The organism is Phyllobacterium sp. T2-21 (assembly GCF_055378485.1).
In genome coordinates this window covers 3595750-3653420 of record NZ_AP027912.1, presented here as the reverse complement: position 1 = coordinate 3653420, position 57671 = coordinate 3595750, and the positions used below count along the sequence as shown (strand labels likewise).

General features: G+C 59.2%; 47 protein-coding genes, 4 tRNA genes and 3 rRNA genes (2 of these 54 only partly in view). 33 read left to right on the top strand and 21 right to left on the bottom strand.

Going from position 1 to position 57671, the window contains the following annotated elements; genetic code table 11:
- The 3 genes from ACZ5FP_RS18075 to ACZ5FP_RS18065 form a co-directional block, all read left to right on the top strand.
- Positions 1-840: ribosomal RNA gene (locus tag ACZ5FP_RS18075) — 16S ribosomal RNA — on the top strand (it extends 645 nt beyond the left edge of the window).
- A gap of 308 nt (positions 841-1148) precedes the next feature.
- Positions 1149-1225, top strand: a tRNA-Ile gene (locus ACZ5FP_RS18070).
- A 17-nt stretch (positions 1226-1242) separates the two neighbouring features.
- Positions 1243-1318, top strand: a tRNA-Ala gene (locus tag ACZ5FP_RS18065).
- A gap of 47 nt (positions 1319-1365) precedes the next feature.
- On the opposite strand, the gene ACZ5FP_RS18060 is transcribed toward ACZ5FP_RS18065, so the two are convergent.
- Positions 1366-1653 (bottom strand): hypothetical protein, encoded by a 288-nt coding sequence (locus tag ACZ5FP_RS18060; protein ID WP_464661485.1) that lies wholly within the window; start codon positions 1651-1653, stop codon positions 1366-1368.
- Between the two features lie 61 nt (positions 1654-1714).
- On the opposite strand from ACZ5FP_RS18060, the gene ACZ5FP_RS18055 reads away from it, so the two are divergent.
- From ACZ5FP_RS18055 to ACZ5FP_RS18040, 4 genes are all read left to right on the top strand, one after another.
- Positions 1715-4664, top strand: a 23S ribosomal RNA gene (locus tag ACZ5FP_RS18055).
- A 287-nt stretch (positions 4665-4951) separates the two neighbouring features.
- Positions 4952-5066, top strand: a 5S ribosomal RNA gene (gene rrf / locus ACZ5FP_RS18050).
- Together the 16S, 23S and 5S rRNA genes with 3 tRNA genes alongside form the textbook arrangement of a ribosomal RNA operon.
- A 141-nt stretch (positions 5067-5207) precedes the next feature.
- A tRNA-Met gene (locus ACZ5FP_RS18045) sits at positions 5208-5284 on the top strand.
- Between the two features lie 708 nt (positions 5285-5992).
- Positions 5993-7123, top strand: coding sequence for a DUF6551 family protein (locus ACZ5FP_RS18040; protein WP_464661484.1), 1131 nt, complete (start codon positions 5993-5995; stop codon positions 7121-7123).
- A 730-nt stretch (positions 7124-7853) separates the two neighbouring features.
- On the opposite strand, the gene ACZ5FP_RS18035 is transcribed toward ACZ5FP_RS18040, so the two are convergent.
- The 3 genes from ACZ5FP_RS18035 to ACZ5FP_RS18025 form a co-directional block, all read right to left on the bottom strand.
- The gene (locus ACZ5FP_RS18035) at positions 7854-8828 is read right to left on the bottom strand and encodes a WD40 repeat domain-containing protein (protein ID WP_464661483.1); all 975 of its coding nucleotides are present in this window, start codon (positions 8826-8828) and stop codon (positions 7854-7856) included.
- Complete coding sequence (locus ACZ5FP_RS18030) at positions 8828-9937, bottom strand: CobW family GTP-binding protein (protein WP_464661482.1); 1110 nt, start codon at positions 9935-9937, stop codon at positions 8828-8830. The genes ACZ5FP_RS18035 and ACZ5FP_RS18030 overlap by 1 nt, the downstream gene beginning before the upstream one ends.
- Positions 9938-10046: 109 nt before the next feature.
- The gene (locus tag ACZ5FP_RS18025; protein WP_464661481.1) at positions 10047-10796 is read right to left on the bottom strand and encodes a creatininase family protein; all 750 of its coding nucleotides are present in this window, start codon (positions 10794-10796) and stop codon (positions 10047-10049) included.
- A 336-nt stretch (positions 10797-11132) separates the two neighbouring features.
- Between ACZ5FP_RS18025 and ACZ5FP_RS18020 the strand changes: the two genes are divergently transcribed.
- From ACZ5FP_RS18020 to ACZ5FP_RS18005, 4 genes are all read left to right on the top strand, one after another.
- Complete coding sequence (locus ACZ5FP_RS18020; protein WP_223615934.1) at positions 11133-11624, top strand: MarR family winged helix-turn-helix transcriptional regulator; 492 nt, start codon at positions 11133-11135, stop codon at positions 11622-11624.
- Positions 11625-11713: 89 nt separating this feature from the next.
- Positions 11714-12607: a DMT family transporter gene (locus tag ACZ5FP_RS18015; RefSeq protein WP_464661480.1), complete on the top strand. Its 894-nt coding sequence runs from the start codon at positions 11714-11716 to the stop codon at positions 12605-12607.
- Positions 12608-12752: 145 nt separating this feature from the next.
- Positions 12753-13772: a LacI family DNA-binding transcriptional regulator gene (locus ACZ5FP_RS18010; RefSeq protein ID WP_223615936.1), complete on the top strand. Its 1020-nt coding sequence runs from the start codon at positions 12753-12755 to the stop codon at positions 13770-13772.
- A gap of 97 nt (positions 13773-13869) precedes the next feature.
- The gene (locus ACZ5FP_RS18005) at positions 13870-14313 is read left to right on the top strand and encodes a hypothetical protein (RefSeq protein ID WP_464661479.1); all 444 of its coding nucleotides are present in this window, start codon (positions 13870-13872) and stop codon (positions 14311-14313) included.
- A 6-nt stretch (positions 14314-14319) separates the two neighbouring features.
- On the opposite strand, the gene ACZ5FP_RS18000 is transcribed toward ACZ5FP_RS18005, so the two are convergent.
- Positions 14320-15090, bottom strand: coding sequence for a gamma-glutamyl-gamma-aminobutyrate hydrolase family protein (locus tag ACZ5FP_RS18000; protein ID WP_346305314.1), 771 nt, complete (start codon positions 15088-15090; stop codon positions 14320-14322).
- A gap of 259 nt (positions 15091-15349) precedes the next feature.
- Here ACZ5FP_RS18000 and ACZ5FP_RS17995 point away from each other — a divergent pair, with 259 nt between their 5' ends.
- On the top strand, positions 15350-16456 hold the full coding sequence (locus ACZ5FP_RS17995) for a TRAP transporter substrate-binding protein (protein WP_464661478.1): 1107 nt from the start codon (positions 15350-15352) through the stop codon (positions 16454-16456).
- Positions 16457-16517: 61 nt separating this feature from the next.
- On the opposite strand, the gene ACZ5FP_RS17990 is transcribed toward ACZ5FP_RS17995, so the two are convergent.
- Positions 16518-18281, bottom strand: a complete 1764-nt coding sequence (locus ACZ5FP_RS17990; RefSeq protein WP_464661477.1) for a TRAP transporter large permease — start codon at positions 18279-18281, stop codon at positions 16518-16520.
- Positions 18274-18855 carry a TRAP transporter small permease subunit gene (locus ACZ5FP_RS17985; RefSeq protein WP_223615941.1) on the bottom strand — a complete coding sequence of 194 codons (582 nt, stop codon included), beginning with the start codon at positions 18853-18855 and terminating at the stop codon, positions 18274-18276. The genes ACZ5FP_RS17990 and ACZ5FP_RS17985 overlap by 8 nt, the downstream gene beginning before the upstream one ends.
- A gap of 270 nt (positions 18856-19125) precedes the next feature.
- Between ACZ5FP_RS17985 and ACZ5FP_RS17980 the strand changes: the two genes are divergently transcribed.
- Positions 19126-19875, top strand: a complete 750-nt coding sequence (locus ACZ5FP_RS17980; protein WP_464661476.1) for an SDR family NAD(P)-dependent oxidoreductase — start codon at positions 19126-19128, stop codon at positions 19873-19875.
- Here ACZ5FP_RS17980 and ACZ5FP_RS17975 read toward each other — a convergent pair.
- Entirely contained in the window at positions 19872-20771 is a 900-nt protein-coding gene (locus ACZ5FP_RS17975) for a branched-chain amino acid ABC transporter permease (protein WP_403184184.1), read from the bottom strand. The genes ACZ5FP_RS17980 and ACZ5FP_RS17975 overlap by 4 nt on opposite strands.
- Before the next feature lie 64 nt (positions 20772-20835).
- Here ACZ5FP_RS17975 and ACZ5FP_RS17970 point away from each other — a divergent pair, with 64 nt between their 5' ends.
- The 8 genes from ACZ5FP_RS17970 to ACZ5FP_RS17935 all read left to right on the top strand — a co-directional run bounded on the left by ACZ5FP_RS17970 (position 20836) and on the right by ACZ5FP_RS17935 (position 28376).
- Complete coding sequence (locus ACZ5FP_RS17970) at positions 20836-21444, top strand: CGNR zinc finger domain-containing protein (protein ID WP_464661475.1); 609 nt, start codon at positions 20836-20838, stop codon at positions 21442-21444.
- A 4-nt stretch (positions 21445-21448) separates the two neighbouring features.
- Complete coding sequence (locus ACZ5FP_RS17965) at positions 21449-21949, top strand: hypothetical protein (RefSeq protein WP_464661474.1); 501 nt, start codon at positions 21449-21451, stop codon at positions 21947-21949.
- A gap of 230 nt (positions 21950-22179) precedes the next feature.
- Positions 22180-24486 carry a putative bifunctional diguanylate cyclase/phosphodiesterase gene (locus ACZ5FP_RS17960; protein WP_464661473.1) on the top strand — a complete coding sequence of 769 codons (2307 nt, stop codon included), beginning with the start codon at positions 22180-22182 and terminating at the stop codon, positions 24484-24486.
- Between the two features lie 119 nt (positions 24487-24605).
- Entirely contained in the window at positions 24606-24752 is a 147-nt protein-coding gene (locus tag ACZ5FP_RS17955; protein ID WP_091878304.1) for a DUF3096 domain-containing protein, read from the top strand.
- A gap of 147 nt (positions 24753-24899) precedes the next feature.
- Positions 24900-25121, top strand: coding sequence for an aa3-type cytochrome c oxidase subunit IV (locus ACZ5FP_RS17950; RefSeq protein WP_223615947.1), 222 nt, complete (start codon positions 24900-24902; stop codon positions 25119-25121).
- 162 nt (positions 25122-25283) lie between these two features.
- Complete coding sequence (locus ACZ5FP_RS17945; RefSeq protein ID WP_464661472.1) at positions 25284-26555, top strand: Re/Si-specific NAD(P)(+) transhydrogenase subunit alpha; 1272 nt, start codon at positions 25284-25286, stop codon at positions 26553-26555.
- Positions 26555-26965, top strand: a complete 411-nt coding sequence (locus ACZ5FP_RS17940; protein WP_223615949.1) for an NAD(P) transhydrogenase subunit alpha part 2 — start codon at positions 26555-26557, stop codon at positions 26963-26965. The genes ACZ5FP_RS17945 and ACZ5FP_RS17940 overlap by 1 nt, the downstream gene beginning before the upstream one ends.
- Before the next feature lie 10 nt (positions 26966-26975).
- Positions 26976-28376, top strand: coding sequence for an NAD(P)(+) transhydrogenase (Re/Si-specific) subunit beta (locus ACZ5FP_RS17935; RefSeq protein ID WP_223615950.1), 1401 nt, complete (start codon positions 26976-26978; stop codon positions 28374-28376).
- 52 nt (positions 28377-28428) lie between these two features.
- Here the strand turns inward: ACZ5FP_RS17935 and ACZ5FP_RS17930 are convergent, their stop codons facing one another.
- The 3 genes from ACZ5FP_RS17930 to rpsU all read right to left on the bottom strand — a co-directional run bounded on the left by ACZ5FP_RS17930 (position 28429) and on the right by rpsU (position 30248).
- A complete protein-coding gene (locus tag ACZ5FP_RS17930) occupies positions 28429-29028 on the bottom strand; it encodes an NAD(P)H-dependent oxidoreductase (RefSeq protein WP_464661471.1) in 600 nt (199 codons plus the stop codon).
- 9 nt (positions 29029-29037) lie between these two features.
- Positions 29038-29883, bottom strand: coding sequence for a tetratricopeptide repeat protein (locus ACZ5FP_RS17925; protein WP_346305335.1), 846 nt, complete (start codon positions 29881-29883; stop codon positions 29038-29040).
- Positions 29884-29996: 113 nt separating this feature from the next.
- Positions 29997-30248 (bottom strand): 30S ribosomal protein S21, encoded by a 252-nt coding sequence (gene rpsU, locus ACZ5FP_RS17920; RefSeq protein WP_099997993.1) that lies wholly within the window; start codon positions 30246-30248, stop codon positions 29997-29999.
- A 410-nt stretch (positions 30249-30658) separates the two neighbouring features.
- Here rpsU and ACZ5FP_RS17915 point away from each other — a divergent pair, with 410 nt between their 5' ends.
- The 5 genes from ACZ5FP_RS17915 (at position 30659) to ACZ5FP_RS17895 (ending at position 37372) form a co-directional block, all read left to right on the top strand.
- Positions 30659-31912, top strand: coding sequence for a sarcosine oxidase subunit beta (locus ACZ5FP_RS17915; RefSeq protein WP_223615952.1), 1254 nt, complete (start codon positions 30659-30661; stop codon positions 31910-31912).
- Between the two features lie 26 nt (positions 31913-31938).
- Positions 31939-32298, top strand: coding sequence for a sarcosine oxidase subunit delta (locus ACZ5FP_RS17910; RefSeq protein WP_223615953.1), 360 nt, complete (start codon positions 31939-31941; stop codon positions 32296-32298).
- Between the two features lie 3 nt (positions 32299-32301).
- Positions 32302-35307 (top strand): sarcosine oxidase subunit alpha, encoded by a 3006-nt coding sequence (locus tag ACZ5FP_RS17905; RefSeq protein WP_464661470.1) that lies wholly within the window; start codon positions 32302-32304, stop codon positions 35305-35307.
- Positions 35300-35857 carry a sarcosine oxidase subunit gamma gene (locus tag ACZ5FP_RS17900; RefSeq protein ID WP_464661469.1) on the top strand — a complete coding sequence of 186 codons (558 nt, stop codon included), beginning with the start codon at positions 35300-35302 and terminating at the stop codon, positions 35855-35857. The genes ACZ5FP_RS17905 and ACZ5FP_RS17900 overlap by 8 nt, the downstream gene beginning before the upstream one ends.
- Before the next feature lie 330 nt (positions 35858-36187).
- Entirely contained in the window at positions 36188-37372 is a 1185-nt protein-coding gene (locus ACZ5FP_RS17895) for an alpha/beta hydrolase (protein ID WP_464661468.1), read from the top strand.
- On the opposite strand, the gene ACZ5FP_RS17890 is transcribed toward ACZ5FP_RS17895, so the two are convergent.
- Together ACZ5FP_RS17890 and ACZ5FP_RS17885 are read right to left on the bottom strand one after the other, a co-directional pair.
- On the bottom strand, positions 37373-37855 hold the full coding sequence (locus ACZ5FP_RS17890) for a MaoC family dehydratase (protein ID WP_223615957.1): 483 nt from the start codon (positions 37853-37855) through the stop codon (positions 37373-37375).
- 131 nt (positions 37856-37986) lie between these two features.
- The gene (locus tag ACZ5FP_RS17885) at positions 37987-38913 is read right to left on the bottom strand and encodes a LysR family transcriptional regulator (RefSeq protein WP_464661467.1); all 927 of its coding nucleotides are present in this window, start codon (positions 38911-38913) and stop codon (positions 37987-37989) included.
- 88 nt (positions 38914-39001) lie between these two features.
- On the opposite strand from ACZ5FP_RS17885, the gene ACZ5FP_RS17880 reads away from it, so the two are divergent.
- Positions 39002-39961 (top strand): NAD(P)H-binding protein, encoded by a 960-nt coding sequence (locus tag ACZ5FP_RS17880; protein ID WP_464661466.1) that lies wholly within the window; start codon positions 39002-39004, stop codon positions 39959-39961.
- A 94-nt stretch (positions 39962-40055) separates the two neighbouring features.
- Here ACZ5FP_RS17880 and ACZ5FP_RS17875 read toward each other — a convergent pair.
- Both ACZ5FP_RS17875 and cpdR read right to left on the bottom strand, forming a co-directional pair.
- Positions 40056-40130, bottom strand: a tRNA-Val gene (locus ACZ5FP_RS17875).
- 101 nt (positions 40131-40231) lie between these two features.
- Positions 40232-40594, bottom strand: coding sequence for a cell cycle two-component system response regulator CpdR (gene cpdR / locus ACZ5FP_RS17870; protein WP_091878276.1), 363 nt, complete (start codon positions 40592-40594; stop codon positions 40232-40234).
- Positions 40595-40869: 275 nt separating this feature from the next.
- Between cpdR and ACZ5FP_RS17865 the strand changes: the two genes are divergently transcribed.
- On the top strand, positions 40870-41760 hold the full coding sequence (locus tag ACZ5FP_RS17865; RefSeq protein WP_464663344.1) for an N-formylglutamate amidohydrolase: 891 nt from the start codon (positions 40870-40872) through the stop codon (positions 41758-41760).
- Between the two features lie 249 nt (positions 41761-42009).
- Positions 42010-42783 (top strand): histidinol-phosphatase, encoded by a 774-nt coding sequence (gene hisN / locus ACZ5FP_RS17860; protein ID WP_288194345.1) that lies wholly within the window; start codon positions 42010-42012, stop codon positions 42781-42783.
- 4 nt (positions 42784-42787) lie between these two features.
- Here the strand turns inward: hisN and ACZ5FP_RS17855 are convergent, their stop codons facing one another.
- Together ACZ5FP_RS17855 and ACZ5FP_RS17850 are read right to left on the bottom strand one after the other, a co-directional pair.
- Positions 42788-43771: an alpha/beta fold hydrolase gene (locus ACZ5FP_RS17855; protein ID WP_464661465.1), complete on the bottom strand. Its 984-nt coding sequence runs from the start codon at positions 43769-43771 to the stop codon at positions 42788-42790.
- Between the two features lie 194 nt (positions 43772-43965).
- A complete protein-coding gene (locus ACZ5FP_RS17850) occupies positions 43966-44418 on the bottom strand; it encodes a hypothetical protein (protein ID WP_464661464.1) in 453 nt (150 codons plus the stop codon).
- Between the two features lie 295 nt (positions 44419-44713).
- Between ACZ5FP_RS17850 and ACZ5FP_RS17845 the strand changes: the two genes are divergently transcribed.
- On the top strand, positions 44714-45184 hold the full coding sequence (locus ACZ5FP_RS17845; RefSeq protein ID WP_464661463.1) for an Hsp20 family protein: 471 nt from the start codon (positions 44714-44716) through the stop codon (positions 45182-45184).
- Positions 45185-45231: 47 nt separating this feature from the next.
- Here ACZ5FP_RS17845 and ACZ5FP_RS17840 read toward each other — a convergent pair whose 3' ends face one another.
- Complete coding sequence (locus ACZ5FP_RS17840) at positions 45232-46281, bottom strand: threonine aldolase family protein (protein ID WP_464661462.1); 1050 nt, start codon at positions 46279-46281, stop codon at positions 45232-45234.
- Positions 46282-46734: 453 nt separating this feature from the next.
- Here ACZ5FP_RS17840 and gltB point away from each other — a divergent pair, with 453 nt between their 5' ends.
- Together gltB and ACZ5FP_RS17830 are read left to right on the top strand one after the other, a co-directional pair.
- Positions 46735-51453: a glutamate synthase large subunit gene (gltB, locus tag ACZ5FP_RS17835; protein WP_464661461.1), complete on the top strand. Its 4719-nt coding sequence runs from the start codon at positions 46735-46737 to the stop codon at positions 51451-51453.
- A 114-nt stretch (positions 51454-51567) separates the two neighbouring features.
- Positions 51568-53022 (top strand): glutamate synthase subunit beta, encoded by a 1455-nt coding sequence (locus ACZ5FP_RS17830; RefSeq protein ID WP_464661460.1) that lies wholly within the window; start codon positions 51568-51570, stop codon positions 53020-53022.
- An 8-nt stretch (positions 53023-53030) separates the two neighbouring features.
- Here ACZ5FP_RS17830 and ACZ5FP_RS17825 read toward each other — a convergent pair whose 3' ends face one another.
- Together ACZ5FP_RS17825 and ACZ5FP_RS17820 are read right to left on the bottom strand one after the other, a co-directional pair.
- Complete coding sequence (locus tag ACZ5FP_RS17825; RefSeq protein WP_403184229.1) at positions 53031-54233, bottom strand: SGNH/GDSL hydrolase family protein; 1203 nt, start codon at positions 54231-54233, stop codon at positions 53031-53033.
- Between the two features lie 23 nt (positions 54234-54256).
- Complete coding sequence (locus ACZ5FP_RS17820; RefSeq protein WP_223615969.1) at positions 54257-55483, bottom strand: lytic murein transglycosylase; 1227 nt, start codon at positions 55481-55483, stop codon at positions 54257-54259.
- Positions 55484-55706: 223 nt separating this feature from the next.
- On the opposite strand from ACZ5FP_RS17820, the gene galU reads away from it, so the two are divergent.
- A complete protein-coding gene (gene galU, locus ACZ5FP_RS17815; protein WP_223615970.1) occupies positions 55707-56612 on the top strand; it encodes a UTP--glucose-1-phosphate uridylyltransferase GalU in 906 nt (301 codons plus the stop codon).
- A 35-nt stretch (positions 56613-56647) separates the two neighbouring features.
- Here the strand turns inward: galU and ACZ5FP_RS17810 are convergent, their stop codons facing one another.
- Positions 56648-57671: the 3' portion of an outer membrane beta-barrel protein gene (locus ACZ5FP_RS17810; protein ID WP_464661459.1), read on the bottom strand. 656 nt of this gene lie beyond the right edge of the window; the window shows 1024 of its 1680 coding nt (coding positions 657-1680); its start codon lies beyond the right edge, outside the window; the stop codon is at positions 56648-56650.

Genomic DNA, 57671 nt, shown 5'->3' with positions numbered 1-57671 from the left:
TATTCGGAGGAACACCAGTGGCGAAGGCGGCTCACTGGCTCGATACTGACGCTGAGGTGCGAAAGCGTGGGGAGCAAACAGGATTAGATACCCTGGTAGTCCACGCCGTAAACTATGAGAGCTAGCCGTCGGGCAGTATACTGTTCGGTGGCGCAGCAAACGCATTAAGCTCTCCGCCTGGGGAGTACGGTCGCAAGATTAAAACTCAAAGGAATTGACGGGGGCCCGCACAAGCGGTGGAGCATGTGGTTTAATTCGAAGCAACGCGCAGAACCTTACCAGCCCTTGACATCCCGATCGCGGTTACCAGAGATGGTTTCCTTCAGTTAGGCTGGATCGGTGACAGGTGCTGCATGGCTGTCGTCAGCTCGTGTCGTGAGATGTTGGGTTAAGTCCCGCAACGAGCGCAACCCTCGCCCTTAGTTGCCATCATTCAGTTGGGCACTCTAAGGGGACTGCCGGTGATAAGCCGAGAGGAAGGTGGGGATGACGTCAAGTCCTCATGGCCCTTACGGGCTGGGCTACACACGTGCTACAATGGTGGTGACAGTGGGCAGCGAGACCGCGAGGTCGAGCTAATCTCCAAAAGCCATCTCAGTTCGGATTGCACTCTGCAACTCGAGTGCATGAAGTTGGAATCGCTAGTAATCGTGGATCAGAATGCCACGGTGAATACGTTCCCGGGCCTTGTACACACCGCCCGTCACACCATGGGAGTTGGTTTTACCCGAAGGTGCTGTGCTAACCGCAAGGAGGCAGGCAACCACGGTAGGGTCAGCGACTGGGGTGAAGTCGTAACAAGGTAGCCGTAGGGGAACCTGCGGCTGGATCACCTCCTTTCTAAGGAGACGCGTGAACAGGTAACAGTTAGGCTGGTCTTTCACATGTCTATTAGAACAAAGGTTGCAAGCCAGTCAGCTTGACAACCGTGCATACAATGCAGGGACTGCCGCCTACGTTTCTCTTTCTTTGATGTTTTTGTAAGCGCTCACGCACGTGCGGTCCTTTGGACCTGTGCTCCGCGAGGGCGCGGCACGAGCCGCGACGGCCGGTCGGCCTCCTTTGGTGACCTACCGTCTAAGGACGGGCGCACGGCACGAGCTGCGACGCGTAAGCGCGCTGCATTTGACGGTTGATCCGCCAAATCAGGGCTTGTAGCTCAGTTGGTTAGAGCGCGCGCTTGATAAGCGTGAGGTCGGAGGTTCAAGTCCTCCCAGGCCCACCATATTCCTATACCTTTACGGGGGCGTAGCTCAGCTGGGAGAGCACCTGCTTTGCAAGCAGGGGGTCGTCGGTTCGATCCCGTCCGCCTCCACCAAGGTTCTTGGCAAGGTTCTTGGCAGATGGACGGAGCAAAAACATCATCTAAAGAAGCAAGTTTGCAGCTTGTGAGGCTTTGAGCCTTTCGGTTGCCTGTTCTGTATGAAATCGTGAAGAGAAGATAAATTCGGATTGTTCCGGATGTTCAAGGGTTTGCACCTTCTGGTGCGGGTCCGCCGGCCTTCGGGCCATGAACGCCGGAAAATGTCGCAAGGGATGCTCATCAAAAGCCCTTGCAGAAGATTGGCCGCTTAACCGCAGAGCCATCGGATTTATCTCGAGAAGCTGGTCTTTTTTGTCAAATCGATTGTTGCTGAATGTTTGGTTGTCCATTGGTATCCCCCATGGAGACGAAATGTTCGTGAAGGCAAGGATGGATATTGGCAATGAGAATGATCAAGTGTCTTAAGGGCATTTGGTGGATGCCTTGGCATGCACAGGCGATGAAGGACGTGATACGCTGCGATAAGCGTCGGGGAGGTGCGAATACCCTTTGATCCGACGATTTCCGAATGGGGAAACCCACCTTAGATATCTAGAAAATTATTTTGGTTGGAAGATTGATCACAACCATTGGACGGGCTGCCTTCCCAGAAGGACGCGCCCATACAGACCGCTCGGTCGTCGGCCACTTTTGGCCGCCCCAGCGGAGCGCCAGTCCGAAGGACGTACGGCGCGTGAGCGATCGGTAGAACCAAAATAATTTCTAGATATCAAAATAAGGTATCTAACTTTCGAATACATAGGGGTTAGAAGCGAACCCGGGGAACTGAAACATCTAAGTACCCGGAGGAAAGGACATCAAACGAGACTCCGTAAGTAGTGGCGAGCGAACGCGGACCAGGCCAGTGGCTTTTATGAGACAAGTGGAACACCTTGGAAAGGGTGACCGAAGTGGGTGATAGTCCCGTACACGTAATGCGAATAAAAGTCCTTGAGTAGGGCGGGACACGTGAAATCCTGTCTGAACATGGGGAGACCACTCTCCAAGCCTAAGTACTCGTGCATGACCGATAGCGAACCAGTACCGTGAGGGAAAGGTGAAAAGCACCCCGACAAGGGGAGTGAAAGAGATCCTGAAACCGAATGCCTACAAACAGTTGGAGCCCAAGATTTGTTCTGGGTGACAGCGTACCTTTTGTATAATGGGTCAGCGACTTAGTCTGACGAGCAAGCTTAAACCGGTAGGTGTAGGCGCAGCGAAAGCGAGTCTGAACAGGGCGTTCAGTTCGTCGGATTAGACCCGAAACCAAGTGATCTAGCCATGAGCAGGTTGAAGGTAAGGTAACACTTACTGGAGGACCGAACCCGCATCTGTTGCAATAGATTGGGATGACTTGTGGCTAGGGGTGAAAGGCCAATCAAACTTGGAGATAGCTGGTTCTCCGCGAAATCTATTTAGGTAGAGCGTCGATCGAATACCTTCGGGGGTAGAGCACTGGATGGGCTAGGGGATCTCACCGATTTACCAAACCTAACCAAACTCCGAATACCGAAGAGTACTAATCGGCAGACACACGGCGGGTGCTAACGTCCGTCGTGAAGAGGGCAACAACCCTGACCACCATCTAAGGTCCCTAAGTTATGGCTAAGTGGGAAAGGATGTGAGGATCCCAAAACAACCAGGATGTTGGCTTAGAAGCAGCCATCATTTAAAGAAAGCGTAACAGCTCACTGGTCTAAATAAGGGTCTTTGCGCCGAAAATGTACCGGGGCTAAAGCCATACACCGAAGCTGTGGATTCTTTGGAACCTTCGGGTTCCCGGGAGTGGTAGCGGAGCGTTCTGTAAGCCGTTGAAGAGAGACCCGTGAGGGCTCTTGGAGGTATCAGAAGTGAGAATGCTGACATGAGTAACGATAAAGGGAGTGAGAGACTCCCTCGCCGAAAGTCCAAGGGTTCCTGCTTAAAGTTAATCTGAGCAGGGTTAGCCGGCCCCTAAGGCGAGGCCGAAAGGCGTAGTCGATGGGAACCACGTTAATATTCGTGGGCCTGCGGGTAGTGACGGATCGCGTATGTTGTTCTTCCTTATTGGATTGGAAGGGCTTCGAAGCGGTTCCAGGAAATAGCTCCCGCGTATAGACCGTACCCTAAACCGACACTGGTGGACTGGTAGAGAATACCAAGGCGCTTGAGAGAACTGCGTTGAAGGAACTCGGCAAATTGCACGCGTAACTTCGGAAGAAGCGTGACCCTTATGTACGCAAGTATGTGAGGGTGGCACAGACCAGGGGGTAGCGACTGTTTACCAAAAACACAGGGCTCTGCGAAGTCGCAAGACGACGTATAGGGTCTGACGCCTGCCCGGTGCTGGAAGGTTAAGAGGAGAGGTGCAAGCTTTGAATCGAAGCCCCAGTAAACGGCGGCCGTAACTATAACGGTCCTAAGGTAGCGAAATTCCTTGTCGGGTAAGTTCCGACCTGCACGAATGGCGTAACGACTTCCCCGCTGTCTCCAACGCAGACTCAGTGAAATTGAATTCCCCGTGAAGATGCGGGGTTCCTGCGGTTAGACGGAAAGACCCCGTGCACCTTTACTATAGCTTTACACTGGCATTCGTGTCGGCATGTGTAGGATAGGTGGTAGACTTTGAAGCGGGGGCGCCAGCCTTCGTGGAGTCATCCTTGAAATACCACCCTTACCTATATGGATGTCTAACCGCGGTCCGTTATCCGGATCCGGGACAGTGTATGGTGGGTAGTTTGACTGGGGCGGTCGCCTCCTAAAGAGTAACGGAGGCGCGCGATGGTGGGCTCAGACCGGTCGGAAATCGGTCGTCGAGTGCAATGGCATAAGCCCGCCTGACTGCGAGACTGACAAGTCGAGCAGAGACGAAAGTCGGTCATAGTGATCCGGTGGTCCCGCGTGGAAGGGCCATCGCTCAACGGATAAAAGGTACGCCGGGGATAACAGGCTGATGACCCCCAAGAGTCCATATCGACGGGGTTGTTTGGCACCTCGATGTCGACTCATCGCATCCTGGGGCTGGAGCAGGTCCCAAGGGTATGGCTGTTCGCCATTTAAAGCGGTACGTGAGTTGGGTTCAGAACGTCGTGAGACAGTTCGGTCCCTATCTGCCGTGGGTGTAGGAATATTGACAGGATCTGTCCCTAGTACGAGAGGACCGGGATGGACGTATCTCTGGTGGACCTGTTGTGGCGCCAGCCGCATAGCAGGGTAGCTATATACGGACGGGATAACCGCTGAAGGCATCTAAGCGGGAAACCCACCTGAAAACGAGTATTCCCTTGAGAGCCGTGGAAGACCACCACGTTGATAGGCCGGGTGTGGAAGTGCGGCAACGCATGAAGCTTACCGGTACTAATAGCTCGATTGGCTTGATCATTCTCATTACTTATATCCATCGCGAAGCGATGAATTGACTGTCTCACGCGCCGTATCGCCCCTTTGGGGCGGGCGCTGCGACGGCGCGCCGGACGTCCGGCGACGACCTAGCGGTCTGTATAGGTACTTTCTGGAACTTCGGTTCTAGGAAAAGCTCCAAATACAGCACGATAGTGCGTCGCGGCTCGTGCCGCGCCCCCGCGGAGCACAGCCCGATAGGGCTGATATGCGTGAGCGACATTCAACACAAACAAAACCAGCTTCTCTTTCATCGTTGCTTTTTGCTGACCTGGTGGTTACAGCGGAGCGGCTGCACCCGATCCCATTCCGAACTCGGCCGTGAAACGCTCCAGCGCCAATGGTACTTCGTCTCAAGACGCGGGAGAGTAGGTCGCTGCCAGGTCTGCCAAACGCAACATGAAATCATAATCTCTCCACATCCCATACGTTCCAATCAACAGGCCGCATCAAGCGGCCTTTTGCTTTTGCAATAACACCAATGTAAGAGCATAATTACTCTCATCGCCAAGCGGCGATATGGTGGCGCGGGGTGGAGCAGCCCGGTAGCTCGTCAGGCTCATAACCTGAAGGTCACAGGTTCAAATCCTGTCCCCGCAACCAACCAAAGCCCTCACAACACAATCTCAAAACACCCAGTCTCACGTCAGGCGAAGAACCTGAAGCCTGAGCGCGGCCGCCCAAAGCCAGGGAAAACACTCAACCAGACCGTTTTAAGGCCGAACGGACAAAGCCGCGCACCGCAACCAACAAACAAAAACAAACTTCTCGCATAGCGCACACCGTCAGGCTTAGAACCCGAATCGACGGCTTCAATGCTTGATGTCAGCTATTGAGCACAGGTTTTAAACGGCAATTTTGAGGGCGCTCTTTCGATAATTTGAAGATCAAGCGGAGAGAGCCTGCGAGCGAGATTGAAGCCAGCGCAAGGATGTTGGCGCTCGCGCTCTCAAAACGGGAAGCAGGGCGAAAGTGGGACGAACTGCAGACTCTGATCGCCGGAAAGTAGGCAAGCGACACGGAATATGACGTGTTGCAGTTCAAGCGGCTGGCCGGAACCATCAATGTCACTTCCGGAACAGATCGTAGCGTTTTTAGGTTCACTCCGGCGTCGCAGCTATTCAAGAAAAGTATAAAGCAATTGCAGCGCCTGCGGTCTGATTGCTGTCTAAAGGTCGGTCATATCCAATGTTACATTGATTTTGCTTTTGTGTTTGGCCCGCTGCAGTTGTGCGTTCTCCTTCGTGAAACATAACCCCTGTAGCTTGTAGCGTCGTGCGCATAGGGCCGCGACTTTTCAGGAGAACGATCATGGCACAACTGCAGCAAATGCCGCTGGCCGGAGGCATTCGTACATGGCTCAACGACGGTTCCAAGATGCCGCCGTGGGTTTGTGATCGAATAACGGACGACAAGTCGCCCAACGGATCCTTCCTGATCCCGACACCTCTCGGTACAACTCGTGTCCATGCTGGACATGTTGTCATCGAGCATTGTGGCAAGTTATGGTGCCGCGAACCGAAAGAGGTTCCTGAACTTCTGGCAGGCTTCACCACCGAAGTCGTTCCGGAAATCACTGCCATCGGCCCTGGAAAATCTGCTCAGTTCGGTATAAAAAGCAAAGCTGGTTCTGGCCGAAAGCCTGGAAGCGAGCGGAAGATAGCCTTTGGCGCACCACGTGGCACTATGCCAAGTATCGAATGGGTGCATATTACTTCTCTGGCAGTCGACAGTTCCTATCAGCGGTCAATCGACAACGACGGGTCGCGCCGCCTTATCGCTAGCATCGCTGCTAACTTCGATTGGCGGCTTTGTGCGCCTTTGATGGTTTCGCGACGGCCTGACGGTTCGAAGGTGATCATCGATGGACAGCATCGATGGGCTGCAGCAACGCGTCGGGGAGATTTGCCGCAGTTGCCTTGTTGCCTCTTCACCTACGATAGCCCCGAAGACGAAGCTCGGATGTTTATTGTTGCAAACAGGGCGCGCAAGGCGATGAACCGTATGGATGACTTCCACGCGGCCCTTGCTGCGGGCGACGAAGATGCTTTGGATATTCAACGGCTTGTGTCCGAAGCAGGATTGACTATTGCCCGAAGCACTTCGTCAACAGCGTGGAAGCCGAGAGATGTCACTTTTACGTCTTCGATTGCCGTCGCGCTTCGTAGGCATGGTGACGCAGTCGTTTCGGCTGCCCTGACTTGCATGGCTGAAGCTTACAAGGATGAACCACTTACACACGGTGCTTCGATTTTCGGTGCGCTCGTGCGCATTTTTGCCAATCCACCCGAGGGCTTTGACGCCGATGAACTCGTACCGACATTGAGGCGATTTCCCATGGCAGAACTCAGCAAGATGGTTCGAGATCATAAGGGAGGTGATGCCCGTGTGTCCGCATTATCGAAAGTTGTCATTAAGGCGCTGAACGGGGCAGATGAATGACTATTTGATAATTGTCTGTCGCGCTTCATGGGGGGCGCGGCAGGCTGTACTTCATGCGTTCAGGTGATAGTGTTTTCTCGGAGTCAGCATGGTGGCCGAGCTCATCTGTCGTGCTGTAGCAAAGGCGAACGGCGTGATCGTAATCGGGCACATACTTTGGAAAAGGAAACGGCATTACAAATGTTACGGCTCTCGCAAGCGGATAATGTGGCCAGCGCCTAGGGCAAGAGGAAGTACTACCAGTAAGTGTCCGGCCTCTAATTGCAACGTATCCTTCGTCTCAGAGATGCTCTAAGTTTTTGCCTGGTGCGATCGGTTTGCTTATAGCGCCAAGTTAACAACGCAACTTGCGAAAATGCGCTAGCGCGATGCTCCTATAGGCTCCGTTGCGCAATGGGCCGCTACGGTCTCGCCGGTAAGAAGAATTTTTAGTAGAGCACGGGACGGTTGCGATGATCGCAAGTAAAGATGGTTGCACATTCCAGCAACCAACAAAATCCTGCCCACACAAGCTGAAAACACGTAATCTCACATCAGGCTCAAAATCTGAAGGCTGAGCGCGGCCGCCCAAAGCCCGGGAAAACAGTCCAGTGGACTGTTTTAAGTCCGAACGCCAAAAGCCACTCCACAAAACTAAAACTCAAAAGCCAGATTCTAACAAAACACAAACATTAACCCCGCTCCCGCGGGGCTTTGTCGTTTAAAGAATGCGCAAAAATACTAGCGCAGCCTATGCCGTGATATCGACAACCCCGCAGTCGCCGCTCTCGCTGCCGAACACCAGGCGGTGTCCGGTTCTGTCCCAGTCCATGGACGAAACCGCGCCCTTGCCGGGGCGGCGCAGCAGCACTTCCTTCTGATCGCCAAAGCGTCCGACGAGGATCATGCCGTCGGCATAGCCGATGGCGACGATATCCTCGACGGGATGACAGGCCACTGCCGTCACCGCGCTGTCGCCGCGGGTTCCCAGCTCCAGCGGCGCCTTGCCCATCGGGCCGTCTTTGCCGGAAAACGGCCAGACGACCGTTGCCGGGGCGCCCGATGTCGCCAGCCATTTGCCCTTCGGGCTCCACGACCAGCTTTTGACCTTGTTGGGATACCCAGTCATGCGCATGTGGCGGTTGTCTTCCAGGCGCCAGCCATGCAGGGCATTTTCCTGCATGGAGGTAACGAGAAAACGGTTGTCGGGTGAAAAGATCACCGAGACATGGGCACCCTTCCATTCAAGCTCGGTCGGCGTGCCGTTGGTCGCCGGCCAATGCAGCGTCACGCCATTGTAGCGCGCGACCGCCAGCCGCATGCCCTTGGGCGCAAAGGCAAGCCCTTCGACGCTGCGTTCATGGGTGAATTCACGCACCGATCCGTCGGTTGCACGCACCCAGGCAGTCTTTCCCGATGCATAGGCCACGGCGCCATTCGGTGCCGCCGCCAGCGCCGTCATCCACTTGCGCGGTATCCTGCTGAGTTCGGTGACTTCACCATTCAGGCCGATCGAACAGACCCGGCCATCCTCGCCGCTTGTAAGCAATGACTTACCATCGACGGATGGTACGGCGCAAAGCAGGCCGTCATGGGCCTCCACGGTCTTGTGGCCATTGTCGAGCCGATGCACGCTGCCGTCGGCAAGCGCGAAGAACGGGACATCCTGGATAAAGCGCGCGTCAACGCAATGGCCGGCGAGGTCTAGCGGGGCAATGGTCGGCATCAGGCAAGGCAGCTTTCAAGTCCGGATTTCAGCGCATCATGGTCGAGTTCACGGCCGATGAAGACAAGGCGGCTTTCGCGCTTTTCGTTGTCTTTCCACGCGCGCTGATGATCGCCCTCGATGATCATATGGACGCCCTGGATGACATAGCGCTCGTGATCGTTCCGGAAGGCGAGAATGCCCTTGAGGCGCAGGATGTTCGGGCCCTGTTCCTGGGTGATCTTCTGCACCCACGGGAAGAACTTGTCGGGATTGAGCTCGCCGACGCGCAAGGAGACCGAGACGACCGTTGTGTCATGAATCGGCGATGCATGATCATGGTGGTGATGGTGGTCATGCCCATGGTCATGATCGTGATGATGATGCGCATGATCGTGATCATGATCGCAATCGGGCCCGCAGGCATGATCGGGGTGATCGTGGTCGAGGAAATGCGGATCGTTCTCCAAGGCGCGCGTCAGGTCGAAAGCGCCGCGGTCAAGCACCCGCGTCAGGTCAATGTCGGCGCGCTCGGTCCGGTGGATGACGGCATAGGGGTTGATGGCGCGCACCGTGGCTTCGACGGCGGCGAGTTCCTCCGGCGTGACCAGGTCGGTCTTGTTGAGCAGAACGACGTCGGCAAAGGCAATCTGGTCTTCCGCCTCGCGGCTGTCCTTCAGGCGCAGCGGCAGGTGCTTGGCGTCGACGAGCGCCACAACGGCATCCAGCATGGTCTTGCTGCGCACATCGTCATCCATGAAGAAGGTCTGGGCGACAGGGACGGGATCGGCAAGGCCGGTTGTTTCGACGATGATGGCATCGAAACGGCCGGGACGGCGCATCAGGCCCTCGACCACGCGGATCAGGTCGCCGCGCACGGTGCAGCAGATGCAGCCATTGTTCATTTCGTAGATTTCTTCGTCGGATTCGACGATGAGATCATTGTCGATGCCGATCTCACCGAACTCATTGACGATGACCGCATAGCGTTTGCCGTGATCTTCGCTGAGAATGCGGTTGAGCAGCGTCGTCTTGCCGGAGCCGAGATAGCCGGTGAGCACGGTGACGGGGATCTGGGGGATGCGCGCCGCATCCGGCGCAGCACTGGTGGTCGTTTGAGCTTCACTCATCGTGTGCCTCTTTGAATGGATGAACACAGGATATAGGTGATCGCCGCCGCTTTTGCTACATCAACTGTATTCAATTGCATGAATGGTTTGTTCAACCGGATTGAGCCTGTCAAGGCCGCAAAGCCGAAACGTCGAAGCGGTCGACATCCTCAAGCAGTTCAATGATGCCTTGCACACTGTGCGCAATGATCTGTTCGCCCGCTTCTGCGGTGGCGCGGGCGGCGTTGCCGGCAACGCCCAGCCGGTTGAGATCCGACATCTTCCAGCCAAAGGCATGCGGGCCGTAGGCGCGCAGGTGCTTGTAGTCCCGGATATAGGCGCGTTGGTTCGAATCAAAGTCCCGCGCCTTTGTCATATCAACTGTTTCCGGGTAGAGCGCCAGCATCACCGATGTTTCGATAAAGCCGCCATGAATGTCGAGCGCCTTGTCTTCCGGCGAAATCAAGCCATCCGGCAAACCAAACCGCGTCCAGCTTGTTGCCACGGCAAGCATATTGCAATGCACGCGCAGTTCCGTCGCGACGATGGTCATCAGCGGCGCGTTGCCGCCATGGGCGTTGAGGATCACCAGTTTGGACTGGCCGCGACCGGCAACCTGCCTGCCGATGTCGATCCAGCGGCGGACAGCCGCATCGAAGGCGAGGGTCTTCGTGCCGTCGACATCTATATGCTCGATGGAGTAGCCGACGGGTTCAACCGGCAGGATGTCGACGGCAAGTGTGGGGGGAAGTGCCCGTTTCAGCCGTTCCGTCAACCCTTGCGCGATCAGCGTGTCGGTGTCGAAGGGCAGATGCGGACCGTGCTGCTCGTGGGCACCAAGCGGAAGAAGGGCAATGGTTCTGGCGGAAGAAGCGGGCATGGGTCACTCACGCGGTTTGACGGACCCTGTTAGCATAATTGTCGCGATGCCACGAGGATAGGCGCCGGAGGCCGGATTTTTACAGGCTTATTTCAAGCGCAACAGCAATTCGTCGGCAAATTTCATCAGAATGTCATATAAGAATTGTAACGCGGATTCATCGGGGGGATTGGACTTATGGTGCGGAGCTGAATGTTGGGGCGCCAAGATCTGTTTTCCATACAATTCCGGACTGCGCAGCGCCGATATTCTTCGCCTGATAATTGCCATTTACCAAAAAGAGCTAGCCGCCTTATCATCAACCGGACAATGGGTTCATAGCGAGCAGGAATTTGAATGGTCAAGGAACGCAAGCCTCTCATCCTTCATCGTCTGCAATCAACCGCTCGCTTGACGCGAACGGCACTGGCAACCCGGCTGCTGGCCCACGGTTTCTACGCCGGGCAGGATGCCGTCATGTTGCAACTGGCCCATGAAGACGGCCTTTCGCCGAGCGTTCTGGCAAAACGCCTGGGTGTCCGGCCGCCGACGATCACCAAAACCATCTCCCGGCTGCAAACGCAGGGTTTCGTCAAGAAGGAAGGGTCGGCGACCGATCAGCGCCAGGCCCATATCTTTTTGACCGATACCGGCAATGAGGCGATCCGGGCGATCGAAAAATCCATCCGCAAGACCGAGAAGGATGCGATGAAGGGCTTCGACAAAAAAGAGCGCAAAGCCCTGATCAAAATGCTGCAGCGGCTGGAGATCAATTTGTCGGCTGCCGAACTGCTGCGCCAGACCGGCTCGGAGGACGATCACGAGGAGGACGAGGGGGAAGAAGAGTAATTTTCTCGTCGCTCGTGGTGATTTACCGTTACAAATCATGTGAAATTGCTAACATGACGGCACGTCCCGCCGTCTGATTGGTTAGCTCCTTGCCTGTACCCGCTCCTTCCTCCCAGGAAGCCGTTCCTGCTGCCGCAATTCTTTATATCTTTGCGGCGGGCATCCTGTTTTCCTGCCTGGATTCGAGCGCCAAATATCTGGTTCTCCAAGGTATTCCGCCCGCATTCATTTCGTGGATGCGGTTTGCCGAGCATACGGTGCTGGTTTTCATCTTCTTTCGCGGCTGGACCAATCCGGCGCTGTTCAGGGTCAAGAGCATCCGCTTTCAGCTGCTGCGCGGCCTGTGCCTGTTCGGTTCCACCTATTTCAATTTCTATGCGCTGCAGACCATGCAGCTGGGCGAGACGATCACGATCACCTTCGCCGCGCCCATGGTCATTGCCGCCCTGGCAGGGCCACTGCTGGGGGAGTGGGCCGGCTGGCGCCGCTGGGCGGCGATCATCGTGGCATTCATCGGCGTGCTGATCATTGCGCGGCCCGGCTTCGGAACGCTCAATCCCGGCTTGCCCTATTCGATACTGGCCATGCTCAGCTATTCGCTCTACGTGCTGCTGACCCGCCGCATGGCTGCCACCGAATCACCGGAAAGCCTGATCTTTTTTTCCGCGCTCGCGCCTGCCGTGCTGATTTCGCCGGCCATCACCCAAGCCGTGATGCCGCAGACATGGTTCCAGATTGCGCTTCTGCTCATGCTCGGTTTCTTCGGCGGGTTAGGGCACTATCTGATCATTCTGGCCTACCGGCGCGCGACCACGGCCGCGCTTGCGCCCTATCCGTTTCTGCAGATCGTCTGGATGCTCGCGTTCGGATATGTGTTTTTCGGCCAGTTTCCCGATGTTTACACGCTTGTTGGCGCGGTTATCGTCATTGGCAGCGGGCTTTACGTCGTGCATCGCGAACACCGGTTGCGGCGGCGGTCCTGATCGCTGTCCACATCCGCCCGTCACCGGTTCAATTGCTGCTTTGCGGGGCACGGGCGGCGAAAGGGCTTTGATTTATCCGGTTGCAGTGGCATAACGCCAGAGAATGACACTATACTTGTCTGGCTAGACGGCGGGGAGGCGGTTTTTGGCGCAAAAGATCAAACTATCGACAATTGCCGACGCGCTGAAAGTGTCCACTGCAACCGTATCGCTTGCGTTGCGCGACAGTCCGCTTGTCGCCGATCAGACCCGCGAAAAGATCAAGGAACACGCGCGCGCCATCGGTTATATCTACAACCGCCGGGCGGCCAGCCTGCGCACGTCGCGCTCGGGCATTGTCGGTGTGGTGGTTCACGACATCATGAACCCGTTCTTTGCCGAAATCTTGCGCGCAATCGAAGGAGAACTTGATCGCTCCGGCCAGACCTTCATCCTGTCGAACCATTACGATCAGCTCGACAAGCAGCGCACATTCATCGAGACCGTTCTGCAATTGGGCGGCGACGGCGTCATCATGTCGCCGGCCATCGGCACCCCGGCTGAAGATATCCGCATGGCGGAAGACAATGGTCTGCCGGTCGTCCTGATTGCGCGTACGGTCAAGGATGCCAACGTGCCGGTGTTCCGGGGCGATGATTCCTACGGTATCAGCCTGGCCACGAATCATCTGATTTCACTCGGGCACACGCGAATTGCCATGGTCGGCGGCACCGACCAGACGTCGACGGGCCGTGACCGCTACGAAGGTTACCTCCTGGCGATGCAGAAGGCCGGTCTTGAGGTCAAGCCGGAATGGCGCATTCCCGGGCCGCGCACCAAACAGGCCGGTTTTGATGCCGCGCCGCAGTTCCTGGCGCTGAAGGATCATCCGACGGCGGCCGTCTGCTGGAATGATCTGGCCGCCATCGGCATGATGAACGGCATTGCCCGTGCCGGGCTGGTGCCCGGCGTGGATATTTCCGTGACCGGTTATGACGACCTGGAAGAAGCGGCGATTGCCACGCCGGCGCTGACGACCGTGTGGAACGGCCAGCGCGAGGTCGGCCAGCGCGCCGCGCGCGCCTTGCTCGACCAGCTCAATGGGGCGGATACCCACGCACGGCAGGAGCTGATCAAGCCGGAACTGCGCATCCGGCAGTCCACATCCAAACCCAAGGAACGGTAGTCCGGTTCACAGCCGCGTTTTCAACAGGCGGCTTAAAGCTTGATTAAGGCTGTTTGCCTAAGGTCGCTCCAGGCCAGTAATCCCCGGGGAGATCGTCGTGAAGCTGAGTTTGCCTGCCGGGATTGGCGTTGCCGCCTTTTTCGCCGCCGTTGCGGTGCTTGGGGATTTTTTGTCGTCCGCCAGCGCGCCGCCCGTGCAGGTTGATCCGACGACGACCGCTTCCATCGGACTGACAGATTTCGACCGGCCCGCCTTTCTCATCAGCAGCCCGGGAGGAGCGGCAAAGTGCAAGATATTCCCGCAAGGCAACGGTATTGCAGGGCATGATGCGCTGCGTGTCGCCAGGGAATGTGCGGCGCTGTATGCGCCTTTGGCCGACGCGACGGAGTGGCGCAACAATCAGGACGGAACCATCGCTCTTGCGGATCAGTCCGGGAAAACCATCGTTGAATTCAGCCCCGGCGACGGACGGGCCTATGTCAGCGTTGCGCCGCGCTCCGTCCTGCTCTCGCTGTCGGCGAGCGGGCTGAATCTGTTCTAGCCGGGGTTATTCTGCCGCCTGAAGCCTTTCACGGGTGGCCTTGTGCGCCCGGGCGGCGTCACCGAAAGCGGCAAAAATCTTGCGCGACGGGCTGTCGCTTTTCACCCAATATTCCGGATGCCATTGCACGCCGACAGCAAAACCGCGGGCGTTTTTGACCGACACGGCCTCGATGGTGCCATCCTCCGCCACCGCTTCGATGTCCAACTGGGCTGCCGGCTTGTCGATGGCCTGCCGGTGCACGGAATTGACCTGAACCGTATCCGCCTGCATGACATTGGCGAGGCACGAGCCCGGCTTGATGCGCACGGGATGGCGGATGGCAAAACGCTCCGCCTGCTGCTCGGATTGCGGTGCCCGGTGATCCATGCGGCCATCCAGTTCCTGTATCTCGGTGGCGAGCGTGCCGCCGAGCGCGACGTTCAGCTCCTGAATGCCGCGGCAAATGGCAAGCAGCGGCACACCGCGCTCGATGGCGCGCCGGATCAGAGGCAATGAGGTCGCATCACGGGCGGGGTCGTAGGGCTCGTGCGCTTCGGTGGGCTCGACGCCGTAGAGCGCGGGATGGACATTGGATTTGGAGCCTGTGATCAGAACTCCGTCCACGCCGTCAAGAATGGCATCGATATCGAGGCCTTCGCCGAAAGACGGGACAATCAGGGGGATGACGCCCGCTGCCTCGTAGGCCGCCTTCAGATACTGATCGGGCGCTGCGTGCCACGTGTAATTTTCAAAGGCACGAACGTCTGATGTGATGGCGACGAGTGGCTGCCGCATGGGGATGCTCCATAAACAAATCTTGATAGAATGTAGTGCAGTTCGGGGGTGTTTCCAATGGGTCCGGCCCTGAGAGCCTTTCGGCCGCAAAGACGGCTTTTCTGTGAGGTTTTCCCGGATTTTCGTCGGCTTTGCACCGCGCCCCGTTTGTGTTTTCAGCGGCTGGACTTGAAGAGTCGAGTGTGTATGGTGGTCGGCGGACCGGGAGAAATGGACTGTTTGTCCGGGGGGTCTGAACCGAAATACTGGAGGAGAGTATATGGATCGTCGTTCATTCATCAGGAATGCCGGATATGCCAGCGCGGGGGTGGCTGCGGCTACCACATTGGCCGCGCCGGCAATCGCGCAGTCGATGCCGAAGATCACGTGGCGCTGTGCGTCGTCATTTCCAAAATCACTCGATACGATCTATGGCGGCGCCGAGGTTCTGTCGAAATATCTGAAGGAAGCCACGGACGGCAATTTCGTCATCCAGCCCTTCGCGGCCGGTGAAGTCGTTCCGGGATTGCAGGCTGCCGATGCGACGGCCGCAGGTACGGTCGAACTGTGCCACACCGTTGCCTATTATTACTGGGGCAAGGACCCCACCTGGGCTCTGGGTGCAGCCGTACCCTTCGCGCTCAATGCCCGCGGCATGAATGCCTGGCAGTACCAGGGCGGCGGCATTGACCTGATGAACGAGTTCTTCAACAAGCAGGGCCTGCAAGCCTATCCTGGCGGCAATACCGGCGTGCAGATGGGCGGCTGGTTCCGCAAGGAAATCAAGACCGTCGAGGATTTGAAGGGCCTCAAGATGCGCGTCGGCGGTTTTGCCGGCAAGGTGCTGGAAAAGCTGGGTGTCGTGCCGCAGCAGATCGCCGGCGGTGACATCTATCCGTCGCTCGAAAAGGGCACGATCGATGCGGCCGAATGGGTTGGCCCCTATGACGATGAAAAGCTCGGCTTCCACAAGGTGGCGCCATATTATTATTATCCCGGCTGGTGGGAAGGCGGTCCGACGGTCAGCTTCATGGTCAACAAGCAGAAATGGGATTCGCTGCCGCCGAGCTATCAGTCACTGTTCCGCACGGCGGCCCAGGCAACCGATGCGAACATGCTGCAGAAGTATGACTATGTGAACCCTCCGGCCATCAAGCGGCTGGTTGCCGGCGGGGCGCAGCTGCGTCCGTTCACCCCGGAGGTCCTCAACGCCTGTTTCGAGGCGGCCAATACGGTCTATGCCGAAATCGAAGCGACCAATGCGCCGTTCAAGAAGATCTGGGACTCCATCAAGGCTTTCCGCAACGAGCATTTCCTTTACGCTCAGGTGGCCGAATACACCTTCGACACGTTCATGATGGTCCAGCAGCGCAACGGCAAGCTCTAAGCCAGCCGTTTTGAGCAAACAAAAGCCCGGCAGCGATGCCGGGCTTTCTCATGTCCTGCCGTCACATTTTCGGCGGCTGGCTCAAATCCGGTGCCGCCGGTTGTGCGGGCGGCGCCGGATGGGGCGCGGGACCGCCAAGCGGCGGTGCACTGAGGTCGGTGCCCAGTCCGCCGCCAAGGCCACCACCCAAACCGCCGCCAAGCCCGCCGCCGAGATCGGAATTCGGAATCTGGATCGTCGCCGGATTGATCGTGCTGGCAGGGCCGGTGTAGTGCATGACCATCTGCGGGAACATGATCGTCAGGGCCACCATGAGGATCTGGATGCCGACGAAGGGCACGGCGCCCCAATAGATCTGCCCGGTGGTGATCGGCTGGATTTTCTTGCCCGTGATCTTGTCCATATAGGGCACCTTGGCCGCCACGGAACGCAGATAGAACAGGGCAAAACCGAACGGCGGATGCATGAAGCTGGTCTGCATGTTGATGCCGAGCAGCACGCCGAACCAGATCAGGTCGATGCCGAGCTTGTCCGCGACAGGCGCAAGCAGCGGCACAATGATGAAGGCCAGCTCGAAGAAATCGAGAAAGAACGCCAGGAAAAACACGAGGATGTTGACGACGATCAGGAATCCGACCTGTCCGCCCGGCAGGGATACCAGCAGGTGCTCGACCCAGACCTGACCGTTGACGCCGTAGAAGGTGAGTGAGAACACACGGGCTCCGAGCAGGATGAAGAGCACGAAGGATGACAGTTTTGTCGTTGACGCCAGCGCCTGATTGATCACGCTGAAACGGAGGCGCCCCTTCGAGGCGGCCATGAGCAGGGCCCCGACGGCCCCCATGGCGCCGCCTTCCGTCGGCGTGGCGATGCCGAGGAAGATCGTGCCGAGCACGAGGAAGATCAGGGCGAGCGGCGGAATGAGAACGATGATCACCTGCTGCGCCAGCCGTGACATCAGGTTGAGGTGGAATGAGCGGTCTGCCAGCGCGAAAGCGTAGACGGCGATGGTGCCGATGGTCGCGCCCCAGATGTCGGCGTTGGTTCCCGCCACGGGTGTCAGCCAGACAATCGCGGCGTAGGCGATCGCACCGGCAACGGCCAGGGCAACGATGAGCGATGTGACGCCAGATCCCAATGTGCGCGCCTCGACGGGAAGAGCCGGCATGGATTTCGGTTTGAAGATGGACAGGATCAGGACATAGGCCATGTAGAGACCGGTCAGCACCAGGCCCGGGATCAGCGCGCCATGATACATGTCGCCAACGGAACGTCCGAGCTGGTCGGCGAGAACGATCAGGACGAGGGATGGCGGGATGATCTGTGCCAACGTGCCGGATGCGGCGATCACACCGGATGCGACACGGCGGTCATAGCCGTAGCGCAGCATGATCGGCAGCGAGATCAGGCCCATGGAGATGACCGATGCCGCGACGACGCCGGTGGTGGCCGCGAGCAGGGCGCCGACGAAGATGACGGCATAGGCGAGGCCGCCGCGAATCGGACCGAACAGCTGGCCGATCGTATCGAGCAGGTCCTCGGCCATGCCGGAGCGCTCGAGGATGATGCCCATGAAGGTGAAGAACGGAATGGCAAGCAGGGTGTCATTCGACATCACCCCCCAGAACCGTTCGGGCAGGGCGTAAAGAAACGGCCAGTCGAGGGTGATCGTGCCGTTGGAATAGGGGGCAAGCTCGACGCCAATGAAGAAGAACAGCAGCCCGTTTGCAGCAAGGGCAAAGGCGACGGGGTAGCCGATCAGCATGAAGACGATCAGCGAAACGAACATGATCGGCGCCATGTTCTGCGCAATAAATTCAATCATTGCGCGCCTCCGCCATGGCGACTTCCTGTTCCGCAATCTCTTCGAGGCTGAGGGGCGGATTGGGATCGGGGATATCGCCGCGCATCACCGCAATCTTCTTGATGATTTCCGAAATGCCCTGAATGGCCAGAAGCAGGAAGCCGACCAGCAGGATCAGCTTGCCGGGCCATTGCACCAGCCCGCCGGCGCTGGGCGAGCCTTCGCCGCTGCGATAGGACAAGCTGACATAGGGGACGAAGTAAAAGCACATGAGCAGGACGAAGGGCATCAGGAAAAACAGGTGCCCGAGCAGATCGATCCAGTGCTGCACCCGGCGCGAAAAGGCGCCGTAGACGATGTCGATGCGGATGTGCTCGTTCTGCTGCAGCGTATAGGCCGCGGCCAGCATGAACGCGCCGCCAAACAGGAACCACTGCAATTCCAGCCATGCATTGGATGACTGGTTGAACACCTTGCGCACAATGGCGTTGCCGGCGCTCACCACCACGGCCAGGAAAATCAGCCAGGCGACGTTGCGGCCAATAAATTCGTTGAAGCGGTCAATGGCTCTCGATACGGCAAGCAAAGCCGACATGCAGTTCCTCCCCCTCAGTCCGGCAACCCTCCGTTGCCGGGAAAAGCACCCGGACAGCCCTTGGCCGCTCGTCAAAACGGCGGCAATGCCTTCGTTTCGGCTGTCCCTCCCGATATTCCATCTGAACTGTTACCAGCCTCATACCGGTGCAGCAACCCGGGATGTTGCGGCCCGGCCTTCGTTTTCACGAAGGTGCTCGTTCGGTGGTTGTCATCGTTGCACGGGCAGTCTAACAGTGAATAAAACAATCCGGGGTTGGTATTTATTGTAATGACAAGTGCCTCTTCTCTTTCCGTTGCAGGAAAGACCATTGCGGTAACAGGCGGGTCCTCAGGTCTGGGACTCAGGATGGTTCATGTGCTTGCCGCGCATGGCGCGAATGTTGTCTCCATTTCGCGCACACCCGCGCCGGACAATGAGCACAGCCCCAATATTCTCAATATTATTGCCGATGTGACGGTTGCCGACGATATCGAGCGCGCGTTCGACGAGGCCGAGCAGAAGCTTGGAACGGTCACGGTGGTTTTCAACAACGCCGGTGTCGCCACGATGGAACGGGCGCTCACCACGACGCGCGAACAGCTGCGGCATATTTTTGAAGTGAATGTGGAGGGCGCGTTTTTCATCGCGCAGGAAGCGGCCAAACGGATGATTGCCGCCGGGGTCGGCGGATCGATCGTCAATTCCTCCAGCATCCTTGCCGATGCGCCGGTCAAGGGGTCGGCGGGCTATGCCATGTCGAAGGCGGCGATCAGCCAGATGACCCGCTCCCTGGCGCTGGAATGGGCGTCGCATGCGATTCGGGTGAACGCCATTGCGCCGGGATGGTTTCCGACGCGCCTCAACGAATCCATCATGAGCGGCCCGGCGCACGGATTCCTCAAGGGCAAGAACCCGATGCGCCGCCTCGGCGAGCCTGAGGATATCGATGGTACCGTTCTGCTGCTCGCCTCCGATGCCAGCAGCTATATCACCGGCACCGTCATCACCATCGATGGCGGCCACAGCCTGCAGGGTTAAATTCGCTCCGCTTCATTGTTGTTGGTGCGCACCGCGAGAACAAAGACCAGCAGCGCGAAGACGGCGGCATCGCGCCACAGGACCGGAAAATATCCGCCCCACAGGGATTCGACGACACCGACAGCCGCCGCGCCCAATGCCGCGTGCAGCGGTCTCGACAGGCCTCCGGCGGCGGTGATGAACAGGATTTTCAGACCGAAGATCATGCCGGTATTGAAGCTGACATTGCCGTAGTACAGTGCTGCGAGAAAGCCGGCGAGGGCGCAGACCGCACAGGCGGCAAGGATTGCCCGCGTCCGTACACGGCGCGGATCAATCCCGCACATGGATGACGCAAACGGCTCGTCGCTCACCGCACGCCATATCCGCCCCGCGGATGTGCGCTGCATGATCAGTTCACCGGAGGCGATGACGATCAGGGCCACGCCGATGTTGACGAGTTGAATCTGTGTCAGGCTGATATCGACAGCCGCGCCCAGCACATGCACCGGCTCGGCCAGCATGGGCGGAAGCCAGTAATCCCTGGTATCAGCGGCAAGGCGCGACAGTTCCATCAGGAAAATGCTGAGGCCGAGCGTCGCCACGAGAATAGTGTTCCTGTTCCCTGCCTCGAGCGGCGTGTAGATCAGTCTGGCGATGGCATAGCCGCCGAGCCCGACATACACCGCGGCAACGGCCAGCCCGAACCCGAGCGCCAGCGGCAAGGTCATCCACAGGACCGTCCAGCCGAACGCCGTGGCCAGGATGAATGTCTGGCCTGAAAAGGCAAACAGGGCGCCGAGCGACAAATCCGTTCGATGGGTCAGCCCGTGGATCAGGACATAGCCATAGGCCAGCAGCGCATAAAGCGCGGCGTTGTGGATGCCATTGATCAGCAATTGAAGGAAATAGGCCATCGGTCACCCGCAGATTTCCTATATACTAACTTGCAAAATCGATTTTACCAGTTAGAATTTCACCATGACCTTTGACTGGAATGCGCATCGATTCAGTGGCGGCGTGCTGGCTCTCGACCTGGCCAATACGGTGGTTTTTCGTGATGCGCCCGACCGCGCGCTGGACCGGTTTTCAGACCGTTCGGAACTGCGGGGATTTGCCGAAGCGGCGGCGCAATTCCGGCAGGCGGAGTGGGGCGATGCCCGCTTCCACCCGCCGGTGCAGCCAGCACAGATCAACCGGCTTATCGATGTGCGTGAAGCCATCAATGCGCTTTTTCGCACGGCCGTGCGGGGTGGAGGGCTCCCGCCTGCAAACATGGCGGCATTTCTGCAGCTTGGCTCGGCGCTGGCGTGCGATGAACCGGGCAGGCAGGATCTGGCGTTGCCGGGCGCAGGCAAGGGCGAACGCAACCTGTCGCTCGGCACCGCTGCTTTCCTGTCCGCCATGCGCCTTCTGGAGCCGGCGCGGCTGGAGCGGATCAAGATCTGCCCGAACTGCCATTGGCTTTATCTCGATGAAAGCCGCAACCGCAGCCGCCGCTGGTGTGACATGACCGTATGCGGAAACCGGGCCAAGGCGCAACGACACTATCGCCGCAATCGCGAACCATCGGAATCCGGTCATGGATAAGAGCATGAATCACTGGCGCCGGCTTGTCCTGTTGCCCGTATTGGCGGGTGTATTGGCCTTGGGAGCCTGCCGCGATTCGGGCGAGGGGGATTACCTCGCCGTTGCCGGAAAGCTGTTTGTCTTCAACTACCGGATTGCCCAGGCAACCTATCATCTGACACTGACAAAGGTCCGCAAGGTGCCGGGTGATGCCGTGCTCGAGACCACCTTTGAAAACCCGGCCGGAGGAGAGCCTTTCATTGTCCGGCAGAATGTCTGGCCCGCAGCCGAAAAGATTTCGGTCGACAGTCCGCCGGTCAAGTGCGTGAAGGCCGATCGTGGCTACAAGGTGACGATCCGTCTCAGGGATGCCGGAGGCAAGCTGCTGCAGACAATCGACCGGACGATGATATCGGACACGGATGAATCGGTGCTGCCCAACAGGCCGCTGGTCATCGGTCCGTTCTACGATCCCAACCCGGACAAGGACAAGCCCGACAGCGATGCTGTCGCCTGTCCGGCGTGATCCCTGGTGCCAGGGGGCAGCCATACACGGGATGGCGGTTTCATGCCGTTCGCTCAGTCGCTTTAGGAATTGGTAATTGTGTTTCCCATTTGATAAATATCAGTTTGACATGGGGGGCAAATAAATATTCTAAATGCATGCCTCATACATAATCTGAGTATCGTTGGCGTTTGTTCGAAAGTATTCGTTAACGTATCCAATTATGGGTACAGTTATTCACGGACATTTTGATGAAAATTGAACGCAACGAGAGTATTTTTCTCGAAATTTTGTTCCTTCGCACGCTTTATGCGAACAAGAAGGCTGTCTGGTGGACCTCGGTCATCCAGATTCTTGCGACATTGGTTATTTATGTCAAAACCGATCATCCCATTTATGCGGCCTTTGCCCTCGCATTCTTCTTGATTGTCCTTGGGCGTACTGCAAACGCCAGCGCATTCGAACGAAAAGATCTTTCGTCCGCCACCATGGCCGATCTGCGGACATGGGAGTGGCGCTATCTCCTCGGGGCCATCAGCACGTGCATCCTGCTCGGCCTGCTTTGTCTGGTCAGTATCTACGTTCTCGCGGACCCCTCGGCTGCCATCACCAGTGTCGCAATCGTTGTCGCGTCGATGGTGGCGCTGGTGACGCGCAACTACGTTTCGCCGACGGTCGTCATCGGCATGTCCATTGGCATTCTGGCGCCGCTGTTCCTGACATTCGTGCTCCTGGGCGGCATTTACAACTGGCTGCTGGCGCTGCTGATCCTTCCCTATTTCTGGAGCAATATCCGGATCGCATCCAAGCTGCGGCAATCGCTCTGGGATGCACTGCTGGGCAAACAGCAACTGAGCGTCGTTGTCAGCCACTTCGACGCCGCGCTGAACGGCATGCCGCAAGGGTTGCTGATGTTCGACCGCAACCAGACAATCACCGTCGCCAATATGAAGGCGGCGAAAATGATGGGCTTTGACGAGCCGGAGCAGGTTCACGGCCATTCCCTGCAGAGCCTTCTGCGGCTTGCCCGGGTCAAAGCCTATTTTCCCGAGGAGACGCAGGCTTCGTTGTCCGGCAAGATGCAGGACCTGCTCAGCGGGCGCAAGGAGCGCGACATGTTCATGTCTCCTGCCAAGCGCCATTATGAATTCACGGCAACGCCGGACCCGCAGCACGGCACGGTACTCATTTTCCAGGATGTGACCCGGAGGGCGGAAGCGGAGGCGCAGATCAGCCGCATGGCGCGCTATGACAGCCTGACGGGCCTGCCCAATCGCAGCCAGTTCGCCGAGATTGCCAGGACCTATACTGATGGTATCGAGCCGGGCACGCAGATCGCGCTGATGGTTGTCGATGTCGACGGCCTGAAGCGGACCAATGACACGTTCGGCCATCGCATTGGCGATGAATTGCTGCGCGCCTTTGCCGACCGGCTTGCCTCGATCGACGTGACGCATCCGGTCATTTCGCGCTTCGGCAGCGATGAATTCGTGCTGCTGTTTTCGGCCGCCACGCGCGATGACGTGCTGCAGAGTGTCGAGCGCATCATGGCGGCCATATCGGGGCAGTACACAATTTCCGGTCATGACATCCTGACGGGCGCGCATGCCGGTGTGGTGATCGTCTGCGCGGCGGAGTTTGATCTTGCGGTCATGCACATGAATGCCGATCTGGCGCTCGATGTCGCCAAGAAGGACAGCCAGAAACAGTGGGTGGTTTTCGTCGAGACGATGGACCATTCCTTCCGCAGCAAACAACGGCTCAAGTCGGATTTGCGCAAGGCCATTGCCGAGGGCACCCTGTCGGTCGCCTATCAGCCCATCATCAACGTCCGTACCCTGCGCATGGTCGGGTGCGAAGCGCTTTCGCGTTGGAACCACCCGGAATACGGGCCGATTTCCCCGGCGGAGTTCATTCCCATGGCGGAAGAGATGGGGCTGATCTCGGATTTGACCCAAAACGTTGTGGAACAGGCGATCAAGGATTGCAGCCTCTGGGGGTCGCGGATTGCGGTCTCCATCAACCTGTCGTCGCACGACCTGCAGAACATGGACATGGCCGACATCATCCGTTCTGCCCTGCATCGTCACAATGTGGAGCCGGAACTGATTGAAGTCGAGGTGACGGAAGGCGCGATCATTACGGACCGCGAGGCGACGGGAGGCGTTCTCCAGAGCCTCAAGGCCATGGGGCTGCAGGTTGCCATCGACGACTTCGGCACCGGCTATTCCAGCCTGAGCTATCTGAAGGATCTGCCGGTCACCAAGGTGAAGATCGACCGCTCCTTCATCACCGATATCACCGAGGAAGGCCGTTCCCTGAAGCTTCTGCGCGGCATCGTGCAGATGACGCATGAGCTGGGCCTGTCCGTGACGATCGAGGGCCTGGAGACGCGGGAACAGTTTGCCTTGATCAACCGCTGGATCGGCGCCGAATATGTGCAGGGGTTTCTCTATGGCGCGGCCACCACGGCGGAGAATATCGCCAAGAACTTCGATATCGAGATGGTGCAGTTGCCGGTGAAGCCGCGAAACAGCGAGATCGCGGCGGCCAGCTGACCGGGCGGCAGCGGCAACTGCCGCGCCCTGTTCTGCGTGCTTGTGCTTGACCTGCTCCCGATCTTGTCGAAAACTCCCGCCGCTGACAAAGCCAGACTCAACAGGAAAGTATCGCTGTCATGATTGCACAAATTGCCATTGCGCCGCTCGTCGCGCTGATTGCCGGGATCATCATCCTGATCGCGCCGCGCCTGCTCAATTACGTGGTTGCGCTCTATCTCATCATCATCGGTGTGACCGGACTTTTCCCGCATCTGCTCAGCTGAGTGCAGCGGGAAGAAAGGCCCGGCCGGTAAAATCAGCGCAGTTGCCATTTTTATCGATTGAGAGGCTTTTCAGCGACCATCTGCGCATTGCGCTGCTGCAGGCTTTTCGCTATTGCCAATAGGACTAAGACTTTATGAGGTTTGAAGATGGCTGAACATCACGACACGGCGCCCGCAGAACTGGGTGCACCCATGGACTACAACGAGCATGAAAAGACGTATGATCTGTTCATTGCTCTTTCAAAATGGGGTGCGGTTGTCTGCATCGCTTTGGTAGCTGCGATGGCGTTCGGCTTTTTCGCTGGCGGGTTCTTCTCCGCAACTATTCTGTTTATTCTTATTTGCGTTGCTGCCTGGTTCGTTCTGTAAACACGCTCCATCAGCGTTGTTCATGAGCCGGGCGGATAATCCTGTTGACATCCGCTTGCATGAGCGGGCCCATCACCAGGATTGCCAATCGTCATAGCGGGGCAGGCGCGCTGGTCTTCGGGCCACTGCCTGTATAGTGGCAACATGCTTGGGGGTGAGGGCTTGGCTCAGACACTGTTCATACCGAAAGAGACCGACGTAAATGAACCGCGGGTTGGCGGTTCGGCGGAAACGGTCAAGAAACTGATCGGTCTTGGTTTTTCAGTCATTGTGGAAGGCGGCGCGGGTGTCCTGTCCCGCATTCCGGACCGCGAATTCGAAGCGGCGGGCGCGACCATCGGCAAAACCGCCGACATCCGCAATGCCGATGTCGTTCTGAAAGTCCGGCGGCCATCCACGGCTGAGCTCAAATCCTACAAAAAGGGCGCTGTCGTCATCGCCATGCTCGACCCTTACGGCAATGATGCTGCCGTCAAGGAACTGGCCGATGCGGGTGTCACCGCCTTCACCATGGAATTCATGCCGCGCATCACGCGGGCGCAGGTCATGGACGTGCTGTCGAGCCAGGCCAACCTTGCAGGCTATCAGGCGGTGGTCGATGCGGCCGGGGAATATGACCGGGCCCTGCCGATGATGATGACGGCGGCCGGTACCGTTCCTGCAGCCAAGATCTTCATCATGGGCGTCGGCGTTGCCGGTCTGCAGGCGATTGCCACGGCGCGCCGCATGGGCGCCGTCGTCACCGCGACGGACGTGCGCCCCGCCGTGAAGGAACAGGTCGCTTCGCTCGGTGCGAAATTCCTTGCTGTCGAGGACGACGAGTTCAAGGCGGCCGAAACCGCCGGCGGCTACGCCAAGGAAATGTCGAAGGAATATCAGGCAAAGCAGGCGGCGCTGGTTGCCGACCATATTGCCAAGCAGGATATCATCATCACCACGGCGCTCATTCCCGGACGGCCCGCACCGCGGCTCGTCACCCGGGAAATGTATGCGCGCATGCGTCCCGGCTCGGTCATTGTCGATCTCGCGGTCGAGCGCGGCGGCAATGTCGAAGGGGCTGTGGCGGGCAAGACCGTCGATGTCGACGGTGTGAAGATCGTCGGTCATCTCAATGTCGCCGGCCGTATCGCAGCGACCGCCTCGCAGCTCTACGCCAAGAACCTCTTGGCTTTCGTCGAGACGCTGGTCGACAAGGATGCCAAGGCCATCAAGATCAATTTCGATGACGAGCTGGTCAAGGCAACCGTGCTGACCCATGACGGCAAGGTGGTTCATCCGAACTTTGCCGCAGCGGCTGCAACGGCTGCCGCACCGGCGGAGGCAAAGGCGGAACCCAAGAAGGTTGCGGCCAAGGCTGCGCCGAAAAAGGCCGCCGCACCCAGGAAAACCGCGCCCAAGACGGCGGCCCCCAAAAAGACTGAAGGAGAGGCGTGATGGCTGATACCGCACTTGAAAAAGCGCTTGATAGTCTCAATCAGGCGGCCGAAACGGTTCGCCAGGTAGCTGAAAACATGCCGGAAGCAGCCGGTGCCGCGGCCCATGCGGTGACCGGCGGTGCCGTTGATCCCTTCGTCTTCCGCCTCGCGATCTTCGTGCTGGCGATCTTTGTCGGCTATTACGTGGTCTGGTCGGTAACACCGGCCCTGCACACGCCGCTCATGGCCGTCACCAACGCCATCTCGTCGGTTATCGTCGTCGGTGCGCTGCTTGCGGTCGGCCTGTCGGCCAGCGGCTTTGCCACCGGCTTCGGCTTCATCGCTTTGGTGCTTGCCAGCGTCAATATCTTTGGCGGCTTCCTTGTGACCCATCGCATGCTCGCCATGTACAAGAAAAAAGAAAAGTGAGACCTGGGCAATGAGCGTAAATCTCGCAGCTTTTCTTTATCTTGTCTCCGGCGTCCTGTTCATTCTGGCGCTGCGCGGCCTGTCGCATCCCACCACAAGCCGTCAGGGTAATTTCTACGGCATGATCGGTATGGGCATATCGATCCTCACCACACTCACCCTTGCCGAGCCGAGCTTCAGAGGTCTTGGCCTCATCGTCATCGGTCTTGCCATCGGCGGCGGCGTCGGTGCCTATACGGCCAAGCGCATCGCCATGACGGCCATGCCGCAGCTGGTTGCCGCCTTCCACTCGCTGGTCGGTCTGGCCGCCGTCATGGTGGCTGCGGCCGCCATCTACTCGCCCAACTCCTTCGGGATCGGCGAAGTCGGCTCCATTCACGGGCAGGCTCTGGTGGAAATGTCGCTGGGTGTCGCCATCGGTGCGATCACCTTTACCGGCTCCATCATCGCCTTCCTCAAGCTTGACGGCCGCATGTCGGGCAAACCGATCATGCTGCCGGGCCGCCATGTGCTCAATGCGGGCCTGGCGATTGCCATCGTCGTGCTGGTCGTGGCGCTGGTGATGAGCGAAAGCCATTTCGTGTTCTGGCTGATCGTCCTGCTCTCACTGGTTCTGGGTGTGCTGATCATCGTGCCGATCGGCGGCGCCGACATGCCCGTCGTGGTGTCGATGCTCAACTCCTATTCAGGCTGGGCTGCGGCCGGTATCGGCTTCACTCTTGGCAACCTGGCGCTGATCATCACCGGCGCGCTGGTGGGCTCTTCCGGTGCCATCCTGTCCTACATCATGTGCAAGGGCATGAACCGCTCGTTCATCTCGGTCATCCTCGGCGGCTTCGGCGGCGAGACCGGTGGTGCTGCGGCCGGTGAAGTCGAACAGCGCCCGGTCAAGCAGGGCTCGGCCGACGATGCCGCCTTCATCATGAAGAACGCCTCCAAGGTCATCATCGTGCCGGGTTATGGCATGGCGGTAGCGCAGGCCCAGCACGCCCTGCGTGAAATGGCCGACAAGCTGAAGGCCGAGGGTGTGGAAGTCAAATATGCCATCCATCCGGTCGCGGGCCGTATGCCCGGTCATATGAACGTGCTTTTGGCCGAAGCCAATGTTCCCTATGACGAAGTGTTCGAGCTGGAAGACATCAACTCCGAGTTTGCGCAGGCCGATGTGGCTTTCGTCATCGGTGCCAATGACGTCACCAACCCGGCAGCGAAGACCGACCCGAAATCACCGATCTTCGGCATGCCGATCCTCGATGTGGACAAGGCTGGCACGGTTCTGTTCATCAAGCGCGGCATGGGCTCCGGCTATGCCGGCGTCGAGAACGAACTGTTCTTCCGCGACAACACGATGATGCTGTTTGCCGACGCCAAGAAGATGGTCGAAAACATCGTCAAGGCGCTGGATCACTGATCCGGTTGCCTCCGACATATCAGCTGAAAGCCCGCCGCATCGGCGGGCTTTTTCATTTCAAGGTCTGTTGGATTGTCCGCTGAATCTTTTGCTCAAACGCCGCCAGCCGGGCAGGGGCCAGTTTCTCGCAGTTGTAGAGCGACAGCATGGAGAAGCGCGCCTTGGGTGCGCAGGTGCCGATGATGGCCGTGCCGAGAATACGGCGCACCGGACGGAACATGATCAACCGGTCGATCCACCAGGGCGATCCGAGCGTGGTGATGGCGATACACGCGGTCATGGCGTTGAGACGGGGGATCATCCGGCCGAAGTCCGGCGCATGGTCGTAGGCGGTGCCGGGCACGAAGACCCGGTCGATCCAGCCCTTCAGGATGGCAGGCAGTCCGAACCACCAGGTGGGAAAAACCAGGATGAGCACATCCGCATTCTGCAAGGCGGCGGAGTCGTCCGTGACTTCGGAGGCATCGTATTGCGTGGTGTAGTAGCTTTGCCTTTCCTTCTGCGAAAGCCTGGGATCAAAACCACGCTGATAAAGATCGAACAGCTGCAATTCATGCGGTGACGCGGCAATCTCAGCCGTCACCAATGCGGTCAGGTGCCCGCACAGGCTTTCTTTCAGGGGGTGAGCGGAAACAACGACGAACCGCTTCATGGGATGGGATCAGGAGCGCGTGCGCGCCAGGCCATCAAGGGCGGGCTTGTACTTGGGATCGAGCTGCGCTGCCTTGGCATAGGATTTCGCCGCCCGGGCCTTGTCGCCGCGATGCTCGTAGATCAGCGCCTGATTGGCCCAGCCCTCGGCAATCGTGCCGTCCAGCTTGATCGCATTGTTGAAATCGTCAAAGGCGTTGTCGTCATCGCCCATGGCCACATAGGAAATGCCGCGGCCGTTATAGGGCTCGGCGGCATCGGGCTGCAGCGAGATCGCCGTGGAGAAATCTTCGATCGCCTGCTTGTGCTGGCCGCGCGCCTGATAGATCAGGCCGCGATTGTGATAGGCGCGGGGATCGGTGGTGTTGAGCTGGATAGCCTGCTGGAAATCGCTGAAGGCGCGGTCGAGCTGTCCCGACAGGCGGTAGAGATTGCCGCGGCCGATATAGGCAGCGTCATATTGCGGATTGATCTGGATGGACTTGCTGTAGTCCGCTGCTGCCTGGGCCGTATTGCCCATGTTGCGGTAGACCAGCGCGCGGTTCGCATAGGCCTGGTAGAAATTCGGGTTCAACTGCAGCGCAGTGTTGAAATCCTTGATCGCGTCGCTGTTGCGGCCGGCCCGGCCGAAAGCGGAGCCGCGCACATTGTAGGCTTCGGGATCACGCGGATTGCTGCGGATGACGCTGTCGAGCGAACTGATGTTCTCGGAAGACCCTTGCGCCTTGTCGATCCCGGTCATGTCGCTGGTCGAGGTCTGGCACCCGGCAACAGCCAGGGTGAGAACCGAAGCGATCACCAGTCCGGTGGTGCGCAACGCCTTGAATGCCGATTGCGGGTCGCGATACGAAACCATTTCAAGTGAATGTGTCATACTCTTGGTATCCCGTTCAATCGAAAACGCAAAAAGGGCGGTGTGACGCAAGCCACTCCACCCCGTTATTGTGTCAAGGCGTTAATAAATGCTGATCAACGAGCCGCAGAAGCGCGGACCGGTGCCTTGCGTGCTGGCATTGGCAGAAGACCTTCGCGCTGTGCCTGCTTGCGGGCAAGCTTGCGGGCGCGGCTGATGGCTTCTGCCTTCTGGCGGGCGCGCTTGATCGAGGGCTTCTCGTAATGATCATGCATCTTCATTTCGCGGAACATGCCTTCGCGCTGCATCTTCTTCTTGAGAACGCGGAGAGCCTGATCAACATTGTTTTCGCGTACGAGTACCTGCACGTTTTATCCTGTATCTCTTAGAATTTCGTTGAGCTTGAATCCGAACCCATATCCTTGGTCAGTGGGTCAGCAATCCAAACTTCGCGACGGTCATCCATCGCAAACTGACGAGGCCATTATCAGAATGGCAATGGAATGTCCATGGTGAAGCTGTTTAAAATGGCGGATATTCTTCCCCGCCGCCGGTTCACGCGCCCGTGCAATTTTAGAATAACCGGCACGGAACGCCAATCTCCGTCGCAAAATGGCAAAAGACCTTTGAGCGGATGCGTTACTGATGCATAAAAGTGCGATCCTGCGCTTGAAAATCGATGTCGATTTCAGGACAGGATACGGCTCTCGCAAATCGTGGAACAAAACGCTCTGCCAAGGTCACCGGTACGGCCGAAAGCTCTGCAAAGGATTGAATGATGCGGAAATATTCAGTGTTTGCTTTGGCCCGCGAGGCATTGCGTGCCCACAAGGGGTGGGAGCAGCAATGGACGTCGCCCGAACCCAAGTCGGAATATGACGTCATCATTGTTGGCGCTGGCGGACATGGTCTTGCCACCGCCTACTACCTGGCGAAGGAACATGGCATCACCAATGTCGCAGTTCTGGAAAAGGGCTGGCTGGGCGGCGGCAACACCGGCCGCAACACCACGATCATCCGGTCCAACTATCTCTATGACGAATCGGCCGGCATTTACGAACATGCGGTGAAATTGTGGGAGGGCCTGAGCCAGGACCTCAACTACAACGTCATGTATTCGGCGCGCGGCGTGATGATGCTGGCGCACAATATCCACGACGTCCAGGTGTTCAAGCGCCATATCCATGCCAACCGGCTGAACGGCATCGACAATGAATGGCTGACGCCGGAACAGGTCAAGGAATTCTGCCCGCCGATCAACCTGTCCGCCGATGCGCGCTATCCCATCATCGGCGCGGCCCTGCAGCGGCGCGGCGGCACCGCCCGTCATGATGCCGTCGCCTGGGGCTATGCCCGCGCGGCTGCCGATCGCGGCGTGCATATCATCCAGAACTGCGAAGTCACCGGCATTCGCCGGGCGGCCAATGGCGCGGTTGTCGGCGTCGATACCAATCGCGGCCCGATCAATGCCAAGAAGGTCGGTGTGGTGGCCGCCGGTCATACCTCGGTGATCATGAACATGGCTGGTGTGCGCATGCCGCTGGAAAGCTATCCGCTGCAGGCGCTGGTGTCCGAGCCGGTCAAGCCGCTGATCCCCTGCGTGATCATGTCGAACACCGTGCACGCCTATATCTCGCAGTCGGACAAGGGCGAAATGGTCATTGGCGCGGGGACGGACCAGTATACGTCCTATTCCCAGACCGGCGGGCTGCACATCATCAATCACACGTTGGACGCGATCTGCGAAATGTTCCCGGTGCTGACGCGGCTGAAAATGCTGCGGTCCTGGGGTGGTATCGTCGACGTGACGCCGGACCGTTCGCCGATCCTCGCCAAGACGCCTGTCCCCGGTCTCTACGTCAATTGCGGCTGGGGAACCGGCGGGTTCAAGGCAACGCCCGGCTCCGGCAATGTGTTCGCCCATACGATCGCCCGGGACGAGCCGCACCGGATCAATGCGCCGTTCACGCTCGAGCGCTTCACCACCGGGCGCCTGATCGACGAAGCCGCCGCCGCCGCCGTGGCGCACTGACAGATTCAAGAAACGAGACGACGACAATGCTTCTCATCAAATGCCCCTATTGCGAAGAAGAGCGCCCGGAGCTGGAATTCCGCAACGCGGGTGAAGCGCATCTCGTGCGTTCCCCGGCCATATCGGAACAATCGGACGAAGACTTTGCCGCCTTCCTGTATTTCCGCCAGAATCCCAAGGGGCTGCAGTTCGAGCGCTGGCGGCATATCCATGGCTGCGGACGTTTCTTCAATGCCGTGCGCGATTCCGTCTCCGACAAGTTCCTGACCGTCTACAAGGCGGGCGAACCGCGCCCGGATGTCGAAACGCTTCTCAATCCGGAAACCGTTTCCGATGCTGAACCTGCAAAGAAACGCGCCCCCCGCGCCAAGAAAGGGGAGCTGTAAGTCATGAGCATTCCATCCCACTCCGGAAGCAACCGTATTGCCGGTGCCGGCCGCCTGGTTCCGGCGAAAACCGTCCGCTTCACCTTTGACGGGCAGAGCCTGACGGGTCTTGAAGGCGACACGCTGGCCTCGGCGCTGCTGGCCAACGGCATTCATCTGGTCGGCCGTTCGTTCAAATATCACCGTCCGCGCGGCATCCTCTCCGCAGGCAGCGAAGAGCCGAATGCGCTTGTCGATGTCGAGCGGGACAAATCCCGCAAGCAGCCGAACGTGCGGGCGACCGTGCAGGAGATCTATGACGGGTTGAAGGTCAAGTCGCAGAACCGCTGGCCGTCGCTGACCTTCGATGTCGGTGCGATCAACGATGTGTTCTCGCCCATGCTGCCCGCAGGCTTCTACTACAAGACATTCATGTGGCCGAAGTTCGCATGGAAAACCATCTACGAGCCAAAGATCCGTGCGGCGGCCGGTCTTGGTGTTGTTCCGGGTGAAGCCGATACGGACCGCTATTCCAACCGTTTCGCCCATTGCGATGTGCTGGTGGTCGGCGGCGGCGCTGCCGGTCTTGCCGCTGCGCTCAGCGCCGCGCAAACCGGTGCCCGGGTCATCATCTGCGATGAGCAGGCGGAAGCAGGCGGCGCGCTGCGCTATGAGACCGACGTGACCATCGACGGCAAGCCGGGCTATGACTGGGCGACGGAAACGCTGGCATCCCTGCGCGCCATGGACAACGTCACCGTTCTCACCCGCACCACGGCGTTCGGTTACTACGCCCAGAATTTTGTCGGCCTTGTCGAGCGGATCAGCGACCATCTGAGCAATCCCGGCTCCGACATGCCGAGGGAGCGCCTGTGGCAGGTGCGTGCCAGGAAGGTCATCCTGGCGACCGGCGCCATCGAACGGCACATGGTTTTCGCCAACAATGACCGTCCCGGCATTCTGCTGGCTTCGGCGGCGCGCGCTTATCTCAACCAGTATGGTGTCGCGGTCGGCCGCAAGGTCGGCGTCTACACCGCCAATGATTCCGCCTATGCGGCAGCCATCGATCTGAAGCGCGCCGGTGTCGATATCCCTGTCATCGTCGACACGCGCGACAATCCATCCTCACCGGTGATCGAGGAAGCCCGTTCGCTTGGCATCGACGTCGTGACCGGTCATGCGGTGTTCAGCGCCGGCGGCAAGCGTCGCGTCTCCTCCATCAGCATCCGCCCCAACCGGGGCGGCAGCGAGCGCAAGGTCGTGGTCGATGCGCTGATCATGTCGGCGGGTTGGACGCCGTCCGTACACCTGTTCTCGCAGTCGCGCGGCAAGGTGGCATGGGATGCCGCCAATGAGCGGTTCCTGCCCGGCACCTATGCGCAGAATTGCGTCTCGGTCGGTGCCTGCAATGGCAGCGACGGGTTGCAGCAGGCGCTGGACGAAGCCGTTGCCGCAGGCGGCAAGCTTGCCGGCGAGACCGGTTTCAAGGGCAAGACCGCAGCGCTCAAGGCGACAGGCGGAACCGACTGGGTTCTCGGCATGATCGGCTCGGCGCCGGGCGCCGGTGCCGATACGACGGTCAAGGCTTTCGTCGATTTCCAGAACGATGTGACCGCCAAGGACGTGCGCCTTGCGGTGCGTGAAGGCATGCATTCCATCGAGCATGTCAAGCGTTTCACCACCAACGGCATGGCCACCGATCAGGGCAAGACCTCCAACCTGCACGGGCTGGCCATTGCCGCCGAAGCGCTCAACCGGCCGATCCCGGCCGTCGGCCTGACAACCTTCCGGGCGCCGTTCACGCCGGTGACTTTCGGTGCGATCGTCAACCATGCCCGCCATGACCTGTTCGATCCGACCCGCCGCACGCCGATGCATGCGTGGCACGCGGCACAGGGCGCGGCCTTCGAGGATGTCGGGCAGTGGAAGCGCGCCTGGTATTATCCGCAGGCAGGCGAAGACATGCATGCGGCGGTGAACCGCGAATGCGTCGCTGTGCGCAACCAGGCCGGTATCTTCGACGCCTCGACGCTCGGCAAGATCGAGGTGGTCGGGCCCGATGCGGCAAAATTCCTCGAACTGCTCTACACCAATCCATGGGAAAAACTCGGTGTCGGCCGCCTGCGCTATGGCATCATGCTGCGCGAAGACGGTTTCATCTACGATGACGGCGTCGTTGGCCGATTGGCCGAGGATCGCTTCCACGTGACGACGACGACCGGCGGTGCACCGCGGGTCATGAACCACATGGAAGACTATCTGCAGACGGAATTCCCGCACCTCAACGTCTGGTTGACCTCGACGACCGAGCAATGGGCGGTCATCGCGGTGCAGGGGCCGAAAGCCCGCGAGATCATCGCGCCGCTGGTGGAAGGCATCGACCTTTCCAATGAGGCCATGCCGCATATGAGCGTGCGGGAAGGCAGGATCTGCGGTGTGCCGACACGGCTGTTCCGCATGTCCTTCACCGGTGAAGCGGGCTACGAAATCAACGTGCCTGCCGATTATGGCCGGGCCGTCTGGGACGCCGTCTACGAGCGCGGCAAGCCGCTGGGCCTGACGCCCTACGGCACCGAGGCCATGCACGTGCTGCGGGCCGAGAAGGGCTATATCATCGTCGGCCAGGACACGGACGGCACGGTGACGCCGCAGGATGCGGGCCTCACCTGGGCCATCGGCAAGAACAAGACGGACTATGTCGGCATTCGCGGCCTGTTGCGCCGCGACCTGGTGGCGGATGGCCGCAAGCAACTGGTTGGCCTGAAGACCAAAGATGCCCATGTGGTGCTGGAGGAGGGCGCGCAGATCGTCGCCAATCCGAACCAGCCCGTGCCGATGACGATGATCGGCCATGTGACATCCTCCTACTGGTCGCAGAATTGCGGCCGGTCGATTGCCATGGCCCTGGTGATCGACGGAACAAGGCGGCTCGGCGAAACGCTCTATGTGCCGATGCCCGATGGTGTGATCGAAGTGGAAGTGACCGGAACGGTGTTCTTCGACGAAAAGGGAGAACGGTTGAATGGCTGACCTTGCTCAAACAGCGCAGCGTGCGCATCCATTGCAGACCGGCCATGCCGGGGTCGGGTCCGTATCGGTAACCCTTGCTGACAACGCCACCCGCGTTTCGCTGCGGGCGCGGCCCGATGCGGTGGCGGCGCTGTCGAAGGCGCTGGGCCTGTCCCTGCCGCTGAAGCCGAAGACAACCACCAGTCAGGGCAACCGTGCGGCCCTGTGGATCGGTCCGGATGAATGGCTTCTCATCGATGCGGACGGCAGCTCGCTGGTGGCCGATCTTGCCAAGGTGAAGGTGCTGCATTCCGCCGTCGACGTCTCCCATCGCAATGTCGGGATCATTGTCTCCGGCCGGGGTGCCGATGCTGTTGTCAATGGCGGTTGCCCGCAGGACCTGTCGCTCGGTGCCTTTCCGGTCGGCGCGGCCTCGCGCACGGTGCTCGGCAAGATCGAGATCGTGCTGTGGCGGACGGCCGAGGACACGTTCCGGGTTGAATGCTGGCGCTCCTTCTCCGGCTATGCCTACAGCTTTCTGCAGGAGTCAGCGCGGGATGTGGCTGTCTGATCATACGACTTGAGCCGGCCCACCCATTTGTGCGTGGTTCGACAAGCTCATCATGAGGGAGACGAAGGATTGCAGGGAGCCATATTCTGCAACGGTCCCGATTAGCTTTGCAGCCAATCCATCTCCCTCATGGTGAGCTTGTCGAACCACGCACATTGCGTAATGCAACGATGATCTTTTTGCCGAATGCGCGGGTATTTGACAGCCCCGTGTAATAATAGTGTGCAGATTGATCGCTGGTGAAGTTATCGATCACAATTGCGCCGTGCTTTGCCATAATGAGAATGCCGATGGCTGCCGATTCGCGCGGTCGCGTCGCGAGAGTGGTTTATGGCTGTCAAAAAGCGCCTTGTTATCAATTTTACAGGCTATGAAGGTCTGCATCCCGATGCGGTGCGCGGGCGCTATCTCAATGCCTCGGCCGATTTCAACACGCTCTGGCACACGAAAACCAAAGCGGGGCCCATGCAGCCGGAGGGGCCGAACATCGCCTCGATGCAGCTTGATACAACCGGGGCGAACTGGACGGTCGAAACCGAGTTCTGCCAGTACGGCACGGCCGATATCTTCGATGCCTATTCCGCGCGCAATGTCGTAACGCGCTTTGCCACCGGCCTGATGGCGTTTCTCGATATTCTCATCACTGGCACGTTCTGGCGGTATCTGCGCACAAGCTGGCGGTTCTGCATCTTTTTCATGTGGCCGTTTGCGTTGACCTGTTTCATTTCGCTGGTCGCGCTGCTGATCGGGCTTGGACCATTGTTTGGCGGTTTCAGCGCCTACCACATGTTTTGGACCATTCCCCTTGCGCTTGCCATCGCCCGCCTCCTGATCCGCTGGCCGGGGGAAAAGGTGTTCCTTTCCTACCTCTTGGATGACTGGGCGGCGGCGTCAGACCGGATTTACCGCCGCAGTCCGGCTTTGCTGGAGCGGCGCAAGGCTTTTTCCGACCACCTGACCGAGAAGCTGCGGGAGAGCGGCGCGGACGAGGTGGTCATCATCGGACACAGCCTGGGTACCGTGCCGGCTGTCGAGGCCATTGCCGATGTCTGGCGCAATGCACCGCAGCTCATCAGGCAGCAGCCGGTTTCGCTGGTGGCAACCGGCTCGTGCCTGTTGATGATCGCCTTTCATCCGCGTGCAACGGATTTGCGGGAAGATGTGCGGGTTGTCCTGCAGGATGCGCCGGTTCTGTGGGCGGAATATCAGACCATCGCGGATATCGTGCATTTCTACCGGTCGAACCCGGCGGCGGCGCTGGGGATAACCCCGCGCACCGAACCGCTGATCCGGCGTATCCGGTTCAAGCACATTCACAGTGCCAAGCGCTATGCGCGTGCCAAGAAGAATTTTTTCAAGATGCACCTTCTGTTCCTGAAGGGCGCGCAGATCCGCAATGCCTACGATATGGGCATGTTCGTGCAGGGGCCGTTTGCCTTCCAGGACCTGGCCGTGCGTGACAGTGCACCGCCGCTGGACGATGCCGGGCGGCTTGTCGAGGCGGTCCGCGCCTGATCAGTCCATTTCCGGCGGATGCTCGAGCACGGCAATCGTCAGCCAGTTGGCGACGAGCGCCGGTTTGATCGAGCCTTCGATTTCCAGGGTGACTTCGTAGTTGTTGAGCACGCGGCCGGACGGGCGGATATCCGCATCCACCAGCTTGAAGCGGGCGCGCACTTGCTTGCCGGATTTGACCGGCGCCATGAAGCGCACCTTGTCGAAACCGTAATTGATGCCCATCGTCGCGCCTTCGATCATCGGCAATGCCTCATAGGCGAGCGTCGACAGCAGCGAGATGGTCAGGAAGCCATGGGCTATGGTGCCGCCGAACGGCGTTTCCTTGGCCGCGCGCTCCGGATCGGTGTGGATGAACTGGTGATCATCGGTCGCATCGGCAAACTTGTCGATCATGTCCTGGCTGACCACGCGCCATTCCGAACAGCCGATTTCTGTGCCGACACCGGCCTTCAACTGCTTGAGCGTGATAGCGTTCTTCATGGTTCCAAGGCTTTCCGAAAATTGGATCAGATCATCGATGGGGCTGTCGATAGACTTTTATGAGCCAAATGTCATCCCTTGCGCGCTGCCGTATTGTTTCAAAGCCGGTACTCACCGTTTTGATCAGCACGTCAGAACGCCGGGGGGCCTTGCACCTTCCTGCTTGACGCCAGTTCAATATGGGCAAGCATGCCTCTGATCAGCGTATCGAAGATCAGCCGAAAGCGGTGTGAAGACCGCAGGTTTTCGTGCATGGCGATCCAGGTGGGAAGTATGATCGAAAACGCGTCGGGCAGCAGGCATACGAGGTCAGGATTTGCCTGGCCGAGACTGTCCTGGCATATGCCGATGCCAATTCCTGACCGGATAGCGGCGAGTTGGGCCAGATTGTTGTCCGTGCGATAGCTGAACTTAAGCTCATGCGGCATCGGAAAACGTTTCTCGATGCTGCGTATGAAGGCGGTCTGCCTGTCGAACCCGATGAGCCGGTGATTTTTCAATTCTGCCAGCGTACGGGGCACGCCGTATCTGGCGAGATAGGCACGGTGCGCGTAAAGCCCGAGCGAAATGCCCCCGACATTGCGCACAAGCAGCGCCTCCTGTGTGGGCTCTGCCATTCTGACAGCAATATCAACCTCGCGGTTCAAGAGATTTTCGACCGTATCGGAGGCGGATAGCTCGATGTGCAAGTCGGGATATGTCTCAAGCAGCGGCGCAAGTATCTGTGGAAGAACCTCGGTGCCGATAACCTCGCTTGCGCCAATGCGGACCGTGCCTTCCACCGCGTCACGCTGTGCTGTCGCCAGACGGACAAGTGCTGCGGCATTGGCAGCCATGGCGGCAGCGTAGGGTTGCAGTTCCAGCGCGGCATCGGTTGCAAGCAGGCCGTTCGGCGAGCGGGTGAAGAGCTGGGCGCCAATAAGGTCTTCCAGCGTGTCGATATGCCGTCCCACTGTAGGCTGTGTCAAACCGAGCTCACGCGCCGCTGCCGACAGTGAGCCGTGCCGTATGACATGAAGAAAAGTCCAGTAAAGATCCCAGTTCGGCATCTGTTGCATTATTTATGTATAGCTAGTCAAGGAATTTTGTCAATTTTGTTTATGGTATTGCTGGTGCATTGTTGCCGAGACAACGGAGAAAATGCACATGCAATCAACAGAACAGAAGATGGCGCTTGTATTGGGTGCAACAGGTGGCATCGGTGGTGCGGTAGCACGCAACCTCCTGAAGCGAGGCTGGCATATCAAGGCCCTGACGCGCGACATCGGCAAGGCCGGGAAAACCGCGGGTGATTTCGAATGGATTGCGGGTGACGCCCTCAATCCGGTGGATGTCAGCAAGGCAGCAGAGGGCGTGTCCCTGATCGTCCATGCCGTCAACCCGCCCGGATACCGGGACTGGGAGAAGCTTGTTGTGCCCATGCTCGATAACACCATCGCGGCGGCAAAGCAGGCGGGCGCCCGCGTGCTTCTGCCCGGCACTGTCTATAATTTCGGACCCGATGCCTTTCCGGTTCTGGGTGAAGACAGTCCGCAACATCCCGTCACGCGAAAAGGCAGGCTGCGTGTCATGATGGAGCAGCGTCTGAAGGATGCTTCCGCATCCGGTCTCGACGTCCTGATCGTCCGCGCTGGTGATTTCTTTGGCCCGAAGGCCGCAAACAACTGGTTCTCGCAAGGGCTTGTCACGCCGGGAAAGCCGGTATCGCTCGTCAGCAACCCTTCAAGGCGCGGCATCGGACATCAATGGGCGTTTCTTCCCGATGTCGCTGAAACAATGGCTCAACTGGTCGACCGGGCCGAAACCCTTCCCCGTTTCGCGGTCTATCACATGGAGGGCTTCTGGGATGCGGACGGCATGCAGATGGCAGCCGCCATCAGGCGTGTGGTTGGCCGCCCGGTGAAGATCAGATCGTTTCCGTGGTGGATCGTGCCGATCATGGCACCCTTCAATGCGTTCATGCATGAGTTGAAGGAGATGCGGTATCTGTGGAAGCAGCCGCTGCGCATGACGAACACGCGGCTGGTTGGCGTACTCGCGGCCGAGCCCCGGACGCCGATCGACGAGGCAGTACGGCAGACACTGGCTGACCTCGGCTGTCTCTGACAGCCCGGGTTGCCTTTGGCCGGTTTCGCCGTCACGCGGCAAAGCTGCCACGAACCGCAGATGCAAAACAGAATATGGTTCAGGGAAGTTCGGATGGTGGGCGTGACAGGGATTGAACCTGTGACCCCTACGATGTCAACGTAGTGCTCTCCCGCTGAGCTACACGCCCATCCGACAGGGGCGCATACACCATATTGATTCCGGTCCGTCAATAGGGTTGGAAGAAGTTATCAGGCTTTCTTCACCGGAGCAGGCAGATAGGGCCTTTGATCAGGCCGCTACCAGCATTTTTTCGATCTCATTGACGAGATCGCGCAGGTGGAAAGGCTTGGAAAGCACTTTCGCATCCTTCGGCGCTTTCGAATCGGAATTCAGCGCCACGGCAGCAAAGCCGGTGATGAACATGATTTTCAGATCCGGGTCGATTTCCGACGCACGGCGTGCCAGCTCGATGCCGTCCATCTCCGGCATGACAATGTCGGTGAGCAGCAGTGAAAACGGCTCTTCGCGCAACCGGTCGTAGGCGCTTGCGCCGTTGTCGAAAGGCGTGACGTGATATCCTGCCTTCTCCAGCGCCTTCACCAGGAAGCGCCGCATGTCATTGTCATCTTCTGCTAGCAGGATTCTCTTCATCAGTCCGTCCGAATTGTCTGTCGCCTGATCATCCCCAGACAGGCGCCCCATCATGCTTAACAAGACGCTTTTTTGGTAAAGATCGCGTGAATGATTTGCTGAAAATAAGGGGGAACCCCGGAAAAGTCGAGCAAGATCGCAGCCGGGCGATCGAAGAATGCACCTGGTCCGGTCAGCCCGGAAAAGTTCCGCTGCCTTTGGCGGCTGATCAATTCCCTCCGGGGCGAAGTTGCTCTAAAGTAACGGCATATTCAAGCAAACCGTCGAAGTGAATGATGACCCTCGAGCGCGATTTCCCTGACAAGCTGCCCTATGAACTGCGCCGGCCGGCTGACCAGCGTATTCCGTTTGTGTTCAATTCGCCGCACAGCGGTCAGGTTTATCCGCCGGCCTTCCTGCAGCAGTCGCAGCTCGATGCGCAAACGATTCGCCGCTCGGAAGACTGTTTCGTCGATCAGCTCTTTGCCGCCAGCGTCATGCTCGGTGCGCCGATGCTGGTGGCGCATTTCCCTCGCGCCTATCTCGACGTCAACCGCGAACCCTACGAACTCGACGCGAAGATGTTCAGCGATTCGCTTCCCTCCTATGCCAATGCAAATTCGGCCCGGGTTGCCGGCGGTCTTGGCACCGTTCCGCGCCTTGTCGGCGAAGGGCAGGAAATCTACGCGCAGAAACTGCCTGTCGAGGAAGCGCTCGGCCGCATCACCACGATCTACAAGCCCTATCATGCGCTGCTTGCCGGGATGCTGATGGAAACGCGCAGCCGTTTTGGCTATGGCGTTCTCGTCGATTGCCATTCCATGCCCACCGGCATCCGGTTTCCGGAGAGCGGCCTGCGCCCGGATTTCATCATCGGGGACCGGTTCGGCACCAGCTGTTCGCCGGAATTGACGCACACTGCCATCCACCTCCTGCGCGAGATGGGCTATGCGGTGGCGCACAACAAGCCCTATGCGGGCGGTTACATCACCGAGCATTACGGGCGTCCGCTCAAGCGTTTCCATGCATTGCAGATCGAGGTCAATCGCGGCCTTTATCTCAATGAGCACAATTACGAGCGCAAATCGGGCTTCGGGCAACTGCAGCGCGATATCAGCCAGTTCCTGGCCGATCTCGTTTCGCTGCCGGACTTCCACTTCCTCGATGTGCCGCTCGCGGCGGAATAAGGTCTTGTTGCTGTTGCCCGTCTGCAAACAAAAAAAGACCGCGCAAGTGCGCGGTCCAAGTCTAGGGAGGAAACGCCCAAGGAGGGCATAGACAGGTCACCCCGTCTGTTAACCAATCTATGCTGCATCGCACAAATGTCAAGTGATTTGTGCGTTTTTTTAAGCACGATAATTATGTGCCTAAAAAAAATGCAATAATTTAGCCGACAATGCAGGTAAATGAGAAAATTTTGATCGCGAGGAACCATTTTGGCCATTGAACTTTCGTTTTTACGGCGGATTGCCGAGGTTGCGGCTGCGCAGACATTGCCCCGCTTTCGCACCGTTTCGTCCATCGACAACAAATATCAGGTGGGATTCGACCCGGTCACCGAGGCCGACAGGGAAGCCGAACGGGCGATTCGCGCGCTGATCAACAGCACCTTTCCCGCTCACGGCATCATGGGCGAGGAGTTCGGTTCGGAAAATCTCGACGCCTCGCATGTCTGGGTGATCGATCCCATCGACGGCACGCGCGCCTTCATTTCAGGCCTGCCGGTGTGGGGCACGCTTGCGGGCTTGACCATCGATGGCGATGCGGTGGCCGGCGTCATGGCGCAGCCCTTCACCGGTGAGCTGTTCATGTGCGACGGCACGGCATCCTATTACGAGGGGCCGGGTGGCGCGCGCCAGCTGAAAACCCGGCAGAATCCGGACATCGCCCAGGCCACGCTGTTCACCACGACACCAGCCCTGTTCAAGGACAAGAAGCGCGAGGCCTATGACCGTGTGGAGCGCAGCGTGCGCATGCCGCGTTACGGCGCCGACTGCTACGGCTATGCCATGATTGCCGCCGGTTTCGTCGATCTGGTGGTGGAGACCGCCTTGCATCCCTACGATATCGTTGCGCTGGTGCCGATCATCGAAAAGGCGGGCGGTGTCATCACCAATTGGGATGGCGGCCCGGCGGAAAAGGCCGGCGATATCGTGGCGGCGGGCTCAAAGGAACTGCACGCGCAGGCGCTGGAGCTTCTCAACCGCTGAAAGTTCACATCTCCGTGGCCTGCTCGTTCTCGATTCCGGCCATGTCGCCGCCGGTTCCGGGAATGAAGGCATCGAATGCCGCGAAAAACTGTTCGCGGTAAAAATCCTTCTCCTGCAGGATTTCATGCTTGGCGCCGTCGATGGTGATCAGTGTCGCATTGCGCAATTGCAGGGCGAACCGTTCGATTGCCGGGGTGGACACAACGCTGTCGGCCCCGGCGGCGACGACAAGGCTGGGGATGCGGATCGCCTCGATATAATCGGGATTCGTCACGCGCTTGATCGCCTTGGCCGCCGAGGCGATCCATCCGGCCGTCGGGCCGCCAATGGCGAGCTCCGGCGCGGTTTTCACTATTTCGCTGTTGCGCAGGTAGCGCGCGGCATCCGATGTGACCTCGTTGAGGGCGAAGGGTTTGATCACCGGCTTGCCGCCGCGGATATACATCCCGCCGAGACCGGTCAACCGCAGGCTATTGGCGACGGCGCTGAGCAGGATCTTGCCGAGCCGGCTGCCGTTGACGTCGAGTAGCGGCACCATCAGCACCATGCGGCGGATGCGGTTTGCCAGGGCGGGCGCTGCGAGAAGCGCCGCCAGCCCGCCGGTGGAATGGGCCAGCACGTAAAACGGTCCGCGGCAGTCGGGCAGGAGCACGCTTTCGAACAGCAGTTCCAGGTCGGCCGCATAATGGTCGAAACTGCGGACATGGCCGCGCAGCGGGTCCTTCAGCAGGCGGCTTGATCCGCCCTGGCCGCGCCAGTCGAAGGTGGCCACGGCAAAACCCCGCTTGGCAATGTCACGGATGGTCTCGAAGTATTTTTCAATGCATTCGTTGCGGCCCTGCAGGATAATCACGGTGCCCTGGACGGGATGGGTGGTGGCAGGGAAAATCGCGTAGCGCAGCTGCCTGCCGCCCTTGAGCGGCAATGCGGCAACGCGGGCATCCTGCGGTGTCGGATTGGCGGCTGTTTCGACAAGCGGATGGGTCATGAATACCGGTCAGTCCTCGTCCCGCCCATGGGGGGATCACACGGGTGCATTTGCATCTTTTGATAAAATGCATGGCAATAAAGGTCAAACCGGGTTCTCGTAAAAACAAAAAAATGACCGGAAACCCTTGGGAGGGCTTCCGGTCAGTACATTCCAGGCGGAAGGGACGTTACACCTGGAACGATCTCAGGAAATCAGTAGCCGTTCGCCGGGCGGATCTCGATGCTGAACCCGTTGTCGCTGCGCCGGTCGCGGTAGCCGCGCCGATCGCCCATCACACGGGTATCGAGGATGTCGCCATCGCGGGATACGGTGACCAGAACCGGCGCGCCGCGGCGCCATGCCTGGACAAAATAACGGCCGCGTTCGAAGTTCACATCGCGGACGCGGTAGCCGCGGCGCTCCAGCATGCGGGTTACTTCGCGCGGACCGATCTGGTCGCGGAAGCGCTCATCGCGGCGCCATTCTCCACGCCGATCACCATAGAAGCGGCGGTCCTGAACCAGCAGGCCATCCATGTCACCGCGGTCATCCATGTAGATTGCCCGGTCACCGCGATAGGTGAAGTCGTCGGCCATGGCCGAGGCAGAAAAGCCTGTGACCAGCAGGGCGGCGGCGGTCAGTGCCAGAACAGTCTTTTTCATCATCTTGTCCTCGTCTCTTGCCGGTCAAATCCCGGCGTTGGATGTGTTTATAGGGGAGGGCGTGTGAACGTATCCCGAAGGGCGCGTTCATCTGGCGTTCATCGCTGCGGGATGTGTTGGGATGTGTAAAAACCGGAACATTCGGCAGCAAAAGGGGGCTTGAAATGGCTTTGACCGTTTCCCAAATACCTGATGTGACCGCCATAACGGGGTCACTGGTTCAGCGGGACTTGCCGATTGAGGGAGTCTCTTGACGAGCCAGAACACGCAACATTGTCGCTCTAAAGGAGGGCTTACTATGCGTCACGTGGATTTTTCCCCACTCTATCGTTCGACTGTCGGTTTTGACCGGCTTTTCACCATCCTCGACTCGCTGGCTCAGCCAGACGGTGCCCAGTCCTATCCGCCCTACAATATCGAGCGGACAGGCGAGAACACCTACCGCATCACCATGGCCGTTGCCGGCTTCTCGGAAGACGAAATCCAGATCGAAGCCCATCGCAACCAGCTCAAGGTGACCGGCGAAAAGGGTGCTGAAACATCGGATGACGGTGCCGAAACCTTGTATCGCGGCATTGCTTCCCGCGCGTTCGAGCGCCGCTTCCACCTTGCCGATTTCGTTGAAGTCAGTGGTGCCAGCCTGAAAAACGGCTTGCTGCACATTGATCTCAAGCGCGAAATTCCCGAGGAAATGAAGCCGCGCAAGATCGCTGTCACTGCCCTGTCGGAAAAGACAGCCAAGCAGATCGAAGCCAAGACTGCGCACTAAGCTCTGAAAGCCGGAGTGAAAGAAGCGGCGCGATTGCGCCGCTTTTTTTATGCGATGAGCGCGCCGAAGCGGCTGATGTCTTCGGAGGTCGTGGCAAAGCTCGTGACAAAACGGGTGATCGTCTCGTCTTCGGCAACATGGCCCTTTTCGGCATGGGGCGTGTGCCAGTCATAGAAAACGGCGCCTGCCGCCTGCAGTTTTGCCGATGTCTGCTTTTTCATGATCGCGAACACTTCATTGGCGCGCGGCTGCCAGGCGAGACGCAGATCGTTCGAATTGCTGATCAGCTTTGCCAGTTCCGCCGCCATGGCATTGGCATGCGTTGCCGTTTCCAGCCACAGCCCGTCGGCAAAATAAGCCTCGAACTGGGCCGCGATGAAGCGGGATTTTGAAAAATTCTGCGCCGACCGCATGCGGATATAGGGCATCTGCCTTGCCTGTTCGGGATTCATGAAGACCAGTGCTTCGGCACACCAGCAGCCGTTCTTGGTGCCGCCGAACGACAGGATATCGACGCCCTGTTTCCAGGTCATTTCCGCGGGGGAACAGCCAAGCGAGACAAGCGCATTGGCGAAACGCGCGCCATCCATGTGCAGCGGCAGGCCGTTTTCCTTGCAGATGGCCGAGATGGCGGCGATCTCGGCCAATTCATACAGTGTGCCGCTTTCGGTCGACTGCGTAATGGAAACGCTCATCGGCTGGCCCGCATGGACGTGGCCCTTGGGGAAACCGTTCAGGGCGGCTTGCAGATTGTCGATGGCGATGCGGCCTGTCGGCCCGTCGATGGCCTGGACCCGTGCTCCGCTCGCGAAAAATCCCGGCGCGCCGGCCTCATCGGCAATCATGTGCGCTTCGCGGTGGGCAAAGGTGATGCCGCCCGGGCGGGCGATGCTGGCCTGCGCCAGGGAATTGGCCGCTGTTCCGGTCCCGACAAAGAAGACGGCGACGTCGCGCTCGAAAATTGCGCTGAATGTCTGCTGGACGGCGCGGTCGAGATCGCCCGTGCCATAGGCCGCGGCGAAACCGCTGGCATGTCTGGTCAGATTTTCGGCAATTTTCGGATGGGCTCCGGCCCAATTATCGGATGCGAAAAGCATGAAACAACCTCGGATGTGAAACTGACGCCGCCACGCTTACGCTTTTCCCCGCGGGCTGGAAAGCAGAAGATGATGTCTTTCCCGCAAGGGATTTTCGGGGTGCGTGGCGGAACCATCTGTTTTTCCTTGCTTATTTAGGGGAAAACGCCTGCCTCGAAATGAAATGCATGAAACACCCGATGTTTGCGCAATGATATTTCGTCCAATGCTGTTATTTTTTGCTTTTCCATCTTGTTTGTTTGGAATTATTCTGGCATACGAGGATATGACAGCAATGCTGTCCTAATTTGCACGATCCAAGCGCGGGATGGCAAGCAAGGGTGCTTCCGTCCTCAAAATGGTGACCGCAGTTTGCAACCGGAAGATATGCCGCACCAGAAGGGGCAGGAATATATGCTATTCCGTCCCGCGAGGAATTGACCGCCCCAAGGGGCCCATTTGGAGGGATTGACGATGTCGGATTTGACGCCATCTGTAACGACTGAACTTGCTCAGGCCGTACAGAACCGTGCGGTCAAAACCAATAAATCGTCCGGCATTCCCACCCGACAAGGCTTGTACGACCCGCGCAATGAACATGACGCCTGCGGCGTCGGCTTCGTCGCGCATATGAAGGGCGTCAAGTCGCACAAGATCATTGAAGACGGGCTGTTCATGCTCGAAAACCTGACGCATCGCGGTGCCGTCGGCGCCGATCCGCTGATGGGCGATGGCGCAGGCATGCTCGTGCAGATTCCCGATGCGTTTTTCCGCGCGGAATGGGCCGAAAAGGGTGTCGAGCTGCCGCCGGTCAATCATTACGCCGTCGGTTATCTGTTCATGCCGCAGGATGCCGAAGAGCGTGCCCATATCGAAACCGTCATCACGGAAGTGATCGCCTCGGAAGGTCAGACCCTGATCGGCTTCCGCGATGTTCCCGTCGACAATTCGTCCCTGTCCAAGGCGCCGCATATCGCGGCGACGGAACCCTTCCACCGCCAGGTGTTCATCGGGCGCAACCCGAACATCGAATCCAATGAGGATTTCGAAGGCCGGCTGTTTATCCTGCGCAAGGTTATTTCCAACCGCATCTATCAGGAGAACGGCGGCAAGGAGAGCGACTTCTACGTCGTGTCCATGTCGGCGCGCACCATCGTCTACAAGGGCATGTTCCTCGCCTATCAGGTCGGCGCCTATTACAAGGACCTGAAGGATCCGCGTTTCGTCAGCGCGGTGGCGCTGGTGCATCAGCGCTTCTCGACCAACACCTTCCCGTCGTGGAAGCTGGCGCATCCCTACCGCATGGTTGCGCACAATGGTGAAATCAACACCCTGCGCGGCAACGTCAACTGGATGGCGGCGCGTCAGGCCTCGGTCGACAGCGAATTCTTCGGCAATGACATCTCGAAGCTCTGGCCGATTTCCTATGAAGGCCAGTCCGATACGGCCTGTTTCGACAACGCGCTGGAATTCCTGTTCCAGGGCGGCTACTCGCTCGCCCATTCGATGATGATGCTCATTCCCGAGGCATGGTCGGGCAACAAGCTGATGTCGGACGACCGCAAGGCGTTCTACGAATATCATGCTGCCCTGATGGAACCATGGGATGGCCCGGCAGCGGTTGCCTTCACCGATGGCCGTCAGATCGGCGCGACGCTCGACCGCAACGGTCTGCGTCCGGCCCGCTATATCGTCACCGACGATGATTTCGTCATCATGGCGTCGGAAGCCGGCGTGCTGCCGGTACCGGAAGAAAAGATCGTCAAGAAGTGGCGGCTTCAGCCCGGCCGTATGCTGCTGATCGACATGGAAAAGGGCGAAATCGTCTCCGACGACACGATCAAGTCCGAGATCGCCAACCGGCATCCCTACAAGACATGGCTGAAGAACACCCAGCTCATTCTTGAAGAGCTGAGCCCGGTCGAGCCGCGCGCGCTGCGCAAGGATGTCAGCCTGCTCGACCGCCAGCAGTCCTTTGGCTATACGCAGGAAGACACCAAGCTGCTGATGTCGCCGATGGCGACGACAGGCCAGGAAGCCATCGGCTCGATGGGTACGGATACGCCGATCTCGGCCATGTCCGACAAGTCGAAGATGCTCTACACCTATTTCAAGCAGAATTTTGCGCAGGTCACCAATCCGCCGATCGATCCGATCCGCGAGGAACTGGTGATGAGCCTTGTTTCGTTCATCGGTCCGCGTCCGAACATTTTCGATCTGGTCGGCACGTCCCGCCGCAAGCGTCTGGAAGTGCGCCAGCCGATCTTGACCAATGGCGATCTGGAAAAGATCCGCTCCATCGGCCACACTGAAGACCGCTTCGATACGAAGACGCTGGATATCGCCTACAATGTCGAGGAAGGCGCGGCCGGCATGGCCGGTGCGCTGGAGCGCCTGTGCGAACGCGCCGAGGCGGCCGTGCATGGCGGCTACAACATCATCATCCTGTCCGACCGTCAGGTCGGGCCGGACCGCATTCCGATCCCGGCACTGCTGGCGACGGCCGCCGTCCACCATCACCTCATCCGCAAGGGTCAGCGCACCTCCGTCGGTCTGGTCGTGGAATCGGGCGAGCCGCGCGAAGTGCACCATTTCTGCTGCCTCGCCGGCTATGGCGCGGAAGCGATCAACCCCTATCTTGCCTTCGATACGCTGCTCGACATGCACAAGCGCGGCGAGTTTCCGCCGGAGGTGGACTCCAAGGAAGTCGTATCGCGCTACATCAAGTCGATCGGCAAGGGCATTCTCAAGGTCATGTCCAAGATGGGCATCTCCACCTACCAGTCCTATTGCGGCGCGCAGATTTTCGATGCGGTCGGCCTCAAGTCGGAATTCGTCGACCGCTTCTTCTTCGGAACGGCGACGACCATCGAAGGTGTCGGCCTGGAGGAAGTGGCCGAGGAGACGGTGCGCCGCCACCGCGATGCATTCGGCAATGATCCGGTCCTGCTCAGCACGCTGGATGTCGGCGGTGAATATGCCTACCGCATGCGCGGCGAGGCACATCTCTGGTCGCCGGATGCGGTAGCCAAGCTGCAGCATGCGGTGCGCACGGAGTCGGCCACCACGTTCAAGGAATATTCCGATCTGGTGAACAGCGAGTCCGCCCGCGCGCAGACCATCCGCGGCCTGTTCAAGATCAGGATGGCTGGAGATGCCGGGCGCAAGCCCGTCTCCATCGACGATGTCGAACCGGCCAAGGATATCGTCAAGCGGTTCTCGACCGGCGCCATGTCCTTTGGTTCGATCAGCCGCGAGGCGCACACGACCCTTGCCATTGCCATGAACCGGATCGGCGGCAAGTCGAACACGGGTGAGGGCGGCGAGGAGCCGGACCGCTTCTATCCGCTGCCGGACGGCAAGCCGAACCCCGAACGCTCGGCCATCAAGCAGGTCGCATCGGGACGCTTTGGCGTGACGACCGAATATCTCGTCAACTCCGACATGATGCAGATCAAGGTGGCGCAGGGTGCCAAGCCCGGCGAAGGCGGCCAGTTGCCCGGCCACAAGGTCGACGCAACGGTTGCCAAGACCCGCCACTCCACGCCGGGTGTCGGCCTGATTTCGCCGCCGCCGCACCATGACATCTATTCCATCGAGGATCTGGCGCAGCTCATCTACGATCTGAAGAACGTCAACCCTGAAGCCGATGTTTCGGTCAAGCTGGTGTCGGAAGTCGGCGTCGGCACGGTTGCGGCCGGCGTTGCCAAGGCGCGCGCTGACCACATCACCATATCGGGCTATGACGGCGGCACGGGTGCATCGCCGCTCACATCGCTCAAGCATGCCGGTTCTCCGTGGGAAATGGGCCTTGCCGAGACCCAGCAGACGCTGGTGCTCAACGGCCTGCGCTCGCGCATTGCCCTGCAGGTCGATGGCGGTCTGCGCACCGGCCGCGACGTGATCATCGGTGCCCTGCTGGGCGCCGACGAATTCGGCTTCTCCACGGCGCCGCTGATTTCCGCCGGCTGCATCATGATGCGCAAGTGCCATCTCAACACCTGCCCGGTCGGCGTGGCAACGCAGGATCCGGTCCTGCGCAAGCGCTTCAAGGGCACGCCCGAACACGTCATCAACTTCTTCTTCTTCATGGCGGAAGAGGTGCGGCAGTTCCTGGCCGACATGGGTTATACAAGGCTGGAAGAGATCGTCGGCAAGGCCGAACTGCTCGAAAAGCGCGAGATGATCGATCACTGGAAAGCCAAGGGTCTCGATTTCACCCGCATCTTCCACAAGCCGGAAGCGGCGGAGGAAAAGACGCGCTGGACCGAGCGGCAGAACCATCCGATCGTCGATATCCTGGATCGCAAGCTGATCGAGCAGGCCATGCCTGCGCTGGAAAGCAAGATCCCGGTCAAGATCGAAATGCCGATCAAGAATGTCGACCGGTCGGCTGGGGCGATGCTGTCGGGTGAGGTGGCCAAGCGCTACCGGCACAAGGGTCTGAAGGAAGACACGATCTCGGTCGCGTTCACCGGGACGGCCGGCCAGTCCTTTGCGGCATTCCTCGCACGCGGCATCTCGTTCGAGCTGATCGGTGATGGCAATGACTATGTCGGCAAGGGCCTGTGCGGCGGCCGCATCGTCGTCCGTCCGCCGCACGATACGAAAATCGTGCCGGAGAACTCCATCATCGTCGGCAATACCGTGCTGTACGGTGCCATCGAAGGCGAAGCCTATTTCCGCGGCGTCGCGGGCGAACGCTTTGCCGTCCGCAACTCCGGCGCCATCGCGGTGGTCGAAGGCACGGGCGATCATGGCTGCGAATACATGACCGGCGGTGTCGTCGTGGTCATCGGCCAGACCGGGCGCAACTTCGCGGCCGGCATGTCCGGCGGCGTGGCTTATGTGCTCGATGAAGCCGGTGATTTTGCCCAGCGCTGCAACATGGCGATGGTCGAGCTGGAGCCGGTGCCGGAAGAGGACGATATTCTCGAAAAACTGCACCATCATGGCGGCGATCTGGCCCATAAGGGCCGCGTCGATGTCTCGGCCAATATGACCAGGCATGACGAGGAACGCCTCGTGCAGCTCATCTCGAACCACATGCATTACACGGGTTCGGGCCGGGCGAAGGAAATTCTCGACAATTGGGAAGCCTTCCGGCCGAAATTCGTGAAAGTCATGCCGGTCGAATACCGCCGGGCGCTCGAAGACATGGAGCGCATGCGGATGGGTGTCGCAGCGGAATAAAATCAACGCACTCCTGCTTCGAGCGTCATCACAATGATGCTCGGCATGGGGTCCAATGCTGCCCAGACCCAACACGGGAACGGGTGGTCCTCCAAGGGTGAGGGGAGCAGTTTTATGGGTAAGGTTACAGGTTTTCTCGAGATCGACCGGCAGGTCGGAAAGTATCAGCCCGCGTCTGACCGCATTCGCCATTTCCGGGAATTCACCATTCCCATGACCGATGGCGAGGTGAAGAAGCAGGCGGCCCGCTGCATGGATTGCGGCATCCCGTTCTGCCACGGGCCGACCGGCTGCCCGATCCACAACCAGATTCCGGACTGGAACGATCTCGTCTACAACGACAATTGGGACGAGGCGATCCGCAACCTGCATTCCACCAACAATTTCCCGGAATTCACCGGCCGCATCTGCCCGGCCCCGTGCGAGGAAGCCTGCACGCTGAATCTGGAAGACGTGCCGGTGTCCATCAAGACGGTGGAACAGGCGATTGCCGACAAGGCCTATGAAAAGGGCTTTATCATCCCGCAGCCTGCGGCATCGAAGACCGGCAGGAAAGTGGCCGTCATCGGCTCCGGCCCGGCCGGTCTGGCGGCGGCACAGCAGCTTGCCCGCGTGGGCCATGAAGTGCATGTGTATGAGCGCGAAAGCCGTGCAGGCGGCCTGCTGCGCTACGGCATTCCCGATTTCAAGATGGAAAAGCATTTCATCGACCGCCGCGTGGCACAGATGGAAGGCGAAGGCGTCACCTTCTTCTACGGCGTCAATGTCGGCATCGACAAGCCGGTGCAGGAACTGCTCGATACCTATGATGCGGTACTTTATTGCGGTGGCGCCGAAACGCCGCGTCCGGCGGGCATTCCGGGTGCCGATTTCGACGGCGTCCACGATGCGATGAACTATCTCGTGCAGCAGAACCGCCGCGTCGGCCGCGAAAACATCGAATCCGTGGCCTGGCCGAGCGATCCGATCGTGGCGTCAGGCCGCCATGTGGTTGTCGTCGGCGGCGGCGATACCGCCTCCGACTGTGTCGGCACGGCATTCCGCCAGGGCGCGGTGAAGGTCACCCAGCTCGATATCCGCCCGCAGCCGCCGGAAAAGGAAGACAAGCTCAGCGTCTGGCCCTATTGGGCGACGAAGATGCGCACGTCCTCCTCGCAGGCGGAAGGCGCGGACCGCGAGTTCCAGGTGGCAACGCTTGAATTCATCGGTGAAAACGGTGCATTGACCCATGTCAAATGCTGTGAGGTCGACGAGGCGCGCAAGCCGGTTCCCGGCACCGAATTCTACATCAAGGCGGATCTCGCCTTCATCGCCATCGGTTTCTCCGGTCCGTTCGAAACCAGTGTCGTCAGGGAACTCGGCGATACGCTGGAGATGCGGGCGGATCGCCGCGGCAACCGTTCGATTGCCGCCGATGACAAGGATTACCGCACCAGCGTCGACAAGCTGTTCACGGCCGGTGATATCCGCCGCGGCCAGTCGCTGGTCGTCTGGGCAATCCGTGAAGGACGCCAGGCGGCGCAGGCCATCGATGTCGCGCTGATGGGATCGTCGGTTCTGCCGCGATAGTCAGGCCGTTATTTCGGTGCCGCGTCCGACTTTGCCGGCCACGCATAGTCGTTGATGCGGCCCGGCTGGGCGTCCGGCGCCTTGCCTTCGAGAAGCAGTTTGTCCTGCGCCGACTTGTCGGCGGCCGCGGCTTTCGGTGCGGCGCCGAGGAGATCGGTGCCGCCATCCAGTTCCGGGTCGCTCAGGCTGATCGGTGCTATGCGGTCGACCTTGACCGGTGCCTGCGGCGTTTCCGGCAGTGCCTGCACGGGCGAGCCCGGCTTGACGGCGGCGATGGCCGGTGATGTGGCGTTGCCCAGCATCTGGCGCAATGGTTTTTCCGCATAGAAAGCCAGTTTGCGCTTGCCTGCGGTGGTCAGGCCGACCCCATCATTGTTGCGCAGACGGGCGGTCTGGCCGGAGATGTCAAAGCCCGACAGCGTAAAGCTGCCGCCCTGGTCGACAAAGCCTTCCCAGACATCGACGAATTTGCCGTCCGCCTTCTCCGTCGCATTGCGATAGAGCTCGTTGAACGCCAGGAGATCGGTGCTCATGTTCTTGAACTTGAACGAGGGCTGGCCGACCCACACCACGGGGTGCCCGGTCTTCTTGACCGCTTCAAGGAATGCGTTGATGCGGCCCTGATATTCCTTTGTCCAGGCTTCGCTCTGCGGCGCGGGGCCGTTGGCGAATTGCTGGCGGTCATTGGCACCGATCATCACGACGACAACGGCCGGTTTTTCCGCGTCGATCAGACTGCCGATGGTGGCGGGCCAGTTGCGGTGGTCGCTGCGCACGAAACCGGATGAGCCGTCGCTCTTGTCGACCACGCGCACGCCGGGCGAATCCATGAAGGCCGCATTGAGGCCTTCGGCAAGGCCGCTGGCCATGAAGTCACCGACAACCAGGATGGTTTTGGCATCGGCCAGTTTCGACGGAATGACCGGTTCATCCGCCGGCGCGGAGGGCTGGCTGGCAGGCGCTGCCGGTTGCGGCCGCGGCCGCTCGGCCCGCTTGGTCGTGCGGTTCTTGGAGGGGCGGACGGGCCGGTTGTTTTCGTCGAAGATCATCCGGTCGGTATTTTCGCGGTAGACTTCGCGGCGCGAGCCGAAGAGCATGTCGAGCAGTGTGCGCTGCTGGGCGGCGGCGATGTCGGTAAAGACAAGGCCGCCGGCCGCACCGAGGGATACGGACACAACGATGCAACGGATGAGGCGAGCCGGCCGTTTCATTGTATCCATCGTATTTCCAAACCTTATCGCTTGCGGATAATGGTCAGCACTTCCTTGCTGGGATGACCATCGGGATCGAGCCCCATTTTCTTCTGGAACGCCTGGATGGCATCCCGTGAGCCGGAGCCGATTTTCCCGTCCACTTCGCCGTCATAATAACCCAATGCGCGCAGATGTGTCTGCAATTCTTCACGCTCCTTCATCGAGATGGGTGTGAATGGGCGATTCCAGTCGCGGCGCAGCGGCGGCGCACCGCCGATCTGATCCGCAAGAAGACCAACGCCAAGCGCATATTTGTCGGCATTGTTGTAGTTCTTCAAAACGGAGAAATTCCGGGTCATCAGGAAGGCGGGCCCCTCGCGCCCGTCGAGCACTTTCAGCTGGGCCTTTTCATTGCCACGCGGGAATGGTTTGCCGTTGGCGCGCACCACGCCGAGGCTCTGCCATTCCGCCATGGTCTTTGAGCCAGCGGGGAATTTACGGCCAGCCGGGAGGGTCACTTCGTAACCCCAGGTCCGGCCCGATTCCCAGCCGTTCTTGGCCAGGAGATTGGCGGCTGTCGCCAGCGCATCGGGTACGGATGTCCAGATATCGCGCTTGCCATTGCCGTCCATGTCGACGGCATAGGCGAGATAGCTCGTGGGAATGAACTGTGTATGGCCAAGGGCGCCCGCCCATGACCCGGTGAGGTGGCTGCGGTCGATGTCTCCGGTCTGCAGGATCTTCATCGCCGCAATCAGCTGCGTGCGGGCATATTTTGCCCGGCGCTGGTCGGCATAGGCGAGGGTTGCGAGCGAACGCACGGCGTCGCGCATGATGTCGGGCCGCTGCATGGCTTCGCCGTAATTGGTCTCCATCGACCAGATCGCCAAAAGGATATTGCGGTCGACACCGAATGATTTTTCGATGGCGGCGAGCCAGCGGCTGTATTTGCGCGCCATTTCCCGCCCGGTGGTGATGGAATGCTCATTGACGCGGTTATCGATGTAATCCCAGACCGGTGCCGTGAATTCCGGCTGATAGGCGGCCTTCTGCAGCACTTCGGGATCGATATCCTTGACGCCGGCAAAGGCGCGCTGGAACGTCGAGGCGGAAATTCCGCTCTGCAGCGCCGTGGTGCGGAAATTGGCAATCCATGTCTGGAACTTTGCATCGGCGGAGGCACTCGTCGCCGTGACTGCAAAAGCCAGGCTCGCGGTTGCGGCCAAAATCATGATTCGCTTTGCAAAACTCGACGGGCTCTTGAACATGTTGTCTCCTTGAACTGGGTTTCCACCTATTCCGGCAAACAATAAATTATGCACATCAAAGTTAGGAATTGGTTTACCATGCATATTTGACGGGCGGTTCCTGCGGGAACATTACCGGTCGAAAAAAATGTTTATTATGCAGCTCAAACTATTTTCATTCTTTGCAGGGCAAATGTCCATTACCAATGTTAACTGAGTTTTTGTGTGAGATGGGGAATATATTGTGACGACAGCGAAGAGAATCCGCAAAGCCGTTTTTCCAGTCGCAGGTTTTGGCACCCGCGTTCTTCCGGCAACCAAGTCTATCCCGAAGGAAATGCTGACCGTTGTCGACAAGCCGGTCATCCAGTACGTGGTGGACGAAGCCCGCGAAGCCGGTATCGAGCACTTTATTTTCGTGACCGGCCGCAACAAGGCGGTCATCGAAGATTATTTCGACGCCCAGTACGAGCTCTATTCAACCCTGGCCGAGCGCGGCAAGACGGCGCTGCTCGACGAGTTGCAGAGCATCCAGCCGGGACCCGGCACGACCAGTTTCACCCGCCAGCAGGTGCCGATGGGGCTGGGCCACGCCGTGTGGTGTGCCCGCGATATCGTCGGCGATGAGCCTTTCGCGCTGCTTCTGCCGGACATGATCATGCAGCCGGAGAAAAACGGCTGCCTTGCCGACATGGTCGAGCTGTATAATCAGGCGGGCGGCGGCAACATCGTTGCCGTGCAGGAATGCGATCCGGAAGAAGCCCACAAATACGGCATCGTCGGCAAGGGCAAGGATGTCGGCAACGGTTTCGAGCTCACCGAAATGGTCGAGAAGCCGGCCAAGGGCACCGCGCCGTCCAATCTCTACATCAACGGCCGCTATATTCTGCAGCCGGAGATTTTCGACATTCTCGAGCATCAGGAGCGCGGTGCCGGCAATGAAATCCAGCTGACCGACGGCATGCTGAAACTGGCCAAGGAGCAGGATTTCTTCGGCTATCACTTCCAGGGCCGCACCTATGATACGGGCTCGAAGGAAGGCTTTGTCGAAGCCAATGTGGCGTTTGCCCTGTGGCGCAATGATATTCGCAACGGTGTGATCGACAATATCGGCAACATGCTGAAGACCATCCAGCCGCGCAAGGTTTGAGATGCGTTGAGGGGGGGATATCACCCCCCTCTGTCCTACCGCTGCAGCGTCAGGCCCATATAGACGCTGCTTTCGCTGGTCTGGCGGGTATCGACCTCACTGCGTGTGACGCGGTGCCGGGCGCTGACATCCAGCCCGAGGAAGCGGTTGAACCAGTAGGTGGCGCCGACTTCCGCGCCAAAGCCCTTGTCGAGGCCGCTGCCATCCTTGTTGTCGCGCAGCGACGCGCTCAACTCGGCATTGACGCTGAGGTTTGAGCGTATCTGGCGCTTTACGCCAATCCGTCCCTCATAGAAGATAGAACCACTGTCATTGGGCGTTGTCCCGCCTTCGACACGGGTGAGCAAACCAAGATTGACATCGGTGCCGCGCTGCGGCGACCATTTGATTGCCCCGTCGACGCTCAGGCCATCGACATTGGACAGCCGCTCATCGTCGATACTCTGACGCAGATAGCCCAGCGCCAGCTCGCCCGAAAGTTTCTCGCCGAAATCGGCCTCGATACCGCCGCGCAGCGCGGTGCGCATACCGGAGCGGCGAAAGCCGTTGGAATCTTCCGTTTCATCGTAGATCAGCTTGCCGATCTCCACTTCGGCGAAGGGTTTGATCGCCGGAGACATTTCGAAGCCGCCGCGCAGGGCGATGCTGGCAAAGGTGTTGTTGCGATCCTTCTGGCTGAGCGTTGTTCCGTCGGGGAACTGGGCCTGACCATAGGTTGTCCGGTCGACCTTGCCCTTCACCTGGCCAAAGAACCGGTCAAATTCGTGCCTTATGCCCAATGTGCCATCCAGTTCCTGCACGCCGGGCCTGTTGGATGCGCCGACAACCGCCGTCGGGGCGCTGGCATCCTCCTGCCGGTAGCGGTAGCCGCCTTCGCCGGTCAGGGTCGTGCGGTCGCCGAGATCAAGCTTGAAACCGCCGCGCAGCCCGACATTGGGCGCGGAATACTCCTGGCCAGACAGCGTCTTGTCGTAGAGACCGTCGAAATCGAGAAAGGCCGAATGGCGCGACCAGTCCGTCGTCGCCCGCAGGCGCAGCCGTGTTTCCGAGAGAATCGCG

Excerpts from the sequence above, each read along its gene's own strand:
- ACZ5FP_RS17905 (WP_464661470.1), top strand. The coding sequence starts at position 32,302 with ATGAGCATTCCATCCCACTCCGGAAGCAACCGTATTGCCGGTGCCGGC.
- ACZ5FP_RS17935 (WP_223615950.1), top strand. The coding sequence starts at position 26,976 with ATGAGCGTAAATCTCGCAGCTTTTCTTTATCTTGTCTCCGGCGTCCTG.
- ACZ5FP_RS18000 (WP_346305314.1), bottom strand. The coding sequence starts at position 15,090 with ATGCGGCAGCCACTCGTCGCCATCACATCAGACGTTCGTGCCTTTGAA.
- ACZ5FP_RS17925 (WP_346305335.1), bottom strand. The coding sequence starts at position 29,883 with ATGGTTTCGTATCGCGACCCGCAATCGGCATTCAAGGCGTTGCGCACC.
- gltB (WP_464661461.1), top strand. The coding sequence starts at position 46,735 with ATGTCGGATTTGACGCCATCTGTAACGACTGAACTTGCTCAGGCCGTA.
- ACZ5FP_RS17940 (WP_223615949.1), top strand. The coding sequence starts at position 26,555 with ATGGCTGATACCGCACTTGAAAAAGCGCTTGATAGTCTCAATCAGGCG.
- ACZ5FP_RS18020 (WP_223615934.1), top strand. The coding sequence starts at position 11,133 with ATGGTCAAGGAACGCAAGCCTCTCATCCTTCATCGTCTGCAATCAACC.
- ACZ5FP_RS17880 (WP_464661466.1), top strand. The coding sequence starts at position 39,002 with ATGCAATCAACAGAACAGAAGATGGCGCTTGTATTGGGTGCAACAGGT.
- ACZ5FP_RS17845 (WP_464661463.1), top strand. The coding sequence starts at position 44,714 with ATGCGTCACGTGGATTTTTCCCCACTCTATCGTTCGACTGTCGGTTTT.
- ACZ5FP_RS18025 (WP_464661481.1), bottom strand. The coding sequence starts at position 10,796 with ATGCCCGCTTCTTCCGCCAGAACCATTGCCCTTCTTCCGCTTGGTGCC.
- ACZ5FP_RS17910 (WP_223615953.1), top strand. The coding sequence starts at position 31,939 with ATGCTTCTCATCAAATGCCCCTATTGCGAAGAAGAGCGCCCGGAGCTG.
- ACZ5FP_RS17980 (WP_464661476.1), top strand. The coding sequence starts at position 19,126 with ATGACAAGTGCCTCTTCTCTTTCCGTTGCAGGAAAGACCATTGCGGTA.
- ACZ5FP_RS17960 (WP_464661473.1), top strand. The coding sequence starts at position 22,180 with ATGAAAATTGAACGCAACGAGAGTATTTTTCTCGAAATTTTGTTCCTT.
- ACZ5FP_RS17915 (WP_223615952.1), top strand. The coding sequence starts at position 30,659 with ATGCGGAAATATTCAGTGTTTGCTTTGGCCCGCGAGGCATTGCGTGCC.
- ACZ5FP_RS18060 (WP_464661485.1), bottom strand. The coding sequence starts at position 1,653 with ATGGACAACCAAACATTCAGCAACAATCGATTTGACAAAAAAGACCAG.
- ACZ5FP_RS17950 (WP_223615947.1), top strand. The coding sequence starts at position 24,900 with ATGGCTGAACATCACGACACGGCGCCCGCAGAACTGGGTGCACCCATG.
- ACZ5FP_RS17850 (WP_464661464.1), bottom strand. The coding sequence starts at position 44,418 with ATGATGAAAAAGACTGTTCTGGCACTGACCGCCGCCGCCCTGCTGGTC.
- ACZ5FP_RS18030 (WP_464661482.1), bottom strand. The coding sequence starts at position 9,937 with ATGAGTGAAGCTCAAACGACCACCAGTGCTGCGCCGGATGCGGCGCGC.
- ACZ5FP_RS17840 (WP_464661462.1), bottom strand. The coding sequence starts at position 46,281 with ATGCTTTTCGCATCCGATAATTGGGCCGGAGCCCATCCGAAAATTGCC.
- ACZ5FP_RS17900 (WP_464661469.1), top strand. The coding sequence starts at position 35,300 with ATGGCTGACCTTGCTCAAACAGCGCAGCGTGCGCATCCATTGCAGACC.
- ACZ5FP_RS18035 (WP_464661483.1), bottom strand. The coding sequence starts at position 8,828 with ATGCCGACCATTGCCCCGCTAGACCTCGCCGGCCATTGCGTTGACGCG.
- ACZ5FP_RS17885 (WP_464661467.1), bottom strand. The coding sequence starts at position 38,913 with ATGCAACAGATGCCGAACTGGGATCTTTACTGGACTTTTCTTCATGTC.
- cpdR (WP_091878276.1), bottom strand. The coding sequence starts at position 40,594 with ATGAAGAGAATCCTGCTAGCAGAAGATGACAATGACATGCGGCGCTTC.
- ACZ5FP_RS17930 (WP_464661471.1), bottom strand. The coding sequence starts at position 29,028 with ATGAAGCGGTTCGTCGTTGTTTCCGCTCACCCCCTGAAAGAAAGCCTG.
- ACZ5FP_RS17825 (WP_403184229.1), bottom strand. The coding sequence starts at position 54,233 with ATGAAACGGCCGGCTCGCCTCATCCGTTGCATCGTTGTGTCCGTATCC.
- ACZ5FP_RS17830 (WP_464661460.1), top strand. The coding sequence starts at position 51,568 with ATGGGTAAGGTTACAGGTTTTCTCGAGATCGACCGGCAGGTCGGAAAG.
- ACZ5FP_RS17975 (WP_403184184.1), bottom strand. The coding sequence starts at position 20,771 with ATGGCCTATTTCCTTCAATTGCTGATCAATGGCATCCACAACGCCGCG.
- ACZ5FP_RS17865 (WP_464663344.1), top strand. The coding sequence starts at position 40,870 with ATGACCCTCGAGCGCGATTTCCCTGACAAGCTGCCCTATGAACTGCGC.
- ACZ5FP_RS17985 (WP_223615941.1), bottom strand. The coding sequence starts at position 18,855 with ATGTCGGCTTTGCTTGCCGTATCGAGAGCCATTGACCGCTTCAACGAA.
- ACZ5FP_RS17820 (WP_223615969.1), bottom strand. The coding sequence starts at position 55,483 with ATGTTCAAGAGCCCGTCGAGTTTTGCAAAGCGAATCATGATTTTGGCC.
- ACZ5FP_RS17890 (WP_223615957.1), bottom strand. The coding sequence starts at position 37,855 with ATGAAGAACGCTATCACGCTCAAGCAGTTGAAGGCCGGTGTCGGCACA.
- ACZ5FP_RS17895 (WP_464661468.1), top strand. The coding sequence starts at position 36,188 with ATGGCTGTCAAAAAGCGCCTTGTTATCAATTTTACAGGCTATGAAGGT.
- ACZ5FP_RS17995 (WP_464661478.1), top strand. The coding sequence starts at position 15,350 with ATGGATCGTCGTTCATTCATCAGGAATGCCGGATATGCCAGCGCGGGG.
- ACZ5FP_RS17990 (WP_464661477.1), bottom strand. The coding sequence starts at position 18,281 with ATGATTGAATTTATTGCGCAGAACATGGCGCCGATCATGTTCGTTTCG.
- ACZ5FP_RS17955 (WP_091878304.1), top strand. The coding sequence starts at position 24,606 with ATGATTGCACAAATTGCCATTGCGCCGCTCGTCGCGCTGATTGCCGGG.
- ACZ5FP_RS18040 (WP_464661484.1), top strand. The coding sequence starts at position 5,993 with ATGGCACAACTGCAGCAAATGCCGCTGGCCGGAGGCATTCGTACATGG.
- ACZ5FP_RS17965 (WP_464661474.1), top strand. The coding sequence starts at position 21,449 with ATGAATCACTGGCGCCGGCTTGTCCTGTTGCCCGTATTGGCGGGTGTA.
- ACZ5FP_RS17970 (WP_464661475.1), top strand. The coding sequence starts at position 20,836 with ATGACCTTTGACTGGAATGCGCATCGATTCAGTGGCGGCGTGCTGGCT.
- ACZ5FP_RS17855 (WP_464661465.1), bottom strand. The coding sequence starts at position 43,771 with ATGACCCATCCGCTTGTCGAAACAGCCGCCAATCCGACACCGCAGGAT.